Source organism: Gammaproteobacteria bacterium (genome assembly GCA_016765075.1).
Lineage (GTDB): Bacteria > Pseudomonadota > Gammaproteobacteria.
In genome coordinates this window covers 1-40,759 of sequence record JAESQP010000090.1, presented here as the reverse complement: position 1 = coordinate 40,759, position 40,759 = coordinate 1, and the positions used below count along the sequence as shown (strand labels likewise).

The following is a 40,759-nucleotide window of genomic DNA, read 5'->3' as shown; positions in this document are numbered from 1 at the left end:
CGGATATTGATGGCGACGGTGACCTTGACCTGGTCGTGGGCAATAATGCACAGCCCAACCGCGTCTATGTCAACGACGGCAGCGGCAATTTTACTGTCAGCACGCAGGCGCTGGGCGCCAATAACACCCAATCTGTGGCACTGGCGGATATTGATGGTGACGGCGACCTTGACCTGGTGGCGGGGAATTTTGGAGAGGCCAACCGAGCCTATGTCAACGACGGCATGGGCACCTTTACTGTCAGCACGCAGGCGCTGGGCACCAATGACACCACCTCTGTGGCACTGGCGGATATTGATGGCGACGGCGACCTTGACCTGGTGGCGGGGAATTTTGGACAGGCCAACCGCGTCTATACCAACGACGGCAGCGGCAGCTTTACTGACAGCACGCAGGCGCTGGGCGCCAATTTCACCCGCTCTGTGGCACTGGCGGATATCGATGATGACGGCGACCTCGACCTGGTCGCGGGTAACTTGGGACAGGCCAACCGCGTCTATCTCAACCAAACCAACCCCTGACGCTAAACCATCAAGCCAATGACGCGTCCTTTATCAAGGTGGGTAAAGGACGCTAGGAGCCTGTCGGACTTAGGTGATCGTAGCGAGAAAAAGCCCTTTTGACCCCTTTTTCCGATCCTTTTCGTTAAACAGGAGGGCTCTGCCTGTTAATGATGCATGGCCTGATGTGGCAGCTACGATGGCGCGGCTGACTCAAATACCCCTTGGCTGCAACACTGTTTTTCTTGTCCAATCGTCCGCAATTGGTGAAAATAGCGCTATGCCTGCTACCGATATCGACATCCCCTTAATGAGTACGCCTTGCGACAAACCATTGACCCTGGTCGATGGCTCTTCCTATCTTTATCGCGCCTTTCATGCCTTGTTCAGAGGTTCTTTAACTACTCCTTACGAAGGAAATATTCAATTTGGACATTATCAATCTTGTCAGCTATCTAGCGATAGGCGCCTTCGCTGGCACATGTGCTGGCCTGTTCGGTATTGGTGGCGGCATTATTATCGTACCAGGGCTGGTACTAATATTTACCGCGCTACAATTTAGCAATGATCATCTCACCCATATCGCCATCGGCACGTCTTTGGCTACGATTATTGTCACTAGCAGCGCATCGGCCTGGACACATCATCGTCATAAGACAGTTCGCTGGCCGCTGATTTGGCGTTTACTGCCGGGCATTATCGTTGGCGCAATGGTGGGGGCACTATTCGCCGACAGCCTATCAAGTGATAGCTTGCAACAACTGTTCGGGCTGCTACTGGTTATTTTAGCTATCAAGTTATTACTTAAGCTATCACCGCACAGAGGCGACTTTACGCCGCACAAAATCGAGATGCCTGTCGTTGGCACCCTTATCGGCAGCCTCGCCTCATGCCTGGGCATTAGCGGTGGCGTATTGGCAGGTCCCTACCTCATCTTGCGCGGTCAATCCCTGCGCCATGCCGTAGCAACAGCGTCAGCCGTGGGTGTCCCTATTGCCTTGACCGGCACTATCAGTTTTATCATTACAGGATCCGATGCTGTCGGGCTACCAACCATGAGTAGTGGCTATGTTTATTGGCCCGCGTTCGCAACAATTAGCGCAGCAACACTGGTGTTTGCCCCTATCGGCGCCCGTCTGGCATACAAACTCAATCCCGTAATATTGAAAAAAGCATTTACCTTGCTACTTATCGTCATCGGCATAAAAATGCTTTTCGGTTAGCTATCTCAACCAAAATAGTGACGAATTAGGCTAGAATAAGGGTTATTGTGCCCACAACCGGGCAATTCTATTGCTAATTCGGAGTTACCCATCCCCATGTCTACACTCGTCACACCTCACGGCGCGGATCAACTTAAGCCCTTATTGCTGGAAGGTGCAGAATGCAATGCAGAATCAGCCCGCGCCGCCAAACTGCCACAGGTGCGGATTAGCTCACGCGAAGTGGGTGATCTCATCATGTTGGGTATCGGCGGTTTTACCCCGCTGGATGGGTTTATGGATAAGGCAGATTGGCAGGGCGTGTGTGACAACTACACCCTGGCCAATGGTTTGTTTTGGCCTATTCCCATTACACTTTCTACTGACCCAAGCACGGCTGACACCATTAACACTGGCGATGAAATCGCTTTAGTCGATAGTGGAAGCCAGGACATCATGGCGACCATGACCGTCAGCGAAAAATACTCTATTGATAAAGCACACGAGTGCGAAACCGTATTTAAAACCACAGACACTGAACACCCCGGTGTGCAGATGGTTATGGCACAAGGCGACATTAATCTCGCTGGCCCGGTTAAGGTGTTATCGCAAGGTAATTTCCCGACGGCCTTCAGTGATTATATGACGCCAACGCAAACGCGCGCCTTGTTTGAAGCAAAAGGCTGGAGCACCGTCGTAGCCTTTCAAACCCGTAACCCCATGCACCGCTCACACGAGTATTTAGTCAAAGTCGCTATCGAAACCTGTGACGGCGTCATGATTCATTCACTGTTGGGTAAACTCAAACCTGGTGATATCCCGGCTGATGTGCGCTCTAATGCCATCAGCACATTAATTAAAAATCACTTTGTTGATGACACCGTCATACAGTCGGGTTATCCGCTTGATATGCGTTATGCTGGGCCACGTGAAGCTTTGTTGCATGCTCTGTTTCGCCAAAATTACGGTTGCTCACATTTGATTGTTGGTCGCGACCATGCCGGCGTGGGTGATTACTATGGCCCGTTTGACGCTCACCATATTTTTGATGAAATCCCTGATGGCGCATTACAAACGCAAGCGTTGAAACTGGACTGGACATTTTGGTGTTACAAATGTGGTGGCATGGCGTCAATGCGCACTTGTCCACATGATGCCGAGGATCGCTTACTGTTGTCTGGTAGCAAGCTACGTAAAATGCTATCGGAAGATGATGACGTACCCGCCGAGTTTAGCCGCCCCGAAGTACTCAAAATTCTACGTAAGTACTACGCCAGCATTAAAGAAGAAGATAAGGTTGAAGTGACGCTAAGCGGGCATTCAGCGCGCTGATACAGATATAAAGCAAAAAGGTATCCCTGATGAATGCAGAGATACCTTTTTTATTGAGGCTACAAAAGTAGCCTGTCAGGCCTAGCCCTTATTTTTCCCCGCACCAGTAACAATGCTTACGAGAGTAAATAATAGCGCAATCGAAATCCCAACGATGACAAATTTTAGTGCGAACGTGTCATTCGTCTCCTTATAGAAATACGCATCTTTCATTAAGCTGTTAGGATCTTTAGATGCGTGACTAGCAGCACCACTAGCCGCAGCTATAACGCTGGTATCAGCGACCACAACGCTCATATACGACCCCGCAGCAAACAGCATACCGAGCAACAATGGCAACATCTTGATAAATTTCATTTGGTTTTACCTCAATTCCCTAATCGAACACCTTAAACAAGCGCCTGACTATACTACCTAGCGACGAAAGCCGCTTAGAATACTATCGTCTGACCAAAAAAGGCAGCCTTTACTGCCATTTTTCATAAAAACAGCCCATTTAAACGACAGTTTTTTGACTTTTCCTCACTACTATATCTTGTGCACAGCTTATACACAGAATATCCTCACAGCAAGTCATTGATTTTGTTAGTGTTTTGTAAGTGATTGATTTTATTGGTATAATTTATTTTATCTGATCTATTGACGTGACCTTAACACGAGCGTAGCCTTAGCAGCTCACCACAATATGTTGTGGTTTCTTAATTCTTCTGTAACAACAAAAACTAGGGGCGCATTTGTGAGCGAGCAGGTTCAACTTAAAGTCGTTGCAACGAATAAAACGATTCCCATGCAGGCTGCCTCAGCGGACATCTGGGACAAAAAATACCGCCTTAAAACCCGCAACGGCGACAACGTCGATGCCGATATAGATGGCACCTATCAACGTGTCGCACGCGCCTTGGCCGATGTCGAAAGCAGCGAAGAAAAACGTGCTGAATGGTATGAAAGTTTCCTCTGGGCACTGCACCACGGTGCTATCCCTGCCGGACGCATACTCTCTAACGCCGGCGCACTGGCTCACAAACCTGCCACCTCAACCATTAACTGTACCGTTTCTGGCACCATCGAAGATTCCATGAATGGCATCCTCAGCATGGTTCACGAAGCTGGCCTGACGCTAAAGGCCGGTTGTGGTATTGGTTACGAGTTTTCCACCTTGCGGCCCAAAGGAGCTTATGTCACTGGCGCCGGCGCCTACACCTCTGGGCCGCTTTCTTTTATGGATATTTACGACAAGATGTGTTTTACCGTCTCCTCCGCTGGCGGCAGACGGGGCGCCCAAATGGGGACGTTTGATGTTGGGCACCCCGATGTGCTGGATTTTATTCGCGCCAAGCGCGAAGACGGCCGCTTACGCCAATTCAACCTGTCGCTGTTAATCACCGATGACTTTATGAAGGCCGTGCTCGAAGAGGGTGATTGGCAGCTAGCCTTCCCACTGACACGAGAAGAGGTCAACGCTGACAATATCGACCTTGAAAACAATAGCAATATTATCTGGCGCGAGTGGCCTAGCCACAGCAGCTATGCCTGTAGCGAGGCAGGTCTGGTTGCCTGCCAAATCTATAAAACACTGCCTGCCCGTCGCTTGTGGGATGCCATCATGGCAGCGACCTATGACTTTGCTGAGCCTGGCTTTATCCTCATCGACAATGTTAATGACATGAACAACAATTGGTTTTGCGAAGACGTGCGTGCCACCAATCCTTGTGTAACAGGCGACACTTGGGTGCAAACTTCACAAGGCCCACGTCAGGTTAGTCAGTTACTGGGACAGTCTGTAGAAATTCAGGTGGATGGAAAGCTTCATTCATCGGGTGCCGAAGGTTTTTTCAAAACCGCAACTAAAGCTACCGTTAGGTTACAAACTGAAGAAGGTTATAGTCTTCGCCTGACAGCTGATCATCGTGTCAAAAGAATTATCAAGCATACTCGTTATGTTACCGAAACAGATTGGTGCGAAGTCGAGAAATTAACAGCAGGCGATAAGATTTTATTAAATAATCATCGAAATAGCCCTGTCTGGCCTGGTCGTTATACTAAAAATCAAGGCTATCTAATGGGCTTGCTAATAGGCGACGGCACACTAAATAAAGACACTGCAGTACTTTCTGTATGGAAAACAGCACAAGTTGTCAATGGCCAGTCTATAAATTTGGGTGTAGAGGCTGTTATGCAAACAGCTTTGGAGGCAGTGGCTGAAATCAAAAAGCGATCTGATTTTAATGGCTGGTCGGAAGTGAAGGGAAGAAACGAATATCGTATAAAACTGGTTGGTTTAAAAAAACTGGCGCAAGAGCTGGGTATGAAGCCAGGCGACAAATGTATTAGCAAATGTTTGGAAAACACCTCCAGCGACTTTTATCAAGGTTTTCTAAAGGGCTTCTTTGATGCAGATGGTTCGGTTCAGGGCGATCTGCAAAAAGGCGTTAGTATCCGTCTTGCCCAATCTGATTTACCTCGGCTAAAAGCGGTACAACGTATGCTTTTACGTTTGGGTATGGTATCAACCATTTATCGTAATCGAAGAAAAACCCAGATTAAAGAACTGCCGAATGGCAAAGGGGGTACTGCTGATTACCAGATAAAACCACAGCATGAACTTGTTATTTCAGGCGATAATATGCTGGTTTTTAAGCAATTGATTGACTTTGCCGATACAGAAAAATCTACAAAATTAGCGTTAAACTTAAAGGCCTATAAACGTAAGATAAATCAGGAACATTTTTTTGCTCGCGTTAAATCCATAAGCCCTGATGCGACTGAAGATGTTTACGATATACAAGTTCCAGGTATCAATACATTTGATGCCAATGGTATTCATGCACACAATTGCGGCGAGCAACCTTTGCCACCTTATGGCTCATGCTTGCTCGGTTCAATTAACCTAACTAAATTTGTCCGCAAAGCGTTTACTGAAGACGCCTATTTTGATTGGGATGAATATAAAGCTGTCGTAGCTATTTTCACGCGTATGCTCGATAACGTCGTTGAAATCAATGGCCTGCCTTTAGAAAAGCAAAGTCACGAAATTATTAGCAAGCGTCGCCATGGTATGGGTTATCTGGGTCTTGGCTCAACCATGACCATGCTGCGCATGAAATATGGTGCCGATGATTCCCTAGAGTTTGCCGAACGTATCACCAAAGAACTCGCCATCACCGGATGGCATGCTGCATTAGAACTCGCACGCGAAAAAGGCCCGGCACCTATTTTACAAAAAGACTTCGTTGTCAACGAAGCTATGCTGCGTAAACGCCCAGAAATGACTAAAGATGGCTGGCAAGTCGGCGATGTTATTAAAGGTAAAGTGCTACACGCAAAATACAGCCGCTATATGCAACGCATTGCCGAAGTTGCGCCCGAACTGGTAGAACAATTGGCAGAAGTGGGCGCACGCTTTACTCATCACAGCTCCATTGCACCCACCGGCACTATCTCTCTGTCGTTGGCCAACAACGCCAGTAACGGTATTGAACCCAGCTTTGCCCATCACTATTCACGTAACATTATTCGCGAAGGTAAAAAGAGTAAAGAAAAAGTTGATGTCTATTCCTTTGAACTATTGGCCTACCGTGAATTAGTCAATGACAAGGCAATGCCTTATTCGGAACAGGCCAATGAAAAACTGCCTGATTACTTTATCTCGGCCGATGATATCAAACCCAAACAACATGTCGATGTGCAAGCTACCGCGCAATACTGGATAGATTCATCCATTTCAAAAACGGCCAACGTACCCACCGACTTTCCTTATGAAGAATTTAAAGACATTTATATCTACGCCTATCAACGTGGACTGAAAGGGTGCACCACCTTCCGCTTCAATCCCGAAGTGTTCCAGGGTGTACTGGTCAAAGAACAAGATCTGGAAAATACCACTTACACCTTTAAGCTTGAAGATGGCACAGAAGTCAGCGTGAAAGGTAATGAAGAGATTGACTATGATGGCGAAACACATTCAGCCGCCAATCTTTACGATGCCTTGAAAGAAGGCTACTACGGTAAATTCTAGTTCGAATATATTTTTAGGAAGATCATCATGGCGACAAAAATAGACAGCAAGATTATCGGCTACCGTGTTGCCGACAAATCAGACAACAGCGTAGCGGATGCCACTACGCCAGCAGCGGAAGAAAAACCCGTATCTAACGTCATTCACATGCATGAAAAGGTTGAACGGCCGGATGTGCTCATTGGCTCTACCTATAAGATTAAAACACCGTTATCTGACCATGCGCTCTATGTCACCGTTAATGACATTATTCTTAACCAGGGCACTGAGCATGAACTACGTCGCCCATTCGAGATATTTATTAACTCGAAAAATATGGATCACTTTCAGTGGATTGTCGCACTCACTCGCATTATGTCCGCCGTATTCCGCAAAGGCGGCGATATCACCTTCCTGGTTGAAGAACTGCATTCGGTGTTTGATCCGCGTGGTGGTTATTTTAAAAAAGGTGGCAAGTTTGTCCCCTCACTGGTGGCTGAACTCGGCAACGTTATCGAACAACATTTAATCAGTATCGGCATGCTTAAAAGCAAAGAACTTGATGAACACCAACAAAAGCTGGTCACAGAAAAACGCGCGCAATTTGAGGCCGCTCAAGCCAAAGTAAACATCACACCAGAGACAAGTGACACCAGCGACTTTCCCGAAGGCTCACAACTGTGCATGAAATGTAATACCCAAGCGATGATTATTATGGATGGCTGTTTGACCTGCTTGAATTGTGGGGATTCAAAGTGTGGCTAGTAAGGAGAAATTCATATTATTCAATATAGACATTTGAACACATTCTTATTCCTGTAATGACAGCAGTGGAGTCATTCTCAAACAGTGTTTTTCGCCTTCATGGCGCGTTATCTTTATTGGTGTAACAAAAGATCTAACATTTAATTGAACACAATAAAAAAAGGCTCCCAAAGGGAGCCTTTTTCTCAGCACCAGAAAATTAGATCATGGCACGAACTGTACTGCAAAACCGTCATCATTACCGGTTGCAACCGTCCAGCCATCGAACTGGGTGTTAGTGACAGCACCGCCACGAACAGCACCGATGTGAGTCAAGTCATAACCAAAGGTATCGTCTGCGACATCCAGGTTAAACGGCATCGCCGCAGAGATGATGAACGGTGAGTTAGTATCCGCTGCATCTACAATCCCAATCCCACCACCAGTCACATTCCCATCCCTATTGGTATTACCATCAAGGAAGCCATTGAGGAACGCAGCATTACCTGTGAGACCATTACCCAAGCCACGGAGGTTATCCAGATACCAACCGGCAGTGAAATTACCAGTACGATCCTGAATTTCACCAGTGAAGTTAATGCCACCTGCTGCGGCATTAAACGTATTACTATTACCAGGACCCATTATTTCAGGACCTGGACCACCGTAATAAACCAAACCATTACCATTGGAGTTATTTGCTGCAACGGTACCTACTGGGAAGCCAGCAATAGCACTACCACGAACAATAGCAAAATTGCTATTAACATCAGCTTCATGGGTACAATGAACACCATCTAAGTAAGTTGGACCTGGAATCGTTGTGTCAATGCCCGTTAGATCTGCGCCGTCGTTAGCCTCATAGCAACCATTACGAAAGTTTGCAATCAATACGTTAGCTAGGCGGATTTGATCAGTATTGTCAGCAAAGATAATACCCACTTCGTTATCAGCAACATTGCCGTTGCCATCTTCACTCGAATCGTCACGGCCAACCAATGTTGCGTTGACGATACGTGGGTTTGAGCCTTCATTAACATCGAAACTGATACTTTCACTGGCATAGATACCTGCACGACCCGTGCTGCCATCTATGTCAGAAGAGTGAATGACCATCAAGTCTTTAATTAACCCTCTAAAGTCACGGTACCAAACACCATCACGACCAGAGCCGGTCGCCAATAACCACGCCATACGCGGATCACCGTTTAGGATGTGAAAACCATCGCGTGCAGAGTTGTGTGATTGCACGAAGGTTAGCGTCGTCGTGCTATCAACGCCGTTAACAACGATATTGTCTTGATAAGTGACTGCTGGTTCACCGTTGAGAGAGACGTCTACTGACGCACCAGCTTCAGCCACTACGACGTAATCAAGATCGTTAACACCTTGTGTCGCTGCAGTAAGCGTCGTGCCGTTGAAGCCTCGCAGGAATACGCCACCCCATTCGCCGCTGCCACTAACATTGGCATCGTCAGAGAGGAACTGTACGGGGGCTGCGCTAGTACCATTGGCCTGTAACGCAGAGCCTGGAAAAACCAATACATGGTCAGTTGCACCGGCATTGTCACCGCGAATTTGCGTGCCTGCATCAATATCCAGGATTGCGGCTGAAGACATATCACCAATTTGTAATTTGCCTTCTAAAAACCAGGTGACGGCAGAACTCATTATTGCATCTTCAGTCAATGTGCCGGTGACCTGGCATTGGCTTACACCGAGGTCAGTGACTGTCAAGTTGCCAACAGCAGGACAAGCTGTATCTGCAACTAATGTGTTATTACCGCCGCTGCCACCACACGCCACAAGCGTTGCCATAGCGGGCACAGCCAAGGCCAGGCGTATTGTTTGTCTTAAATTCATTCTTCTCTCCTTTTGATTGTGTCAATATTATGCAGGGTGTAAGAGTACGTTGATGGCCTCAAGGGTTCATTAGCTAGCGAAAAAATAAAGGGGGTGGGTAATATATTGCGCTACCGTGGTATTGCGATCTTTGCTACTACGCTTATTTCAAGCGGTAATTCAGTTGTAATACAAGCTCGGGCGATAATATGGGTTCGCTGCCAAACAGGAGGGTTCCATCCTCACTGTTCCAGCCATAAGAAAGATCAAAATTAAGTGCAGCCGTCGATATGCCCAGGCCAAGGCGCGCATAGTGATAATCAACCAATTGAGATTCCGACAGTTGCTGCGTACCTGCTTGTATCGACCAGTAACTGCGCGAGCTGATATTGTTTGTATAGCTTAGCTCGGTGCCAAATGCTTCGGTGTCTCGTTCGTAATAATCCGGCGAGTAGTCAAAACTGAATGACCAATTATCACGGTAGGCAAACTGTAGCACTATTTCAGTGAAGTCCCATTCAGCGACCGAGCCTGGAAACGCTCGGTGCTGAAGTGATAAGGCGCTGTACCAGTCTTTACTCAGGAGATGATCAACACCGGCATAGAGTGCAACTGAACGCTGTCGTTGTTGTTCAACCACCACCCTGGCTTCATGCGCTTCAAAGCCGAGGAAAACCGAAGATTGCAAGCGCCATTCACCATTGATGCCTATACTCGGTTCGCCACGGGTTTCAGTCGTACCATCGTAGACCCAGTCTGACGCAGCTTGTACAACAAGTCCCAGTTCATTTTCTCCGTCGTAGGCGATTACCTGAGGGCTCAGAATCAAACACGCCCATAGCATGGGTGATTGGACAGCTTGGCGGCTAAAGTTGTAATACACGGAGAAGTTTGTTGTTCTTTTAAAGATGCTTACATCATAGCTTGGTTTGAAGCTAACGTGCTGCTGCGACTAAAAGTGTTAAACAATTGTGAAGTAATTAACAAGGTATTACGAATGGGTTTTAGCTTAGCCATTGCTGAAGATTGGCCACGATTTGCTTTCTCGTTGCCTTAGGGTAACGACTGATTAAACAGGCTGCCATTGCAGAAATATGTGGTGTCGCAATAGAATGGCCAGAGACAAGTTCGTAACCAGCCATAGGTGTGAGTGATAGAGCATGCCGTGGTGCGTAAAATATATTGCCAGCAACAGGATGCTGAGTATCGCCATCAGTCCCATAGGCGTAAATGACACCGGGTTGTGGCATTGGAAAACGTTCTTTCGCTGAACGATTTTCGTCATAGGCAGCAACCACTAACGTCTTTTTCTTTAGTAAGAGCGCTAGCAATTTAGCTAAAATTTTGTCGTGAGGGCCAGTCAAGCTTAAATTGAGGATATCAGGCTGTAAATCGATTGCCGCATCAAATGCCAAAGCAAGAGTCAGCGTATTACATATCCCCCTATTGTTTGCGTCTTGCCAACAGCCACGTAGTAAATGCACATTGGCATCATTAGCTAACCCAGCGATCCCCTTAGAGGTGCTAGGTTTGGCTGCAATTAGTCCGACTACTGCCGTGCCGTGCGCTTCTTTGCTTTGCAGTCCGCGCTGACCGGCGAAATTGGCTTGCGTAATTCTGCTACGTAGCAAGTCAGGGTGGCTGGTATCGGCCGACGTATCGATCACGGCAATGTTGACATTATTGCCACGTTGGCTAATTTCATTAAAAAATTTCTGATTAAATTGATGGCCAAATTGATTAACAGGTAATTCGCTTATTCCAGCGCCGGTATTGCTATTCTTCACTGCAAAACGGTTAAACGGTTGCACCCAACGTACGCGCTCATCGTTTTGCAGTGCATCGAGCACCTCATCCGCAGGCTGGACGATGGCAAAGCAATGCACATTCAAATTTCTTAAAGGCCACTCCGATAAAATAGACAGGCCGTGGTCATCGGCGATGGCTGCCGCTCTTGCGTGCAGCAGCGGATCATCTTTGTAGTCAAGACGGGCAGAATAGCCAGGGCCGGATACGCCGCGCTTACGGCGCTCACTACGTGGGTCGTCGATAACAACGATCATTACCTTGTCAGCATTTTCCAGCTCTGCAACGCTGGCATCAGGGCTTGACGCGCAGCCCACCATCAGGGCAAAGATGCCTGACATAATAAGTGCTCGGTATGTATTTCGAAAGTGTGACATGGGGGCTATTGTGCCTGCTTTAATTGTATAAATTTCACTCGCCTATCTTGCTCCAGTTGTTTTGCAACCAGCTCAAGTTGCATGGATGTGTTGGCTATTACATCCATTGCGTTAGCCTCTGGGTAGCGTTTTACCATTTTTAAATCGTAATCGTTAAGCAAGCGGTTAAGTGCCGATTCGTCCAAATTATCTTTATTGATGATGCGTAAAATAGGCTTGTCATAGGTAAGCGGGATATCCGACAGCATCTCGAACTGGTTAATTGGCGGCTCAGCTTGCGGCAAATAAGCAACGATAACCGCAACCAGCATGACAACGGCGAATGAAGATCCCCACGTCAGCCAACGTGAAGCGTGTGAGGCCGATGAACCCTCCAGCTTATCCGCGATTTCTGCGAACTGTGAAACATGCGTTGGCACTGCTTGCTCTGAGGTAATGGCCGACTGAATATTACGCTCAAATTCGACCATTTCCCGTAGTTGCGCGTCTTGCGCCATGGCCAAATCCAGCCTTTCAGTATCTGCATCGGACAGGTGTCCATTGAGGTAATCAGCGATCAAGCCTTCCAGCGGGTGAGTACGTTTAGTATGACTCATCATTCATTCTCTCATTATTTTTTCGTTGTCTCTTCAACAAAAGTACGAATCTTTTTTCGCGCATGGTGCAAACGCGTTTTTACCGTATTCGTCGGGCATTGCACGATTTGGCCCACCTCTTCAGTGGAGTAACCACTAAAATAACTGAGCTCAATAACCAGTCGATGTTTTGCTGACAGTCTTGCCAACGCGCTATCGATAAGGTCTGCCTGTTCTGTTGCCTCATGCAGCGATGCACTACTGGGCAGATCACTTTGTCCAAGCGTATCCAGTACGCTTTGGCGCGATTGCTGTTTTTTCACCATACGCAGACAAGTGCGATAGGCGATGGAGAAAACCCAGCTGGAAACCTTCGATTGCCCCTGATATTGATGCGCTTTGTGCCACACCTTAAGCATGACATCGTTATAGGCCTCTTCAATCAGGCTATTATCATAGGTTAAGCGCCGTAAAAAACCACTTAGCCTCGGTCGATACTGCACATAGAAGGCTTCCATAGCAGTATGATCCCGCGCCGAAGCAATGCGTTCAATTAGCTCGCGATCTTTTTGATCACGTTGCGCTTGCGCCTCTGAAGAAGGGGTGATTTGCCTGTGTTTTGACAGCGATACAGTCATTATGCAGAGCCTGCAAATAAGCTGGAAACACGATATTACTGAAAACTCAAATGAGAATTTCTAATATACAGTGTGTGTGGGAACCTGCTTTAAAGCCTAGGGGATTGTCGGCTTAAGTTCAAGCTTGGTGGGACGAAAAAGACCAGCGTCACTCAAGGCAACTTTGGCGCACCCTATTCTTCAGGATCGATCGCCTGAATCGTATTGTCGCGCTGCTGTATCTTAATATCGCTTTCCTGTATAGCCATCTCCTCTTCAGCAACAACGGTCTCTTCCGAGGCGCGAATGCCTATATGGTATGCAGCAAAACCCGGCATAACGACTTGATTAACCGCCATGCCGATAATACGGCCATCGTACGACGCACGAAGCTTGGACTCTTCGTTAGTGATAGGATCGATAATGCTACCAAGAATATCGCCTTTATCAACGGAATCACCTAACTCAATACGGCTTAATAAAATACCACCCTGCGCTGCACGAACCCAATGTGATTGATAATAAACCGGCTTTGGTTCACCCCAGGTAAACAAGCGTGAATACATGTCTTCACGCTCAAGCAGGGCGTTAATACTTTTAACACCGGCTTTTACTTCACTTTCTTGCAAGCGCAATGATTCACCGACTTCAAGTGTGACGGCAACAATGCCCTGCTGCAATGAGGCAACACGTAACATGCCTGGGCTGCCCTCACTATGGACGACGGCAATATCATCAAAACCTTCACTAAATTCGGCCACATCGGGGTTTAACATATTCGCCCGCAACTGAGGTAGGTTTGTGCGGCGAAAAGAGCCGGTATGTAAATCAATCAACGCATCACAATGTTGAATCACTTCGGTAAACAAAGAGTGTGCAATACGTGAAGCTGAGCTGCCTTGAGGATCGCCAGGGAAAAAACGATTGAGATCGCGACGATCAGGTAAGTAGCGCGAGGCGCGCTGAAAGCCTTGCAGATTGACAATGGGTACACCAATAATTCTTCCGTGGAGTTTTTTGGGGTCGATGTCGTACATTACACGGCGTACTATCTCGATACCGTTTAACTCATCACCATGAATGGCGGCGGTCAAACACAGTGTTTTGCCACGATGCTTGCCATTAATAACTAATACGGGTGTTGGCAGATTAAGTCCACTGATGCCCACATTAGGCGACCAGGCCAAGCGTGTGGCAATGCCTGGCGTGACTTCAGAACCGAGGATAATAAATTTATCTTCGCTATCTGCCTGCCGCGCAACATCATCTTTATTTGCTTCATCTGGTTTACTTTCAATGGGCGTTGGTTGTTCGGTGATGCCAGCATCTTGTGGTGCCACTTCTACCGGTACTGGCAGCGGAGCAATGTCTTTCAGGTCAACAGAGGGCGCGACAGCAGCTTGCGCTACCTTGTCATCATTAATATCGTTGGTTGCGATGAGCACATCCTCCGCAATGACTAACGCAGGGCTGCCAAAACAAAGAGAAAATAGCAATATCAGGCTAACAAGTGATCGCAAGATTGTGTTCCATGAATTGATCAGAGATTCCCTAGTGTGGTGTAACGGATAAAGGGCACCTATCAGAGACCCACAAATGACTCAAGACAAGGCGTAGCCTGCAATGAAGGGTTGTTCCCTTGATAAAGGCTATAACGTAGTATTGAGTCATTTGTGGGTCTCCCTTCGGGCGTAATGAGAAGCCATCATCTGCTGCGTCGCCTAAAGCGCCTACTGTTGGTGCGTTGCTTATAAAGGGCGCGCCATTCTCTGCGCAACGCGCCTTGCAGCTAATGGCTTCTCGTTACGCTGATAGGCACCCTTTATCCATTACACTACACTATAGCGGTTATTACTCAGGCTGCTTTAGCTAAGGCAAGGCGCGCATCAACACAATCGGGTAACTTGTCGAGACTTTCAATTTTACCCAGGTTGTTTAATAGGCCCGTTTGATTGGCGATCTGTACATTCAAGCCAGGTCGCGCATTGAGTTCGAGCATTAACGGTCCCATATCACGATCCATGACAATATCAACACCGAGATAACCCAGGCCAACGGTATCAGCACAGCGAATAGCGAGTTTCATGATGGTGTCCCAATGTGGAATTTTTATTCCGGTAGTGTCATAACCGGTATCAGGATGACAACTTACAGCTCTATCGTTACAGACGCCGCCCTTACTAATCCCCGTTACAAGGTCGATACCAATACCCATGGCACCCTGATGCAGGTTTGCCTTACCGTCAGAGGCGCGTGTCGGCAACCGCACCATCGCGGCAACCGGTACACCGCGAAAGACAATGACTCGAATATCGGGCACACCTTGATAACTGATGTGTGAAAAAAACGGGTCGAACTGAACACGGTATTCAATCAACACCTGGTCATTAGCACCACCCAGGCTGTACATGCCACTGAGTATGTTAGAGGCATGGTGGCCAATGGCTGCCGAACTGATCAAATCACCATTGGTTTTGCGATAGTGATTACCAAGTCGACCATCGACGACAAGAATGCCGTTGCCACCACTGCCATGTGAGGGCTTCATAACAAAATCTTGATGCGTCTTCAGCATAGCATCAAGACCTTTAATCTCATGCTGAATTTCAAGTACAGAGTAGAGCGGCGGTACAGCTATACCTTTTGCCAATGCCAAGCGCTTGGTATACACCTTGTCATCAACAAGCGGGTAAAGATGGCGCGGGTTATAACGCATAATGTAATCGCTATTACGCTGGTTCATCCCCATCACGCCTTGGCCACGTAACTGGCCCGGAGTCGCAAACCATTTCACGATGTCTTATCTTTGTCGGTGACCATGGCGCGGAATCGATGCAATTCAAATAAACGGTAACCAGTGTAACGACCCATTAATAAACTCAAGGCCAGCACAATAAAAAGCAGTTCTGGAAAAACAAACATTAAATACATCAAACTTTCGTTGTTCATCACAAGGAAACCAACACAGGCAACAATCAGACTACCCAGCCCTTGCATCATGGCTTCTCTTGCGCCATTTTCTTCCCAGGTAATTGACATGCGCTCGATGGTCATGGCCAAAATGACGACAGGAAATAATGCAACAGATAGCGCGCGATCGACGCCCAGTTCGTTGGTGATAATGCTAATAATGACCATCAATATAACGACAATCACCAATATTGATGTCAGGCGTGGCACCAGCAATAGCCGCATTCGCTCAAGATAAAAACGTAGCATGAGACCCAATGACACAATCATGACAAATAAAACAATACCCCAGAGTAATTGGGTCTCGCGAAAGGCCAGCGCAATTAAAATAGGCATGAAGGTACCAAAGGTCTTAATACCGATAAAAGTACGGAAAAACACAACAATTAATGCACCAATAGGTACCATAATCAGCAAACGATAGACATTTTGGCTTTGCAGTGGCAATGACAATAATGAAAAACCTGCTAACAGCGAATTACTGGACTCTGCGTTTTTACGTGCAATATCAATTAATTCACGATAGTTTTTAGACACCGAGAAAACGACATCGACAGGGCCGCCACCTTCGACAACAAATAAAGGTTCGTTGCCTACACGCCAGGAAAGAAAATTCTCAGGAACGCCGACTCTTCCATTAATAGGGTCGAAGGTCAGCCAACGCTTGCCATTATGCACTTGCAATAAGGCTTGTAAATTGGCGTTATTGGCCGCATCTGATAGTACTATCCCCCAGAGAACACGTGCCGGAATGCGTACGCCTTTGAGGATATTAATAATTTCCCCAAGCCACTGCGTTTGATTTTGAGCGCGACCGCGAATCAGTTCAATATTTTCATTGGGCTGTACTGAATTGAGCTGTTCCAGTAATTCGCGCACATAGCTTTGCACATCCGCTGATTCGCTACGCACATCTTCAATAGTCGCTTTGATAGCAGAGGCATAGGGTTCTTCATAGTCAGGCACATTTGGAAAACGTGGCGTTGATGGCCAGCCTACCTGTGTGTCAGTTTTAGTCACCGAGATACGATAATATAACGTCTGTTGGCCTTGCGCTCTGCGTACAGCCCACTCTACTTTGCGGTTATCGCCCTCTTTATCCACCGCAAGACCAAAACGACTGGAGATAAAATCTTCGTCGATTTTGGATAGTCCCGGCGTGGTGGCGGGGATATGAAACCCCAGCTTGGCTGGGCCGCCGCCGCCATCAAATGCGATACGCGCCTGCACTGTCCAAACCTCGGTATCTTGATCGGGACTCAGCGGCAAGCCGATATCGAATAGCTTATGTGCAAAAATGACCAAACCCAGGCCAGCCAACAACACGGCCCATATTTTTACAGTGATATTACCCATAGCGCTTTCTCACTCCAGCGTAACTATCAAGAGCGCTTATTGGCAGCGAGCTTGAGTCAAAAACGTCGCCTCTGGGTCAACAACGGCAACACCCGCTAGAAAACGCCTGCCGAGCAGCACAGGGTAAATAAATTCGGAGCGATCAGCGAGTGTAAATTCAACTGCGTAAGGGCGACCATCGAAGCAAATATCGAGCTCAACTACTGGGCGACTATCGTGCACACCATTGTGTTGTTTAATCTTGACACGACGCGCGCGCTTTTTCTCCAACGCAAGCGTCATGGCTTTACCATCTGTGTCCTCCAGCAGCAGTTTAAACCGAACCCAACGCTTACCCTCGTGCTTGAATAGCTCGATATCTTCGGCATGAATGGATGAGGTTTCGGCGCCACTATCGAGTTTGGCCTTAAGCACATAGGACTGATCTTTTAAGCTGATCTTTTCGACCCAGCCAGCGATGACCTTACCCGGGTTATCACTGCTGGCATAACCATAAAAAGATAGTGTGAACACGCATAGTGTATATAACACGATGCGCGCTGCCTTAAATAATCGTTGATAATGCAAAACGTTAAACTCCGTAAATGTGAGTACTAAGCTAGGGAAGCTCTATATAAAACTGCAATGGCGGCGTTGTTCTCGTTGAAGCTGGGGAGACACCCAGCTCTACCGAAGGGATTCAAGCCCTTCAAGATATATTTAGGTTAGACCATACTGGCTGAATAAGCACCAAATATCAGCTTAAAAAGACCTCTGATTCATTCATCGCTGCAACTTGTTCTCGCAAACTCAGTATATGTTCCTCCCAATAGCGCGGACCACCAAACCAGGGGAAAGCAATGGGGAAAGCAGGATCCTGCCAACGCTTAGCCAACCAGGCTGCATAATGCATGATACGTAGGGTGCGCAGGGGTTCTATCAACATCACGCTGCTGTGGTCAAAACTGAAAAAAGTTTCATAGCCCGTCAAAAACTCTTCCAGTTGGCGTGCTGTTTCATCTGCGTCACCAGATAGTAACATCCACAAGTCTTGTATTGGTGGCCCACTGGCGCTGTCATCCAAATCAACGAAATGAGCCCCGCTGTCAGTCCATAATATATTGCCGGGATGACAGTCCCCATGCAGGCGTATGCGCTGTAAATAATCAAGTGAATCAAAACGCATTTCAATTTGTACGAGTAAATCTCGGGTCAAGGTGTCATAGGCCTCAACTAAATAATCGGGCAGCAAATTTTCACGCAAAATAAATTCGCGCGGCTTGCGACCTAAAGTCTCAATATCGATATGCTGGCGATATTGGAATTGCTGTGTGGCGCCCACCGCATGCAGCCGGCCTAGCAGGCGCCCCATTTGCTCGCGGTCTTGTTTGCTATCTAAATCTGGCCAACGACCACCGCACCGCGGATAAAGGGCAAATTGGTAGCTCTGGTTTTGATGCGTTAGCGTCTGATGCAGACTCTCACCATTGTCATGTAATAACGGCGCCACCACGGGTATTTCATGCTCGGTGAGCTCAAGGGCAAATTGATGTTCTTCTAAAATAGCGTCTTGTGACCAACGCCCAGGTCGGTAAAATTTAGCGATCAATGGCGCACTGCCTTCGATACCAATCTGGTAGACACGATTTTCGTAGCTGTTTAATGCGTGCAAGTGACCATCACAAACATAGCCCAGTGATTCAACCGAGTTTAAAATCACATCAGGCGTCAGGTGTTGATAAGGCGAGTTCGTATTAGGTATCAGGTCAGGCATCGCAGCATCATAGCCGACACTTGGGCGATGAACCAGAAAAGCGACTGCTTAAAATCAGTCCATTACAATAACTGATGGCTAGATCAATCTTCTTTTTGACTAAACGCTGCGAAGACTTCTGCGCCCGTCATATTATGCGTATCGTTAGCAAAGTCGTAATAATCTGGCTTTTCTTCAATAAAGATTTGATGATCAAACGTCAGGCTATCAAACCCATCAAACAAACCAGGAGGCATCATATATTGTTGATTGTCTTTTAAACGATAAAAGAGGTTGCTGCCACACTGCTTGCAAAAACCACGCTCGGCCCATTCAGATGAATCATAAACAGAGATATTATCTTCACCATTAAAGCTGACCTGTGTACCACAATCTATCGCCAAGAGAAGGCCACCAGCCCAGCGTCGGCACATATTACAATGACAGGCACCTAATTTTGTCTCTGCTGATGCCACCTTAACGGTGACAGCTCCGCATAAACACTGCCCGTCGATACTTTGTTTCGTAGCCATTTTCAGTGCTCCTGTTTACCTTGATCTCAGCATAAGAAGCCATATGGAACAGCGTAGCATAGTAAACGCCAGCAACCACTTTTACCATACGCTGATAGTTTAGGGTCTACTGCCTTGTCAGTGCCACCTTGTAAAAGCTGCTTTTATCGTATGGGTAATTATGATTTGGTTAAAATCATCCACTATCGCAGTGCAGTTGCCACAATTTGTGGTAAAACGCGCTTAAGCTGGCAATAGCTAGCCTTGACTATTGGCATCGTCAGAAAAATAACCCATTATCAATGAGGATGCATATATTGAGTTATGCTGTCTTTGACAGCCTGGCGATACTAATGATTATTGCGATCTTTTTTTTCGTAAGTTATGGCAACCAGATCTGACAGACCCTAAGCCGATATAACGCGATTTCGACCCTTCTCTTTGGCTGAGTAGAGTGCCTTATCTGCGTAGGAGACAAGGCTTTCACCGCTCAGAACGCAGTCTGGCAAATAACTGGTTGTTGCAACACCTACTGAGAGAGTGAGTTGAAACACCTGTCCGTCGATGCTCGTAAATGTTTGTCTGGCAACGCTGTGTCTTATTCGTTCAGCCGCGTCTATTGCTACGCTTATATCAGTACACGTTAACAACACCACAAACTCTTCACCACCATAACGCGCCAACACATCACTACTACGCAACTCCGTACGAACCAACTGTGTCACTTGCTTTAATACCAAGTCCCCTGTTTGATGACCATAGCTGTCATTGATATGTTTAAAATGGTCAATATCCAGCAACAAACATGCCAACGGTTGATGGTTGCGCCGCGATATCCCAATCTCTTCTTCTAAGCGCTGATCAAAGTAGCGACGGTTATTGGCGCCGGTCAAGGTATCCGTTAAACCCAGCAACTTTATGCGCTCCATATTCATCGCATTTTCTATACAAATCGCCACCACTGCCGCCAGATGTTTCATAAAATCAGCACGGTAACCACGCGTAAAACGTTGCACATCAACGCTACCAATATTAAGACTACCAATAAGTTTTCCATGACGCACCAAAGGTAACAACATGACGCTGGCTGGCTTTTCTTGCACGTGGACAAACAGGGTTTGATAGGCATTGGGTTTAAACGTGCCAATAATAGGGGTAAGTGCTAAAGGTGGGAAAAGTGACTGTAGACCCTCATCGTTATCAACGAAGTTTAGGTTTGGATACTGCAATATATCGTCGTTACCTTCCAACACACGCCTGAGCTCGTATTCGGTATCGACCAGCACGATGGTAACAATGTCCCAATCAAACTGAGAACGATCTGGGCATAGTAAAGCGTGCAACAATTCGTGTAAGGAGTTCAAACCAAACAGCTTAAGCTGCAAAGCCTGGAAACGACGCATTTTGTATTCGTTTTTGCGTGCCTCTGCCAGCAAGCTATCAAGCCGTGTGCGCAGTTGCTCTGGCGAAGATGGGCGTGTGCCACTATGCCGCGTCACCCAAGCTCCCACTAGCGCTGAGCCAAGCGATAAACGAAAAATTTGGCGCGTGCTTGCTGCATGAACAATCCCTTACACTGTCTATTGCTTAGACGTTACACTAACGCAAATGAACGCACCCTCAACGGAGTCAAACACCCTCAACGGAGTTAAAATGTCACAGCCGCAATCAGCTATTATTCCACATAGTGGTCGTTACGGTAGCTTTATATCGCTACGATTAAACGGAACTGTGAACCCCATCACAACTGTACGTGCTGTCGGCCATCGCCTAGCTTCAATGACAGCAGATATTCGCGCCGAATACAACGACAGTAACCTGGTCGCGAGCATTGCCTTTGGCTCAAATATTTGGCAAAAATTAGCGCAGACAATGCCACAGCAACTCAAACCATTTAAAACTATTGGTCAGGGAGCAGTCTCTGCAACAGCCGGCGAAGTAGATCTATTCTTTCATTGTCATTCAAACGCCGTTGATATTAATTTTTTGCTTTGCCAAAACCTCTTGGCAGCACTGTCCGATAGTGTCAGTGTTATCAATGAGACGCAGGGGTTTTTATTTCTTGATAATAGAGACCTTACTGGCTTTATTGATGGCACTGAAAACCCAGAAGAAGAACAAGAACGTTGTGACGTCGCCCTAATTGGCTCAGAAGATATTGCCTCTGCCGGGGGCAGCTATGTGCTAGCGATGCGCTTTATTCACGATCTTGATAGATGGCAGAAGCTGGATGTGTCGGCACAAGAAAACATTATTGGTCGCACCAAGGTTGATAGCGTCGAGCTAAATGAAAACAGTCTGCCTGACACGGCGCACATTAGCCGCGTGGTGATTGAGGAAAAGGGTGAAGAACTCGAGATTCTCAGACACAGCATGCCCTATGGCACTGCATCAGGCGATAAAGGCCTGTTTTTTCTGTCTTATAGTCGACGCTTAGATATTTATGAGAAAATGCTAGCGCACATGTATGGGGAAAGTGGTGATGGCCTGCACGATCATCTGATGGATTTTTCACATGCGCCTAGTGGTAGCTATTTTTTTGCGCCATCACAAACCCTGTTAAATAGTTGGGGTAAATAGCTGGGGATAAAACGATACCAGAAAGCTTCACACATCCTCGATGGCATCGCACAAAAAAATATCCAGCTCACTTGGCACCTTAATACTCAGTGCAATTTTACCATCGCTGGCACGGCAAAAAAGTACCTCTACAGGGCCACCAGAAAATAAATCTGATGCCTTCTTTTCCGTATTTTTTTGCTTAAGATCAATGAACAGGCTTTGCCCAGGACGGGGATACAGTGAGAAGATTTCCATAGTCACTCATTTCTTCCTTAGGAAAAACAAACACATATCCAATCACCTGCAATAATTACGCTAAATTATTTTTGTATAATAATTTAATTGCAGCTGATCATTAATGTAATAAAATCCCAACTATGCGAATAAAGAAAATTCTCATAGAAATCAATGATATAGCTATCAAGCACTTTAACAAAACAAACGAATGATGTCAAGTTGACACTATAGAAAACAGGTACTGTTAAGCTCTATGCTTCGCTTATGAGTGAAGGACACAAGCGTTACCCGTCAGAGTTGGCACCTAAATTTGTGCTGAGGTTTCCGCAAGGAATGCGCGAAGAGATTCGTGAAATTGCATCCAATAATCACCGTAGTATGACGGCGGAGATTATTATGCGGCTAGAAAAAACACTGTTAGGCGACCGTATATTACTGGACAGCTCCGATTCGCTACCAGGCACCCCCACGCTTTCTCGGAGCCTGCCCCGTGCTGGACACGGGGGGCAGGCTCTCGGAGTGCAAGAGCCTACTAAAACTTATATTAATGAACTTGATAACCACGAACAACAACTTGTCGCTATTTTTCGACAATTACCTGAAAATAAGCGCCGCGCCATCATGGCCTTGATCAGCTAAACGTTAGCTAGTGCACCCTACCTGGCAAAAAATATAATTCATTCTAATATAATGCAATACGCGGGCTAAGGTAGCCACCTAATCTCTATTGCGGTTGTTTCACCAACCATTGTCGATTTAAGTCCCCGCGGCATCACCGCCTTACGTGCTGAGTGTGGAATGCGGCCTGCCATGACCTCTGCCTTACGCTGCGGATGCAAAGGGTTGCGATCAGGCTCGGCATAACCGACAGGGAAAATGGGCAAGTTATTCGACACATCGTATTTATCACTCGCACCTACCGTATGTAACATCTCATGCGCGATAACGACATTATTTCTTGCTGCCATTTTTTTACCCGCATGAGCATTGACGACACCAATCAAGCCTTTCTCTAACCCCAAGGAATGCGCTAACTGTTGTTGTTTATCTGGGTCGTGATAGAGCACAAACATTTGAATGTCTGGCGATGGGCCGTCAAAATTATTATGTGTAAGTGCCCAATAACGCATTTTCAAACTCCACCAGGCGACCCTAAGTGGGTTAGCCGATTGCGGCGGTGCGGGTGGTAATTCATCAAGCTCAGTAGATAACTTAACGATAAGTGGCTGATCAATGGCAACACCATAACGTTTCGCCTCACGTTTAAGAAAACTTTCTATGGGCTCAAACGTAGATTCTTTCAGGCCTTCAATATATCGGCGTGACGCGTCGCTGCCATCGCCGTTTATCGGATATACCACCATCCACAAAGACTCATCCCAGTCGGTGGTACGCATTTTTGTTTGCCATGTAGTGAGCGCAACGCCAAACAACAATAACAATAACGCTAATATTCGTAATTGACGAAACATGTGTGAGCTGTCCTGTATGCTGCCTATAAATACAGTAAATATGTCGGCACAAAAACACTGTCCCTGACTTTACATCTTAAAGATGCCTTATAGTCGCACTATCAGGGTTATTCTCACTATCGACAGACTTTTATTATGAGTAACCACCGAATCATTATTGGCTGCGGTTATGTCGGGCAGCGACTTGCTCATGCTGAAATACAAAGCGGCTTAACCGTTACCGCAACTGTCACGCGTGCTGATAAGGCGCAACAATTAACGCGTGCAGGCATTATATGCGAGCAACTAGACCTTGATCGTACGACAAACAATATCAAACTTAATTGTACTAACGCGGTGATTCATTATCATGTGCCACCGCCAGCCAGTGGCACTGTTGACCAACGGTTGCAAACGTTCCTTCGTCTTATGGGTCAGCAAGCACCACCTGAACGTATTGTATTGATTAGCACTACCGGTGTTTACGGTAATACTGATGGTGGCTGGGTGACAGAAGACAGTCCAACCAATCCGCAAAGTGATCGCGCACAACGACGTCTTGACGCCGAGCAGCAATTATTGGCTTGGTGCCGACAAAACAAGGTCACCTTCGTCACTCTACGTGTACCAGGGATTTATGGGCCTGGTCGCACACCTGAGGCAAGGCTGGCTAAGCCCGTAGTACACAGCGAAGAAGCACCGTACAGCAATCGCATTCACGTCGATGACCTCGTCAGCGCTTGTCTGCAAGCTGCTAAAATAGACGCGCCTTATGCCTTGTATAACGTTAACGATAATCAACCATCCACTATGACCGATTATTTTAATGCTGTCGCCGATTACGCAGGCTTGCCCAGGCCAAAGACGATTAGCCTGGAGCAAGCCAAAGTTGAATTATCACCAGCCATGCTGTCTTATTTATCTGAATCACGGCGCATTGATAACACACGGCTGCGTGAACATTTAGGCGTCAACTTGCGCTTTCCTGATTTGGCATCGGGTCTTGCCGATTGTTTTAAACAAAAAGAAAAAGATTATTAAATCACTGCAACATGGCAGAAATTACTTTACTTCGACATGGAAAACCGGCGTTTGAGCTAGCAGGAAAAGTGCGGTCTCGTGATATTAAAAAGATCATTAGAAATTATGATCTTTCAGGTATATCCGCAGAACCACCAACCGTTGCAAAAGAAAAAGCAGTATTATGCAATGTAGTCGTGTGCAGTGATTTATGTCGTTCAATCGAATCTGCAAAGGCACTTGGATTTATAGATATTCATAAAATTGATGCTGTATTTCGGGAAGTGAGCCTACCTCATTTTAACAGTGGCTCCGTGAAAATGTCAGTGAGTACCTGGGCTGTTTTACTACGGTGTATGTCAGTTTTCGGCTTTTCTCAAAATGAAGAGTCGCTATCGATGGCGAAGAAAAGAGCAAAACTGGCAGCATCGACTTTGATAGAAATAACCCATACCCATGAAAGCGTATTACTGGTAGGGCATGCCCTTATAAATTATTTCATAGCCAAAGAATTACTGTCCAGAAACTGGGCGGGCCCTTCAAAGCCGGGTAGTAATTACTGGGAGTATGGGGTATATCAAATGTAATGCGCCATATTGAAGCCGTGCTACACCAGTGCCCCGGATCATTCATTATGAGGAAAGCTACTGATGGAATGGGTTAAAGCCTTTCATGTTATTTTTATGGTAACCTGGTTTGCTGGGCTATTTTATTTGCCACGCCTCTATGTCTACCACGCTCGGGCCGACGATGCGACCAGCATCGAGCGCTTCAAAATCATGGAGCGCAAACTCTATTTTGGCATCATGACGCCTGGCATGGTGCTAACGCTGATTTCCGGCGGCTGGCTATTAAGTACGGTTTGGTCGGCGTATTCTGGCGACTTATGGCTGCATTTAAAGCTCTTTTTAGTGCTGCTACTGGTGGTTTATCACTTCTACTGCGGCAAGCTCTATACTGTGTTCAAGCTCGACAATAATCAGCATAGTCACGTCTTTTACCGCTGGCTCAACGAAATCCCCGTGCTCGGCCTCATCGCTATTATTATCTTGGTCGTGGTCAAACCCTTTTAGCACCAAAATACACTCATTGCTTGTCTTAAATAGGTTTTTGCGGTGAGTTATGCACACCTGCAGAAATTTAAAAAATTTTCAAGCGATTTTTCTATAAAAACTACCGCTATATTTAATGTAAATGTAAGTCATTGATTTTTAATATATTTATATATCGATCAATTTATAACCAATTTGTAACAAGCAGTATAAAAACCACTGTTTTATACTGTACATTGCAGTTAATCCACAGACTTATCCACAGATTTTGTGGATAACACTAACGAACAATCACTTAGCGAAAAAAACAATGATTTACGTCAACCTTGACCAGCCACAACCATCATTTTAGCCATGAAGTCAACAAAAAATGACATCATTTTACGCATCGCAGTCGCCACGCCGCTGTATCGCTTGTTCGACTATTTAGCACCCATTGACACAGATATTTCCAATCTATCAGTGGGTAGTCGAGTTGAAATTCCCTTTGCCAAAAACACACGCTTTGGTGTCTTGATTGAAACGGCAGCAAAAAGCGAAATTCCCCGAGAACGGCTGCGTCGCGCCATTCGTTGCCTTGATGGCGACAGCATGCCACAAGAATTACTCACGCTGTGTCGTTGGGCCGCAGATTACTACCATCACCCTTTAGGTGAAGTCTTAGCCACTGCGCTACCTACCCTGCTACGCCGCGACCAAGAGGTCAGCAAGGCCACTGACAACCACTGGTCTTTAACCCAGGCCGGCCAAGATTGTGAGTGCCAATCACTGGCTCGTGCACCACGCCAACAAACATTACTGCAACAGTTTCAGCACGCCAACCATTTCATGTTAAGCCGCACTGAACTGCAAAACTGTACATTTTCCTGGCAAGCAATTTTAAAAATACTGATCGATAAACAGTTGGTTCAACGCTGCGAGCCTAAGATTAGTACAAAAATTAACACGTCAGACATTCAGCTAAACAGCCACCAACAAACAGCCATCACGCAAATACGCCAACAGCTCAGCGGCTTTAGCTGCTTGCTGCTCGAAGGCGTGACCGGTAGCGGTAAAACGGAGGTCTATTTCGAGGCCATGCAAGCCGCTTTAGATGACAACAAACAATGCCTACTACTCGTGCCCGAAATTGGCCTCACCCCACAATTAACACAGCGCGTGCAGCAGCGTTTTCATCACAACTTTGTTGCCTACCATTCCGGTCTTAACGACAGCGAACGCGCGCGCGCCTGGCAAGCTGCCGCCAGCGGCAAAGCCAAGATCATCGTTGGCACTCGCTCCGCCGTATTTTTACCCTTGGCCAATCCCGGCCTGATTATTGTTGATGAAGAACACGACCTCTCCTTCAAACAGCAAGATGGTTTTCGCTACCATGCGCGTGACATTGCTATTCGTCGTGCACAGCAACTCAATCTCCCCATCGTGCTGGGTTCTGCCACACCATCCTTGGAATCGAGCGAAAACGCGCGCTGCAAACGCTATCAATGGTTGCACCTACCCGAACGCGGCGGTAATGCAAAACCACCTACCATCGGCCTTATCGACATGCGTCGCCAGGCACTCAAGGGGGCCTTATCACCCATGTTGATTGCCCACATGCAAGCAACTTTGGCAAAAGGTGAACAGATACTTTTATTTGTCAATCGTCGTGGCTATGCCCCAGTTTTGTTCTGCCATGACTGTGGCTGGATTGCCAAATGCCAGCGCTGCGATGCCAATATGACCGTGCACCACGCCAAACACTGCCTACGCTGTCATCATTGTGGCTCACAACGCGCACTCGACAAACGCTGTAGTGATTGCCAAAGTGAGGAGCTGACTACCCTCGGCTTTGGTACCGAACAAATTGAAGACACCTTGAAAACACTCTTCCCCGATCAGCGCATTATTCGCATTGATCGCGATACCACCCAACAAAAAGGTGCGATGAACAAGCTGCTCAAGCAAATCGAAACCGGGCAAGGCGATATACTGGTTGGTACGCAAATGATTGCCAAAGGCCATCATCTACCCAATATCACACTGGCTGCAATTCTTAACGCCGACCAAGGCCTATTCGCCACAGACTTTCGCGCGCTAGAACACCTAGCACAGCTTGTCGTACAAGTTGCTGGGCGCGCTGGGCGTAGCGACAAAGCCGGTCACGTGCTTATCCAAACGCATCATCCACAACATCCTTTACTACAAACACTGATTAGTGAAGGCTACCGCGCATTCAGTAAACAATTAACCCTCGAGCGTCGCGCTGCCGAACTGCCGCCCTTTAGCCATATGGCCTTATTACGTGCCGAGGCAGTCGATGAAGCAGCACCTCTACAGTTTTTACAATGCGCAAAAGAACATGCCGAATCATTCGCAGCAAATGAAATCAGTTTACTCGGCCCGATCCCCGCACCCATGACAAAGCGCGCAGGACGTTTCCGTGCCCAGCTACTCATACAAGCCAACGACAGGCGCAGCTTGCACCAGCTGCTTTATCAATGGGTACGCCAGCTTTCGACTATAAAATTGGCAAGAAAAGTGCGCTGGTCAATCGATGTTGACCCAATGGATATGAATTAGCAGTAAAGTCACATGGCTATAATTCATAGCACCACACTTGCACTCATTAACAGGCGCGGCATAATAGTCCGTTGTACTTCTCGCTTTATGGACACTTAAGCTTTAATGAAACACCAGATCCAGGCACTGTTGACCAGCGCCCTAGAGAAAATTAGCGCTGATCTCGAGCTCAGCCCCGACAATCATCCCATCCATATTGAAGCCACGCGTGATAAAACACATGGTGATTTCGCGACCAATATGGCAATGACGCTAACTAAGGTCGCTCGCCGTAATCCACGTGAGCTAGCACAGCTAATTATCGATGCCTTGCCTGATAACGCGATTATCGAGAAAGCGGAAATTGCTGGCCCAGGGTTTATTAATTTCCACCTCAAGCCCGACGTTGCTCATGGCGTCGTCGGTGAAATTCTGACTCAGGCAGAAAATTATGGCTTGAGCAACCATGGTCAGGGCAAAAAAATTCAGCTCGAATTTGTCTCAGCCAACCCAACCGGACCTTTGCATGTTGGCCATGGCCGTGGCGCGGCCTATGGCGCGACACTGGCTAATTTACTCACCGCTATCGGTTACACGGTTGAACGTGAGTATTATGTTAATGATGCCGGGCGACAGATGGATATTCTCGCGACCAGCATTTGGCTACGCTATTTAGAGGCTTGTGGTGAAACGCTGACATTTCCCAGCAATGGTTATCAAGGTGATTACATCCATGACATCGCGGCAAATGTCTTTAAAGACAAAGGCGATAGTTTAAAAATCAGCGCAGCGCAAGTCTTTGATAAAGTACCGGCTGATGAACCCGCCGGTGGCAATAAAGAAGCACATATTGACGGGCTGATTAATAATGCCAAAGCATTGCTCGACGAGGATTACTTCATTTTTCATCAAGCCGGATTAGATGTGATTCTGAGTGACATCCGTGAAGACCTGACTGAATTTGGCGTTGAATATGAACAATGGTTTTCAGAACGCTCTCTAGTCAACAGCCAGGCCATTGACAAAGCCATAGAACGGTTAAAAGGTGCTAACACTATTTACAAGAAAGAAGGCGCCCTATGGTTTAAGTCCAGTGACTTTGGTGATGAAAAAGATCGTGTGGTATTGCGCGATAACGGCGCGCCCACCTATTTTGCCTCCGATATTGCCTATCACCTGGAAAAATACAGCCGCGGTTATGACCACGTCATTAATATCTGGGGTGCCGATCACCACGGTTATATCGCGCGCGTTAAAGCCGCCATTCAAGCAACAGGGGAAGACCCAAAAAGACTGGAAGTCTTGCTGGTGCAATTTGCTAACTTATTTCGACATGGCAAAAAAGTTGCCATGTCGACGCGCAGTGGCTCTTTCGTCACTTTACGTGAACTACGTGAAGAAGTGGGTAATGATGCTGCGCGGTTTTTCTATGTCATGCGCCGCACTGAACAACACATGGATTTCGATCTTGATTTGGCTAAATCACAATCTAACGAAAACCCGGTGTTTTATATTCAATATGCCTATGCAAGAATTTCTACGGCCATGAATAAATTGGTGGAAAAGAGTTTTAGTCCGCTCGATACCAGTGTTACCTTAACACCATTAAAAGAAAAGCACGAAATCGATATTATGATGACTCTTTCCCGCTATCCAGAGATCGTTCTCAATAGCGCCTTACAACGCGAACCACATCAGCTAGCAAATTATCTAAGGCAATTAGCCGGCGACTTTCACAGCTATTACAACGCTCATGCCTTTTTAGTCGATGACCATGCAATACGTAATGCACGCCTAACACTAATCAACGCAGTAGCTCAGGTGTTGAAGAATGGCCTAACGTTGCTGGGTGTCTCAGCACCCAAATCGATGTAAGCATGGCAACCAAACCTAAAGCTCGAAAAAAACAAGCCCGCCGCAGTACTAATCGACGCGCCGGCCAACGCAATAAGCCAACACCACCATGGTTATGGCTACTAATTGGCTTAATACTAGGCTTAATCGTAGCACTGGCCGCTTATCTCTATACGCGCACCGAAGCTAACCTTGACAATACCGCTGTTGAACCTGCGACCAAGCAAAAAGCCAAACCTGCCACAAAAAAGAAAACCAGCGTAGCTAAACAAAAAGTAGCCGAGAAGCCGCGGTTTGATTTTTATCACTTATTACCTGAACGTGAAATAATCATCCCTGATGAACAAATTATAAAAAGTCAGCCAAAAAAAGTTGCGCCAATTCCCGATGCTGATAAGGGTGGCAATTACTTATTACAAGCGGGCGCCTTTAAAACCTTTAAACAGGCCGATCAACTTAAAGCACGGTTGGCCTTAATTGGTGTCACAGCAAATATCGAAACTGTAAAAATTAATGACAAGGTCGCTTGGCATCGCGTTCGGGTCGGACCGTTCGATAGGCTCGATAAAGTGAATACGGTACGCTATCGATTACAAGATAATGATATTGAAACCGTAGTATTGCAGATAAATTAGCTTTCTTTCGCAAAAAACGCGCTTAACAGTTCCGTTTCGCCTAACTAAATATCAGGTTATGGCTGAGCTGCCCCATCCCCTCTTTCGGCCTCTTGCGACTTAGGTGGATTGCACCATTCATCAACGAGCTGGCTGGCCGCTTCCGTGTTGGCTATGGTTTCTTCTGCTGTCTTATAGATATATTCGCCTTCTGCATTTTTAACACGAATACGTCGTCCAGCATTGTCGCTATAAAAGCGCAAACGCTCTTGCGCAATCTCACAGTTCTTGTCACGAATCTCTTGATCCTTGGCTGCTTTCTCAGAAATAACTGTAGCCTTAGTGGCCGCTTCTTTTGCTTTAACCAGCGCCTCACGCGCAGCATGGAGTGCCTCTACATTTTCTACGCGAGACTTACCCCCTTTAAGCTCATGCTCTTGCACATTGACACCAATAGGCGGCACGTCAGTAAAATAAACATTACCCTCGGCATCTTCATACTGATAGAGCTTGGCCTGTGCGCTTGAAAATAAGAGCACGAGTAAAATAGCAATGCAGAATTTAATCATAGAACAACTCCACTACAGCGAATCTGGCTGTTAACTTAACGCGATTATTGGTCAATTTCCATATTTTTAGCAAAAACTCTCTAATTCGGTCACAAAAAAAGGGGCGCTAAAGCGCCCCTTAAGCCTGACTGAGCAGGAATCTATTTCTTGCTGAACTCTGGATAGGCTTCCATTCCACATTCAGATATATCAACACCTGCATACTCTTCTTCTTCACTGACACGAATACCCATAACTGCTTTGAGAATACTCCAGGTAATCAAGCTAGTGACAAAGACCCAAACAAAGATAGTGGCCGCGCCTATGAGCTGGCCAGTGAAGGCCGCGCCATCGTTAGTTAGCGGTACCACTAATAGACCGAACAAGCCCACCGTACCGTGCACAGAGATAGCACCGACAGGATCATCGATCTTCAGCTTGTCAAGCAAGATGATAGACAATACAACGATGACGCCACCTACTGCGCCAATCAAGGTTGCTTGCAAAGCCGTTGGCGTAGAAGGCTCAGCAGTAATCGCAACCAAGCCTGCTAAGGCACCGTTAAGCGCCATAGTCAGGTCAGCTTTGCCGAACAATACACGAGCCAGAACTAAGGCCGCAACCAAGCCGCCCGCAGCCGCGGCATTGGTATTCAAAAACACCATAGCCACTGACGCAGCGTTGGCGATGTCACCAAGTTTTAACACTGAGCCGCCGTTAAAACCGAACCAACCCATCCATAAAATGAATGTGCCTAAGGTGGCTAGCGGTAGGTTGGCACCAGGAATAGGGTGTACTTTTCCATCATTGCCGTATTTGCCTTTACGCGCGCCCAGTAGAATTACACCCGCCAAAGCTGCCGAAGCACCGGCCATGTGGACGATACCTGAGCCAGCAAAATCGGAGAAACCCAACTCGCCAAGGTTATATAAGCCAAATACATCAGCTCCGTTCCAGGTCCAGCTACCTTCCATTGGATAGATAAAACCCGTCATCACCACGGCGAAAAACAAAAAGGCCCAAAGCTTCATACGCTCTGCAACGGCGCCAGAAACAATCGACATCGCTGTAGCTACAAAAACAACCTGGAAGAAGAAATCAGATGCGCCGGCATAGGTTGCATCACCCGTGAAGTCGCCTTGTTCTGCCATGCCAGCGAGGACTTCATCAACATTTACATCAGCAATGCCAGACAAGAAAAAACCACCGTCGTACATAATAGCGTAGCCGCAAACCATATACATAATGCAAGAAACAGCATAAAGCGCGACGTTTTTGGTTAAGATTTCAGTGGTATTTTTAGCACGAACCAAACCGGCTTCAAGCATGGAAAAGCCAGCGGCCATCCACATGACCAGCGCGCCGCACACCAAGAAATAAAAGGTGTCCATTGCATACTGCAGGTGAAAAATATTTGCTTCCATAACATCCTCCGCGGAAGTTAACTTAAAATGTGTTTTATAAAGCTTCGTCGCCAACTTCACCGGTACGAATACGAATGGCCTGGCTCATGTCATAAACAAAAATTTTGCCATCACCAATCTTGCCCGTGTTGGCAGCTTTAGTAATCGACTCGATCACTTGATCTGTCATATCATCACTAATTGCAATTTCGACTTTGACTTTGGGTATAAAATCCACCACGTACTCCGCACCGCGATAAAGCTCCGTATGACCCTTCTGACGGCCAAACCCCTTAACCTCGGTCACTGTGATCCCCTTTACGCCAATTTCCGATAACGCTTCACGGACATCATCAAGCTTGAATGGCTTAATGATTGCTGTAACTAACTTCATATCCTCTCCTTCAAAATCATGGTTAGACTATTCTGCACAACAAAAACTGCACTCTCCTGGTCATCAAATACGACCCCTGGCGACCCTGGCTCAATCTCTAGCACTACGATGTTCGGTGTGGACACACCCCAAAGGCCTACGGCCACAGGAAGCACCCCCCTTAAGGGATAATTACAATGTACCTTCGGAGTAAAAAACCCTGAAGGTGTGCAACACACTCGACACAACAACTCCGCAATACAAGCAAACTCGCGCTATTAGACGAATAATGAGGGGCATCATTTGTGCCAAATTTTTTTTATTATAATAATCATAGTGTTATGTTGTGTGACATGCTTAACGCAGAACCTATGCACCAATGTGGTTCGCTTTTTATAGGGCTTCGCACCACTATGGCTCGCTTTATTCAACCATTTATGCAAGATGCTCGATGGGATAAGATACCGACTGTTACTCTTTTGGATCACCCTAAGAAATGATCAACTCTACGTTGTTTGATGAGCTAGCAAAAAAACTCGCCGCCGCTGTGCCCAGCGGCGCACGCGAAATACAAGCTGACCTGGAGCGACAATTTCTAGCTATGCTGCAATCACGCTTAGGCAAGCTGGATTTAGTCACACGAGAGCAATTCGATGTGCAACGTGGCGTACTTGAACGTACACGTAGTAAGGTGGATGCCTTGGAAAAACAACTAGCGCAACTGGAAGCGCCTAAATAGTTGCTGACCAGGCAAGAATTTTCTCACTAACAAGGATGTTGTTATGGCCTTAGCCAAGGTCTTGAGTCGTGCCGCAGTCGGCATTAGTGCGCCGCCGGTCATTGTTGAAGTGCATTTGTCACGTGGCTTGCCCAGCTTTTCGATCGTTGGTCTACCCGAAACTGCCGTCAAAGAAAGTAAAGATCGCGTACGCAGCGCCTTATTAAATTCGCAATTCGATTTTCCACCGCGACGTATTACCGTCAACCTGGCACCTGCCGACCTGCCTAAAGAAGGCGCACGCTACGACCTGGCTATTGCTCTGGGTATTTTATGTGCATCAGGACAGATTAAACAAAGCAGCCTCGACAACTACGAAGTTATCGGTGAATTAGGGCTTGATGGTAGCTTACGTACTTGCCATGGTGTCGCACCCTTTGTCCTCGCCGCCAGCAAGGCTGGGCATCGACTGATCTTGCCCCAAGCTAACGCTGCTGAGGCCAGCCTGATTAAAACAGCGCATTGTGTTGGCGCTGATCATTTGCTTGCCGTCTGTGCACACCTGCAAGAGGTTAAACCGCTGGCACGTATCACACCACGACCACACATTGAGGTCACCAACGACGAAGCTGACCTGAGTGAAGTGCATGGGCAGTTTCATGCCAAACGCGCATTGGAAGTCGCTGCCGCAGGCGCTCACAACCTCATTATGATCGGCCCGCCAGGCAGCGGTAAAACTATGCTTGCTTCACGCTTGCTCAAACTCTTGCCACCGCTAACCGAAAACGAAATGCTGGAAACAGCAATGATCAGTTCCGTCAGCAACCATGGCATCGATTGGCAGCACTGGGGGCGTCGTCCTTTTCGCCATCCACACCACACCGCATCGGCAGTCGCGCTGGTGGGCGGTGGCAGCCTTGCCAAACCCGGCGAAATTTCACTGGCGCATAACGGCGTGTTGTTTCTCGATGAGCTGCCCGAATTTGATCGTAAAGTATTGGAAGTACTACGCGAACCACTCGAGTCAGGCAGCATCTCTATTTCGCGTGCTGCACGGCAAGCGCAATACCCAGCACGTTTTCAATTAATTGCCGCCATGAACCCCTGCCCCTGCGGCCATTATGGCGATAACAACGTCGCCTGCCGTTGCTCACCCGATCAAATAAATCGCTACCGCTCACGTATCTCTGGCCCCTTGCTCGACCGTATCGACCTGCATGTTGAAGTGCCCGCAGTGCCGATACAAGAACTGCATAACAGGGCGCTAGCCGAATCAAGCTTTGATGTGGCCAAACGCATCAAAGCCGCGCGTTTATTACAAACGCAACGCTGTAATAAAACCAATCAAGCGCTCAGTGAAAAAGAAATTAAACAAACCTGCGCACTACGCGATGAAGATGCCAAGCTACTGCAACAAGCGATGACACAGCTTAAACTCTCCGCTCGCGCCTACCATCGCATTCTCAAGGTTGCACGTACCATTGCCGATTTAGCGGCTAGCGAGCATATCGCCAGCTCACACCTGCATGAGGCTATCAGTTATCGTCGCATGGATCGTGGCGCCTAGCTTATATAGGCAGAGGCACAGACTAGCGTGGTGCGCGCACCGTCAGTCCATTGGCTCTAACATCATAGGACACCGCTTCAAGATCGGTAGCGCTGAGGTGTTGAAACAAGCGCAGTGTCTCGGCAGCGTTACCTTTTTCATAACTTACTGCAACATCAAAGATAAACATGCGGCCAGTGCGTACCGTATTGGTCTCGATATTTTTGAAACGTACCTTGTTTAACTTGCCAAGATCCTCTTGTACACCTGCCATAAAGTCAATCCAGGCTTGGTGCGAGGCGCTTTCTTGCATTCCAGGAGAGAATAATTCGCTGGCCTTCTCAAAATCTTTATCTTTTAGGTTGGCGTAAAAACTAATAGCAATCAGTTGCGGGTCAACCTCCAATGTTTTCTCACAGCCCACTAATATCAACATGATAAGGCAAAGGCCAATACTGATAATTTGCTTAATGCCTAATAAATTCACAACGTTCTCCAGTGCACACTCGTTCTAATGATACATCTTATTCGATACTGAAAGTCAGCGATACAATCTGCTAAAATGCCGCCGATGGATGTCAGCGAAATATTAAACCCCCTTAACGAAGCCCAACGTAATGCCGTCACTGTCGATGGTCAGCATGCTCTGATACTGGCTGGCGCTGGCAGTGGCAAAACGCGAGTACTCGTACATCGTATAAGTTGGTTAATCGAAGTCGAAAAAGTCTCGCCCTATGCGGTGCTTGCCGTCACCTTTACCAACAAGGCTGCCGCCGAGATGCGTGGCCGTATCGAAAGCCTGCTCGGCATTCCCGTTGGCTCGATGTGGGTCGGCACCTTTCACGGCCTTGCTCACCGCTTGTTACGTACGCATTGGCAAGATGCTAGCCTGCCCCAGGGTTTTCAAATACTCGACTCACAAGATCAGCAGCGCATCATTAAACGTTTAATCAAGGCAATGGATCTTGACGATTCACAGTGGCCGGCCAAACAAGCGCAGGGATTTATTAATTCGCGCAAAGACGAGGGACTGCGTGCAGCACATATTGAAGATCGCGGTGACCCATACCTACGGCAGATGGTCAAAATCTACCAAGGCTATGAAGATATTTGTCAGCGCGGCGGCCTCATTGATTTCGCTGAATTGCTTTTGCGTGCGCTTGAACTATGGCGCAATAAACCAGAAATACTCAACCATTATCGTGGCCGATTTTCACATATCCTGGTTGACGAGTTTCAAGATACTAACTCAATTCAGTATGCCTGGATTCAGATGTTAGCAGGCAGAGATAATAAATTATTTGTTGTTGGCGATGATGACCAATCAATCTATGGCTGGCGTGGCGCTAAAATTGAAAATATTCAACGTTTCAGCAAAGACTTTACTGGCACGCAAACCTTTCGTTTAGAACAAAATTACCGTTCAACTGCCAATATATTGAACGCAGCGAATGCCTTGATTGAAAATAATACGTCTCGCCTGGGCAAAAAACTGTGGACCGATGGCAGCAATGGCGAACCCATCCAGCTCTATCGTGCCTTTAATGATATTGAAGAAGCGCGCTACGTCATCGAACAAATTGCAATTTACACCGATCTCGATATGCGTCGCAGTGATCACGCCATTCTTTATCGCTCGAATGCACAATCACGTTTATTCGAAGAAGCTTTACTGGCGCGCGGGATAGCATATCGCGTTTATGGCGGCTTGCGATTTTATGAACGTGCCGAAATTAAAAATGCCTTAGCCTATTTACGTTTGATGAGTAATCGGCATGACGATGCCTCATTTGAACGTGTCGTGAACTTACCTACCCGTGGCATCGGCGAGCGTAGTTTGCAAGCCATACGTGATCATTCTCGTGACTATAAAGTTTCGTTATGGGATGCCGCTTGTGCGTTATGTCATCAACAATTGCTCGCATCACGTGCTATCAGCGCTCTATCAGGCTTTGTTAGTCTTATCGAAAAACTTGCAAACGATTGCGATGGGCTAGATCTTGGTGACACGGTTGAACTGGTCGTCGAACATACCGGTTTAATAGAACATTTTAAAAAAGACAAAGGTGAACGCGGTCAGGCACGCATTGAAAACCTGGAAGAACTTGGTTCTGCGGCGCGCCAATTTCAATACGATGAGTCCATGGACATGGCACCGCTCGATGCATTTTTATCTCATGCTTCATTAGAAGCCGGCGAATCCGCAGGCAACCAAAGCGACGACTGCGTACAGTTAATGACTTTGCACAGTGCCAAAGGCCTGGAATTTCCTACGGTATTTTTATGTGGCGTTGAAGAAGGGCTGTTCCCACATAAAATGTCAATTAACGAACCGGGACGTTTAGAGGAAGAGCGTCGATTATGCTATGTCGGCATTACCCGCGCACGACAACGGCTTTATATTACCCATGCCGAAACCCGTCGCATACACGGCTCTGAAACCTTTGCCGCACCCTCACGCTTTATTAATGAAATTCCTACAGAACTAATTAAAGAGATCAGACCAAAACAACGCGCACCACAAACCAATACTGTGCGCCGCACCAGACCACAGGCAACCGGGCGAGGAAATAGACAACGTAGTGCACCTATCGATGACGCACCGTTAGGCTTGCGCCTTGGCCAGCAAGTGGCACACCCCAAGTTTGGTGAAGGCACCATTATGAGTTACGAAGGACAAGGCAGCCAAGCGCGTATACAAATTAATTTTAATGCCGCAGGTAGCAAATGGTTGGTCGCTGCCTACGCCAATCTGCAAGCAATATAGGAACAAGAATGAAAAGACGTCAATTTGTACAAGGCCTAGGCGCTGCTGGTATCGCTACAGGGTTGGCTGCCTGTGAACGTGGCGAACAGAGCACAGCTGCTGTTTCAGATCAACGCTTCAATTGGAAAATTGTCACCACCTGGCCACCTAATTTTCCCATCTTTCACGAAGGTGTCGAACGCTTCAGCAAAGACGTCGCGTTGATGAGTAATAATCGTTTACGTATTGCTGTATTCGCCGGCGGCGAACTCATTCCAGCCTTGCAAAGTTTTGATGCCGTATCACAAGGTACGGTCGAAATGGGGCATGGTGCCGCCTATTATTGGGCAGGCAAGGTTCCTGCGGCACAATTTTTTACCGCCGTGCCTTTTGGTCTTAATGCGCAAGGTATGAACGCCTGGATGTATTACGGTGGCGGCCGAGAACTATGGCAAGAAATCTATCAACCGTTTAATTTGACCCCGCTACCGATGGGCAATACCGGCGTGCAAATGGGTGGCTGGTTTCGTAAAAAGATTGAATCTATTGCTGATCTGAAAGGACTTAAAATACGCATCCCTGGGTTAGGCGCCAAAGTCATGGCCAAAGCGGGCGCCAACCCCGTCTTATTATCTGGTGGTGAAATTTATACCTCACTGGAACGCGGTAATATCGATGCCACGGAATGGGTCGGGCCTTATCATGATCTGCGGCTCGGCCTGCATCGTGCGGCAGAATATTATTACTACCCTGGTTGGCACGAGCCCGGCCCCACCTTAGAGCTCATCATCAACACGGATGCCTGGCAACAGCTACCCGAAGATCTGCAACTAATCGTCGAGAATGCAGCAGCGGCCAGTAATATCTGGATGCTGTCTGAGTTCGAAGCCAAAAACCTCACTGCACTCAAAACTTTACGTGAAGAACACAAAGTCGAAATCCTGCCCTTCCCTGATGATGTCATCACTGCGCTCAAACAACTGACCGAAGAATCACTGAATGAAGAAGCAGCCAAAGACGCCACCTTTGCCAAAGTGCTTAACGCCTACCGCGCCTTTGCCAAAGACAATGCCCAATGGAGCGCCTTGTCTGAAACCGCCTACGCCAAAGCACTAAGCTAGCTCGCCTTAACGTCAGCATACTACTGCGCACCAAAGCTGTGCGAAATAGGCATATAGTGAATCAAAACTGTGCATTTATTTTTTGGCAAAACAACTCCCACCTTCAGAGTTAACTTAACTCATTGTTAAATAAATAGAAAATACTCTTGGCACATTAGCTGCTATGGAAGATACAGCCTCGGTACTGTATGACCTAGACACAGGACAGTACGCACGGGCATTGAACTACCTATTTTTTTACCTTATTAACCAGGAGATAATAATGTCCTTGACTCAAAAACTTAGCCCGCTTGCCCTGGCGACTTCGCTAGCGATTGCTGGCATGACTGTACCTATGGTTGCTAGTGCTACTGGCTCATTTTCAGCCAATGCAGGTGTTGCAAGTGATTACTTGTTTCGAGGTATTTCACAAACTGGTGGCGAAGCTGCGGTATCTGGCGGCGTTGATTGGGATTCAGGTGCTGGTTTCTACGTTGGTGTTTGGGGTTCGAATGTTGGCGGCGGCACAACCGGTTCTGCTGGTGAAAACGAGATTGATTACTATGTTGGCTACGCAGGCGAAGCTGGCGCCCTTTCATACGATATTGGTCTGGTAGCCCTCACTTATACACGCGAAGACTTCTTCCAAGATTACGAAGAATTGGTCATTGGTCTTGGTTATGGCCAGTTTTCATTCACCTACATTCAAGCCTTTAATGTTGTTTTTAATGGCGACGAGCAAGATGCTCCTTATTTTTCACTAGGATATGACCTGCCTATTAACGATACTTTAAGTGCAAGTTTCGTCATCGGTAACTGGGACATCAACAACAACGATGATTATACTCACTTTGATGCAAGCCTCGTTAAATCTTTTGACGACACTTGGGAAGCAAGCATTGGTTTTTCAACAAATGATAATGCAAGATCCAGCGCTCTTGGTTCTAACTCCGATGAAGTCACCTTTGTCGTCAGTGTCGGCGCTAGCTTCGATCTATAAATTTTAGCGCTCTACACAATCCCCTGTACGCATTGCGTATAGGGGATTTTTATTGCCAACAAATACTCGAAATTAATATCTATTTACTGATTGCCACACTCAAACAAGCACTTGTGCCTGGCTTATATCGACATCTTGCAAATCCAATTTGTCTAGATCGACATGAAAGAATTTAGTACTACTGAGTTTCGCTCCTTGTAGTCGCGCACCATCTAATATGGCATAACTAAAATCTGCACCCGTCAGATCGGCTCCACGAAAATCGGTATTGACTAATTTGGCAATGCGAAAATCAGCATGAATCAGGCTAGCCTTTTGTAAATTGGCATCACTCAAGTCATGCTCAACCAAGTTGGCCTCGTCAAGCTGACGGCCACTGAGATCAGCACCCACAAACCGATCACAATCAAGGGTGGCTAATGGCTGAAAACCTTT

The 40,759-nt window shown here is 47.0% G+C and carries 38 protein-coding genes; 18 read left to right on the top strand and 20 right to left on the bottom strand.

Annotated features, from left to right (window positions below; translation table 11 throughout):
* The 3 genes from JKY90_05500 to sat all read left to right on the top strand — a co-directional run.
* Window positions 1–521, top strand: a 521-nt coding sequence (locus JKY90_05500; protein ID MBL4851721.1) for a VCBS repeat-containing protein, incomplete at its 5' end; no start/stop codon positions are given.
* Window positions 522–928: 407 nt separating this feature from the next.
* A complete protein-coding gene (locus tag JKY90_05495; protein MBL4851720.1) occupies window positions 929–1,723 on the top strand; it encodes a sulfite exporter TauE/SafE family protein in 795 nt (264 codons plus the stop codon).
* A gap of 96 nt (window positions 1,724–1,819) precedes the next feature.
* Window positions 1,820–3,034: a sulfate adenylyltransferase gene (sat, locus tag JKY90_05490; GenBank protein ID MBL4851719.1), complete on the top strand. Its 1,215-nt coding sequence runs from the start codon at window positions 1,820–1,822 to the stop codon at window positions 3,032–3,034.
* Window positions 3,035–3,115: 81 nt separating this feature from the next.
* Here the strand turns inward: sat and JKY90_05485 are convergent, their stop codons facing one another.
* Complete coding sequence (locus JKY90_05485) at window positions 3,116–3,391, bottom strand: hypothetical protein (protein MBL4851718.1); 276 nt, start codon at window positions 3,389–3,391, stop codon at window positions 3,116–3,118.
* Window positions 3,392–3,821: 430 nt separating this feature from the next.
* Here JKY90_05485 and JKY90_05480 point away from each other — a divergent pair, with 430 nt between their 5' ends.
* On the top strand, window positions 3,822–7,049 hold the full coding sequence (locus tag JKY90_05480) for a ribonucleoside-diphosphate reductase (GenBank protein ID MBL4851717.1): 3,228 nt from the start codon (window positions 3,822–3,824) through the stop codon (window positions 7,047–7,049).
* Between the two features lie 27 nt (window positions 7,050–7,076).
* Window positions 7,077–7,793: an NrdJb gene (locus JKY90_05475; GenBank protein MBL4851716.1), complete on the top strand. Its 717-nt coding sequence runs from the start codon at window positions 7,077–7,079 to the stop codon at window positions 7,791–7,793.
* Window positions 7,794–7,997: 204 nt separating this feature from the next.
* Here the strand turns inward: JKY90_05475 and JKY90_05470 are convergent, their stop codons facing one another.
* The 12 genes from JKY90_05470 to JKY90_05415 form a co-directional block, all read right to left on the bottom strand.
* Entirely contained in the window at window positions 7,998–9,635 is a 1,638-nt protein-coding gene (locus tag JKY90_05470; protein ID MBL4851715.1) for a hypothetical protein, read from the bottom strand.
* Between the two features lie 142 nt (window positions 9,636–9,777).
* Complete coding sequence (locus JKY90_05465) at window positions 9,778–10,458, bottom strand: hypothetical protein (protein MBL4851714.1); 681 nt, start codon at window positions 10,456–10,458, stop codon at window positions 9,778–9,780.
* 160 nt (window positions 10,459–10,618) lie between these two features.
* On the bottom strand, window positions 10,619–11,797 hold the full coding sequence (locus JKY90_05460) for a S8 family serine peptidase (protein MBL4851713.1): 1,179 nt from the start codon (window positions 11,795–11,797) through the stop codon (window positions 10,619–10,621).
* 5 nt (window positions 11,798–11,802) lie between these two features.
* Entirely contained in the window at window positions 11,803–12,396 is a 594-nt protein-coding gene (locus JKY90_05455; GenBank protein MBL4851712.1) for a hypothetical protein, read from the bottom strand.
* Window positions 12,397–12,407: 11 nt separating this feature from the next.
* On the bottom strand, window positions 12,408–13,010 hold the full coding sequence (locus tag JKY90_05450; GenBank protein ID MBL4851711.1) for an RNA polymerase sigma factor: 603 nt from the start codon (window positions 13,008–13,010) through the stop codon (window positions 12,408–12,410).
* Between the two features lie 173 nt (window positions 13,011–13,183).
* Entirely contained in the window at window positions 13,184–14,533 is a 1,350-nt protein-coding gene (locus JKY90_05445) for a succinylglutamate desuccinylase/aspartoacylase family protein (GenBank protein ID MBL4851710.1), read from the bottom strand.
* A 311-nt stretch (window positions 14,534–14,844) separates the two neighbouring features.
* Entirely contained in the window at window positions 14,845–15,783 is a 939-nt protein-coding gene (locus JKY90_05440) for an alpha-L-glutamate ligase-like protein (GenBank protein MBL4851709.1), read from the bottom strand.
* Window positions 15,780–17,315: an inactive transglutaminase family protein gene (locus JKY90_05435; protein MBL4851708.1), complete on the bottom strand. Its 1,536-nt coding sequence runs from the start codon at window positions 17,313–17,315 to the stop codon at window positions 15,780–15,782. The genes JKY90_05440 and JKY90_05435 overlap by 4 nt, the downstream gene beginning before the upstream one ends.
* A 36-nt stretch (window positions 17,316–17,351) precedes the next feature.
* Window positions 17,352–17,828 carry an ATP-dependent zinc protease gene (locus JKY90_05430; GenBank protein MBL4851707.1) on the bottom strand — a complete coding sequence of 159 codons (477 nt, stop codon included), beginning with the start codon at window positions 17,826–17,828 and terminating at the stop codon, window positions 17,352–17,354.
* 223 nt (window positions 17,829–18,051) lie between these two features.
* Window positions 18,052–19,068 carry a serine/threonine protein kinase gene (locus JKY90_05425; GenBank protein ID MBL4851706.1) on the bottom strand — a complete coding sequence of 339 codons (1,017 nt, stop codon included), beginning with the start codon at window positions 19,066–19,068 and terminating at the stop codon, window positions 18,052–18,054.
* Window positions 19,069–19,151: 83 nt separating this feature from the next.
* The gene (locus tag JKY90_05420; GenBank protein ID MBL4851705.1) at window positions 19,152–19,580 is read right to left on the bottom strand and encodes a GFA family protein; all 429 of its coding nucleotides are present in this window, start codon (window positions 19,578–19,580) and stop codon (window positions 19,152–19,154) included.
* Window positions 19,581–19,966: 386 nt separating this feature from the next.
* Window positions 19,967–21,058: a sensor domain-containing diguanylate cyclase gene (locus tag JKY90_05415; protein MBL4851704.1), complete on the bottom strand. Its 1,092-nt coding sequence runs from the start codon at window positions 21,056–21,058 to the stop codon at window positions 19,967–19,969.
* A 154-nt stretch (window positions 21,059–21,212) separates the two neighbouring features.
* Between JKY90_05415 and JKY90_05410 the strand changes: the two genes are divergently transcribed.
* Window positions 21,213–22,139, top strand: a complete 927-nt coding sequence (locus JKY90_05410; GenBank protein MBL4851703.1) for a Dyp-type peroxidase — start codon at window positions 21,213–21,215, stop codon at window positions 22,137–22,139.
* A gap of 27 nt (window positions 22,140–22,166) precedes the next feature.
* Here the strand turns inward: JKY90_05410 and JKY90_05405 are convergent, their stop codons facing one another.
* Window positions 22,167–22,382: a hypothetical protein gene (locus JKY90_05405; protein ID MBL4851702.1), complete on the bottom strand. Its 216-nt coding sequence runs from the start codon at window positions 22,380–22,382 to the stop codon at window positions 22,167–22,169.
* A 240-nt stretch (window positions 22,383–22,622) separates the two neighbouring features.
* Here JKY90_05405 and JKY90_05400 point away from each other — a divergent pair, with 240 nt between their 5' ends.
* Complete coding sequence (locus JKY90_05400; GenBank protein ID MBL4851701.1) at window positions 22,623–22,997, top strand: Arc family DNA-binding protein; 375 nt, start codon at window positions 22,623–22,625, stop codon at window positions 22,995–22,997.
* Between the two features lie 65 nt (window positions 22,998–23,062).
* Here the strand turns inward: JKY90_05400 and JKY90_05395 are convergent, their stop codons facing one another.
* Window positions 23,063–23,830 carry a hypothetical protein gene (locus JKY90_05395; GenBank protein ID MBL4851700.1) on the bottom strand — a complete coding sequence of 256 codons (768 nt, stop codon included), beginning with the start codon at window positions 23,828–23,830 and terminating at the stop codon, window positions 23,063–23,065.
* A gap of 135 nt (window positions 23,831–23,965) precedes the next feature.
* On the opposite strand from JKY90_05395, the gene JKY90_05390 reads away from it, so the two are divergent.
* From JKY90_05390 to JKY90_05365, 6 genes are all read left to right on the top strand, one after another.
* Window positions 23,966–24,850, top strand: a complete 885-nt coding sequence (locus JKY90_05390; protein MBL4851699.1) for an SDR family oxidoreductase — start codon at window positions 23,966–23,968, stop codon at window positions 24,848–24,850.
* Window positions 24,851–24,861: 11 nt separating this feature from the next.
* Window positions 24,862–25,416, top strand: a complete 555-nt coding sequence (locus JKY90_05385) for a phosphoglycerate mutase family protein (GenBank protein ID MBL4851698.1) — start codon at window positions 24,862–24,864, stop codon at window positions 25,414–25,416.
* 63 nt (window positions 25,417–25,479) lie between these two features.
* Window positions 25,480–25,902 carry a protoporphyrinogen oxidase HemJ gene (gene hemJ / locus JKY90_05380; GenBank protein ID MBL4851697.1) on the top strand — a complete coding sequence of 141 codons (423 nt, stop codon included), beginning with the start codon at window positions 25,480–25,482 and terminating at the stop codon, window positions 25,900–25,902.
* A 333-nt stretch (window positions 25,903–26,235) separates the two neighbouring features.
* Entirely contained in the window at window positions 26,236–28,443 is a 2,208-nt protein-coding gene (locus JKY90_05375) for a primosomal protein N' (protein MBL4851696.1), read from the top strand.
* Between the two features lie 105 nt (window positions 28,444–28,548).
* On the top strand, window positions 28,549–30,297 hold the full coding sequence (locus JKY90_05370) for an arginine--tRNA ligase (GenBank protein MBL4851695.1): 1,749 nt from the start codon (window positions 28,549–28,551) through the stop codon (window positions 30,295–30,297).
* A gap of 2 nt (window positions 30,298–30,299) precedes the next feature.
* Window positions 30,300–30,911 carry an SPOR domain-containing protein gene (locus tag JKY90_05365; GenBank protein ID MBL4851694.1) on the top strand — a complete coding sequence of 204 codons (612 nt, stop codon included), beginning with the start codon at window positions 30,300–30,302 and terminating at the stop codon, window positions 30,909–30,911.
* Between the two features lie 56 nt (window positions 30,912–30,967).
* On the opposite strand, the gene JKY90_05360 is transcribed toward JKY90_05365, so the two are convergent.
* The 3 genes from JKY90_05360 to glnK all read right to left on the bottom strand — a co-directional run bounded on the left by JKY90_05360 (window position 30,968) and on the right by glnK (window position 33,235).
* Window positions 30,968–31,459: a DUF4124 domain-containing protein gene (locus tag JKY90_05360; GenBank protein ID MBL4851693.1), complete on the bottom strand. Its 492-nt coding sequence runs from the start codon at window positions 31,457–31,459 to the stop codon at window positions 30,968–30,970.
* A 140-nt stretch (window positions 31,460–31,599) separates the two neighbouring features.
* Window positions 31,600–32,862, bottom strand: coding sequence for an ammonium transporter (locus JKY90_05355; protein ID MBL4851692.1), 1,263 nt, complete (start codon window positions 32,860–32,862; stop codon window positions 31,600–31,602).
* Between the two features lie 34 nt (window positions 32,863–32,896).
* Window positions 32,897–33,235 carry a P-II family nitrogen regulator gene (gene glnK, locus JKY90_05350; protein MBL4851691.1) on the bottom strand — a complete coding sequence of 113 codons (339 nt, stop codon included), beginning with the start codon at window positions 33,233–33,235 and terminating at the stop codon, window positions 32,897–32,899.
* Between the two features lie 475 nt (window positions 33,236–33,710).
* On the opposite strand from glnK, the gene JKY90_05345 reads away from it, so the two are divergent.
* Window positions 33,711–33,953, top strand: coding sequence for an accessory factor UbiK family protein (locus JKY90_05345; GenBank protein MBL4851690.1), 243 nt, complete (start codon window positions 33,711–33,713; stop codon window positions 33,951–33,953).
* Window positions 33,954–33,996: 43 nt separating this feature from the next.
* Window positions 33,997–35,499 carry a YifB family Mg chelatase-like AAA ATPase gene (locus JKY90_05340; protein ID MBL4851689.1) on the top strand — a complete coding sequence of 501 codons (1,503 nt, stop codon included), beginning with the start codon at window positions 33,997–33,999 and terminating at the stop codon, window positions 35,497–35,499.
* A gap of 22 nt (window positions 35,500–35,521) precedes the next feature.
* Here JKY90_05340 and JKY90_05335 read toward each other — a convergent pair whose 3' ends face one another.
* Complete coding sequence (locus JKY90_05335) at window positions 35,522–35,965, bottom strand: hypothetical protein (protein MBL4851688.1); 444 nt, start codon at window positions 35,963–35,965, stop codon at window positions 35,522–35,524.
* A gap of 84 nt (window positions 35,966–36,049) precedes the next feature.
* On the opposite strand from JKY90_05335, the gene uvrD reads away from it, so the two are divergent.
* From uvrD to JKY90_05320, 3 genes are all read left to right on the top strand, one after another.
* Complete coding sequence (gene uvrD / locus JKY90_05330) at window positions 36,050–38,245, top strand: DNA helicase II (GenBank protein ID MBL4851687.1); 2,196 nt, start codon at window positions 36,050–36,052, stop codon at window positions 38,243–38,245.
* A gap of 8 nt (window positions 38,246–38,253) precedes the next feature.
* Window positions 38,254–39,345, top strand: coding sequence for a TRAP transporter substrate-binding protein DctP (dctP, locus tag JKY90_05325; protein MBL4851686.1), 1,092 nt, complete (start codon window positions 38,254–38,256; stop codon window positions 39,343–39,345).
* 262 nt (window positions 39,346–39,607) lie between these two features.
* Window positions 39,608–40,324 (top strand): hypothetical protein, encoded by a 717-nt coding sequence (locus JKY90_05320; protein MBL4851685.1) that lies wholly within the window; start codon window positions 39,608–39,610, stop codon window positions 40,322–40,324.
* Window positions 40,325–40,423: 99 nt separating this feature from the next.
* Here JKY90_05320 and JKY90_05315 read toward each other — a convergent pair.
* A partial coding sequence (locus JKY90_05315) for a pentapeptide repeat-containing protein (protein ID MBL4851684.1) occupies window positions 40,424–40,759 on the bottom strand: 336 nt, incomplete at its 5' end.

Coding starts and splice junctions, on each gene's coding strand:
- JKY90_05360 (MBL4851693.1), bottom strand. CDS start 31,459: ATGATTAAATTCTGCATTGCTATTTTACTCGTGCTCTTATTTTCAAGC.
- JKY90_05475 (MBL4851716.1), top strand. CDS start 7,077: ATGGCGACAAAAATAGACAGCAAGATTATCGGCTACCGTGTTGCCGAC.
- JKY90_05365 (MBL4851694.1), top strand. CDS start 30,300: ATGGCAACCAAACCTAAAGCTCGAAAAAAACAAGCCCGCCGCAGTACT.
- JKY90_05435 (MBL4851708.1), bottom strand. CDS start 17,315: ATGGGTAATATCACTGTAAAAATATGGGCCGTGTTGTTGGCTGGCCTG.
- hemJ (MBL4851697.1), top strand. CDS start 25,480: ATGGAATGGGTTAAAGCCTTTCATGTTATTTTTATGGTAACCTGGTTT.
- JKY90_05345 (MBL4851690.1), top strand. CDS start 33,711: ATGATCAACTCTACGTTGTTTGATGAGCTAGCAAAAAAACTCGCCGCC.
- JKY90_05460 (MBL4851713.1), bottom strand. CDS start 11,797: ATGTCACACTTTCGAAATACATACCGAGCACTTATTATGTCAGGCATC.
- JKY90_05485 (MBL4851718.1), bottom strand. CDS start 3,391: ATGAAATTTATCAAGATGTTGCCATTGTTGCTCGGTATGCTGTTTGCT.
- glnK (MBL4851691.1), bottom strand. CDS start 33,235: ATGAAGTTAGTTACAGCAATCATTAAGCCATTCAAGCTTGATGATGTC.
- JKY90_05420 (MBL4851705.1), bottom strand. CDS start 19,580: ATGGCTACGAAACAAAGTATCGACGGGCAGTGTTTATGCGGAGCTGTC.
- JKY90_05385 (MBL4851698.1), top strand. CDS start 24,862: ATGGCAGAAATTACTTTACTTCGACATGGAAAACCGGCGTTTGAGCTA.
- JKY90_05340 (MBL4851689.1), top strand. CDS start 33,997: ATGGCCTTAGCCAAGGTCTTGAGTCGTGCCGCAGTCGGCATTAGTGCG.
- JKY90_05450 (MBL4851711.1), bottom strand. CDS start 13,010: ATGACTGTATCGCTGTCAAAACACAGGCAAATCACCCCTTCTTCAGAG.
- JKY90_05375 (MBL4851696.1), top strand. CDS start 26,236: ATGAAGTCAACAAAAAATGACATCATTTTACGCATCGCAGTCGCCACG.
- JKY90_05370 (MBL4851695.1), top strand. CDS start 28,549: ATGAAACACCAGATCCAGGCACTGTTGACCAGCGCCCTAGAGAAAATT.
- JKY90_05455 (MBL4851712.1), bottom strand. CDS start 12,396: ATGATGAGTCATACTAAACGTACTCACCCGCTGGAAGGCTTGATCGCT.
- JKY90_05320 (MBL4851685.1), top strand. CDS start 39,608: ATGTCCTTGACTCAAAAACTTAGCCCGCTTGCCCTGGCGACTTCGCTA.
- JKY90_05410 (MBL4851703.1), top strand. CDS start 21,213: ATGTCACAGCCGCAATCAGCTATTATTCCACATAGTGGTCGTTACGGT.
- JKY90_05480 (MBL4851717.1), top strand. CDS start 3,822: ATGCAGGCTGCCTCAGCGGACATCTGGGACAAAAAATACCGCCTTAAA.
- JKY90_05390 (MBL4851699.1), top strand. CDS start 23,966: ATGAGTAACCACCGAATCATTATTGGCTGCGGTTATGTCGGGCAGCGA.
- JKY90_05470 (MBL4851715.1), bottom strand. CDS start 9,635: ATGAATTTAAGACAAACAATACGCCTGGCCTTGGCTGTGCCCGCTATG.
- dctP (MBL4851686.1), top strand. CDS start 38,254: ATGAAAAGACGTCAATTTGTACAAGGCCTAGGCGCTGCTGGTATCGCT.
- uvrD (MBL4851687.1), top strand. CDS start 36,050: ATGGATGTCAGCGAAATATTAAACCCCCTTAACGAAGCCCAACGTAAT.
- JKY90_05355 (MBL4851692.1), bottom strand. CDS start 32,862: ATGGAAGCAAATATTTTTCACCTGCAGTATGCAATGGACACCTTTTAT.
- JKY90_05395 (MBL4851700.1), bottom strand. CDS start 23,830: ATGTTTCGTCAATTACGAATATTAGCGTTATTGTTATTGTTGTTTGGC.
- JKY90_05425 (MBL4851706.1), bottom strand. CDS start 19,068: ATGCCTGACCTGATACCTAATACGAACTCGCCTTATCAACACCTGACG.
- JKY90_05465 (MBL4851714.1), bottom strand. CDS start 10,458: ATGCTATGGGCGTGTTTGATTCTGAGCCCTCAGGTAATCGCCTACGAC.
- JKY90_05400 (MBL4851701.1), top strand. CDS start 22,623: ATGAGTGAAGGACACAAGCGTTACCCGTCAGAGTTGGCACCTAAATTT.
- sat (MBL4851719.1), top strand. CDS start 1,820: ATGTCTACACTCGTCACACCTCACGGCGCGGATCAACTTAAGCCCTTA.